The sequence below is a fragment of the Alkalihalobacillus trypoxylicola genome (genome assembly GCF_001590785.1).
Classification (GTDB): Bacteria; Bacillota; Bacilli; order Bacillales; family Bacillaceae_D; genus Alkalihalobacillus; species Alkalihalobacillus trypoxylicola.
Genome location: NZ_LTAO01000002.1, coordinates 1 through 57,671, shown reverse-complemented (window position 1 = coordinate 57,671; position 57,671 = coordinate 1). Strand labels below are relative to the sequence as shown.

Here is a 57,671-nt window from a genome sequence, read left to right as displayed (position 1 = left end):
TGAAGCTTATGGATATGAGCAAGCCTTTCAAACTCTATGGGGAGATTTTGATGAGCAGCAACAGTTAAGAGCGGTTCTCTTAAACTATCGAGGTAATTTTATTCCTTACTGTCCAACTACAGACTTCCATTACAAAGGCTTTGCCGAAGTGATATCTAAGCATGAGCATGTAGACATTTTATCTGGCTTAGAATATTTAACTAGCTTGATATTGCCACATGTTACGTTAAAAAACGATCCAACGAGAAGACTGTATTATGCAAAATGTGAATCGATTCATGGCAAACCAAACAATCTATATTCAAACGTTCAAGCAGCACAACCTGAAGATGCAGCTGAACTAGTCGAATTTATTAATTCTATAGAAGAATTTGATACACGTTTAAGTGTAGAGGAGAAAAAAGAGGCCTTAGAACAAAAAGTATCACGCTCCTACTTCATTCGAATGGATGAGCAGATTGTCTCTTCAGTTTCTACTGCAGCAGAAAATAGTCAATCAGCTATGGTTGTCGCGGTTTGCACAAGAAAAGGTTTTGAGCAGAGAGGGTATGCAAGCTCCTGTTTATATCAGCTCGTCCATGACCTTATAAATGAGAACAAATCGCTTTGTCTATTCTACGACAATCCACATGCTGGTAAGATTTATAAGAATTTAGGTTTTGAAGATATCGCTAATTGGACAATGACAAAGTTAATAAAGGAATGAACTTATATATAGGAACGCATGCTATAATGATTCAGTTCATATATAGAGAGGATGAAAATCATGATACGATTCGGAGTTATCGGTACTAATTGGATTACAGAACGCTTACTGGACAGCGCAAAAGAGGTAAAAGATTTTCATTTAGCAGCTGTTTATTCTCGAACCATTGAACGAGCCAATGAATTTGCTGATAAATGGGGAGCTGTACATCGTTTTGACAGCTTAGAAAAAATGGCAAAAAGCACAGAGCTTGATGCTGTTTATATTGCAAGCCCTAATACCTTTCATGCTGATCAGGCCATTCTTTTTCTAAGTGAAGGTAAGCATGTATTATGCGAAAAGCCGATCGCTGCTAACCGAAGTGAGATGGAAAGAATGTCTACACTTGCTCACAGTAACCAAGTAGCTTTAATGGAGGCTATGAAAACAACCCTTATGCCAGGCTTTCATACATTAAAAGACCATTTACCTAAAATAGGGAAAATACGTCGGGTCGTTGCAAATTTTTGTCAGTATTCTTCTCGCTATGATGCCTACAAAAATGGCGAAGTTCTGAATGCTTTTAAACCTGAATTAGCTAATGGAGCTTTGATGGACATAGGTGTATATTGTCTTTATCCAATTATCCAATTATTTGGAGAGCCTTTAAAATCCAACAGTAATGCTTATATGCTTGATTCAGGAGTTGATGGTAATGGCAGTCTTACTTTAACCTACCATGACATGGAAGCTCTTCTCATTTACTCAAAAATTACAAATTCTTATTTACCATCTGAAATTCAAGGAGAAAAAGGATGTATCACTATTGAAAAGTTTTCCGAAATGAATGGGATCACCATACATTATAATAGTGGAGATGTGGAACCTATTCATGTTGAGGAAAAGCTCCCTGCTATGAGCTATGAGCTTTTAGAATTTGTAAAGCTAATTAAGGAGAAAAAGGTAGAATCGCTAATCAATAGCCACCAGACCTCTACTTTAACCTTAAAAGTAATGGATGCGGCTAGAAAACAAATCGGCTTGCATTTTCCAAATGATCATACTACATAAATCACTATTATAATAAAGCCAAACTCTCACCTCAAAATGAGTAAAATATTTTGAGGTGTTACTATGTTTTTTACACCAAAAAGGCATTTGACGTTGTTTCTCATGCGCCAAATGCCTAAATACATTAAATGTTTATCTCAATGCTTTTAATTCATCATTTATTTTTTGAGTAGAGTCATAAATCATTCTATATAACTCGTAAACCTTTTCATGTACAGCAGCTACTTCTTCATTAGGCTCGTATGCTTTCTCTATAGCCACAAATGCTTTTGCACATTCTTGTAATGATGAAAACCAACCAGCGCCAACAGCAGCAAGCATAGCAGCCCCAAGAGCAGGCCCTTGCTCGCTTTTTAACCTTACTACTCTTTTTTGGAAAATATCAGCTTGTAACTGAAGCCACCATTCACTTTTGGCACCTCCACCAATTGAGACAATTTCGTTGATTTCCATCCCATTATCCATCATCAACGTTAATGAATCCTTTAAAGAATAAGTAATCCCTTCAACGACAGCTCGGGCAAAATGAGCACGACCATGAGTGCTACTTATTCCAATGAAACTCCCTCTAATATTTGCATCGGCATATGGCGTTCTTTCGCCCATAATGTATGGAGTAAATAACAAACCGTTTGCACCAGCATCTAGCTGACTCGCGTCCAACAATAATTCGTCAAAGCTATAGTTCTCAGCAAATTGATTTTTGAACCACGAAAGACTATCACCTGCAGCAAGCGTTACTCCCATAGAATACCATGAATCTTTTTCTGCATGATTAAAATCATGAAGTAGCCCTTTGAAATCTCTTTTCTCTTCGTTATGGTAGCTTAATAAAACTCCAGAGGTACCAATACTACACATACTTTTACCGTTCTCAATAATACCTGCCCCTAAGGCTCCACAAGCATTATCTGCTCCCCCTGCAAATACCTTCGTTTCAGTAGCTAAGCCTGTTAGCTCTGCCATTTCAGGCAGTATGTTCCCTACACAATCTCCCGACTCTACTAAAGGAGGGCATAAAGATAAAGATACCTCAACAGCATCGGCAATTTCTTTACTCCAGCTTTTGTCACGAACATTTAACAATAGCGTTCCAGCAGCATCGGAATATTCGCATTGTAATTGGCCCGTTAAACGATATCGCACATAATCTTTAGGTAAAACAAAACGAACGGCTTTCTCATATAAATGTGGTTCATGATTTTTCACCCATAACAATTTAGGTAATGTAAAACCTTCTAATGCTTTATTTTTAGCGATTTCAATTAGTCTATCCCCTAATGCTCGCTCAATTTGTCTGCACTCTTCCGTTGTCCTTGTATCATTCCAGAGGATGGCATGTCTTAAAGGTTCGTTGTTGGCATCGAGTAGGACAAGACCATGCATTTGACCTGAAAAGCTTAATCCTTCAATAGAATCCTTTCCTAGCACCCCTTGAATTTCATGAATAGCTGCGATCGTTTGTTCAACCCATTGCTCAGGGTTTTGTTCACTATATCCTGATTTTTCTTGATATAAATCAAATGGCCTTGAAGCTTGCTGAACAACTTCACCAGCTTTATTTACAGCGACCACTTTTACAGCACTTGTACCTAAATCAATTCCTAATACATGTTTCATGAGCCTTCCTCCTTAGCTTTGCACTGATTATTCATTTTGTTCGAAAAAAAAGCATCACTATGACATAAGAAGTAGCTCTAATGCTTTCATAGGACGCTTTTTTAACGTGACCTAGTCCCTTTTATTTAGAGAAAAGGTATTCATTTAATCTTGCCTTAATTAATTCAATTCGACCAGATTTATTTTGAATAGGAGCTTGCGTTAAAGCATATTTCTCTAATGCATGAAAATCAGCTTTACCATCGACAATCTCTTTTCCAATTCCATTACTAAATGTTTCATATCTCTCTTCCAAAATAGATTCAAAGAAACGATCTTCTTTCAGCTTTTCAACTACCTTTAATGATTTAGCAAAAGCATCCATTCCAGCAATATGAGCTAAGAATAAATCATCTGTTTGGAAGGATGTTCTTCTTACTTTTGCATCAAAGTTAACTCCGCCCTTGCCTAAACCACCATTCTCGACAATCTCATAGAGAGCAAGTGTCGTTGCATAAAGGTCGGTTGGGAATTCATCGGTATCCCAACCTAAAAGTAAATCTCCTTGGTTTGCATCGATAGAACCTAGCATATCAGCGCTTCTCGCAACACGCAATTCATGCTCAAAGGTATGACCAGCTAATGTAGCATGATTTGCTTCTAAATTTAATTTAAAGCGTTTATCTAAATCATATGTCTTTAAAAATGAGATGGTTGTTGCTGCATCAAAATCATATTGATGCTTAGATGGCTCTTTCGGCTTTGGTTCTATTAAGAATTGTCCTGTATATCCAATTTCATCAGCATATGCTAATGCCATATGATAAAAACGCGCAATATTGTCTTGCTCTAATTTATAGTCAGTATTTAGAAGTGATTCGTAGCCTTCACGACCTCCCCAGAATACATAGTTATCAGAACCAAGCTCTTTCCCTACCTCTAAGCCTTTTTTCACTTGCGCCGCAGCATAAGCAAATACTTCTGCATTACTCGTAGTAGCCGCACCGTGTACAAAACGAGGATTTGTGAACATGTTTGCGGTATTCCATAAGAGCTTTACTTTACTTGTTTTCATATAATCTTTAATCATCGATACGATAACATCGAGATTTTCATTCGTTTCTTTTAAATTTTCACCCTCTGGAGCAATATCACGGTCATGAAAACAAAAGAAAGGAACATCTAATTTCTCATAAAATTCAAAAGAAGCTTCTACTCTTTTTTTAGCAAGATCAAGATATGACCATTTATCCCAAGGTCTAACCATTGTTCCCTGTCCAAATGGATCTGTGCCATCTGCAGTAAAAGTATGCCAATAGGCTACTGCAAATCTAAGATGCTCCTCCATCGTTTTCCCTAAAACGACCTGTGACTTATCATAATGTTTAAATGCAAAAGGATTTTTAGAGCCTTCACCTTCATAACCAATTTTCTCAATTCCTGAAAAATAACTCATTTGTATTCCTCCTCATTATTAAACTTAGTTTAAAAAATAAAACATTAACCGTAAAAGTTTTCAATTAAATTTGATTACACCTTTAATGTAATCGCTTTAATTTTTTACTTTGTTTATTTATTAAACTAATTCTTTATGATATATTTTAGTAGATAACTTCCCCTTTTGTAAAGAGGAATTTTAATCAACCTCTATTTATACTATAATGAATGATGAATGCTCGAGCGAAGGAGAAAAGAATGGCAACAGAAAAATTTAATTCACGCCAAACTCATGAAAAGTTACTTCTAGAATTAATATTAAAAGAAAAGCAAATTTCTCGTGCTGATTTAGCTAAAAAATCGCAGTTAAATAAAGCAACTGTATCCACTATAATAAAAGAGTTGTTAGAAAAAGAGCTCATACTAGAAATCGGAACTGGAACGAGCAGTGGTGGTAGAAGGCCTGTATTACTAACCTTTAATTCCAAAGCTGGTTTAGCCTTGAGCTTAAACATCGGCTATAACTATATACATTCTGCTTTAGCTTTTTTAAACGGCGAAATCATCTCTAGACAGAAAACATCAGAATTAATCGATAAAAATAGTATTATATCCTTAATTAAACAGCATATTTATTTTCATACGAACGATATTCCAAACACTTCCTACCATATCATTGGAGCGACTATCGCCATCCATGGAATTGTTTATAATCAAACTATACAGTTTACTCCTTACTATTCTTTAGCAGATGTTCATTTAAAAGAAAAATTAGAAACAGAGTTTTCTTTTCCTATATTTTTAGAAAACGAAGCGAACCTAAGCGCGCTAGGAGAAAAAACTTTTTCAACAAAAGCTGAAAATCTTGTGAGCATTACAATCGGAACAGGAATTGGAGCGGGTGTCATCATTAACCATCAGCTTTATACTGGTAAAAATGGTTATTGTGGTGAGATTGGACATACCATCGTAGTTCCTAACGGGCAATCCTGCCCTTGTGGAAATGATGGTTGCTTAGAGCAATATGCCTCTGAAAAAAACCTATTAGATGAATTTAGAAAGCATATTCAAAATGCTGAAGCAAGCTTTGACGAATTTATTAATGCTTGTAAAAGACATGAACCTGTTGCGCAAAAGCTAATAGATAAGTTTGTAACCTTTTTTTCATATGGATTAAATAATATCATCCATTCCTACAATCCAGATGTCGTTATTGTTAATAGCCGTTTAACAAAGGAACTACCAGAAATCATGGAACGGTTAAAGCAACAATTTAGCAATCCCATTATTCAACAATCGAACTTCCTTCCCTCCAATCTTCATCAAGAGGCTATTTTGTTAGGAGGATTCTTTGTGGCCGTTTCAAATTTTTTGAGCATTGATCATTTTGATTTTATTACCTAATGCTAATGTAACGTGGAGCTTATTATGAGGCTTGGACAATACCCATGAATGAATGATTCCACACATGTTAGGTGCCCGAATGCTCGCTCCCCAAGACACTTCGCGTACGGAGGGGATGGCACCGAACTAACATTTTAAAAAATAGATTTAAGAATGGCGATTTCTGCCACTGGGATCTCCGTGCCTTGTGTCCGCTAGCTTCAATCTTTCATAGATTATCTACCCGTTCAACAGAACCCTCCTTCTTTCACAAGGAGAAGGGTTCTTATTCGTTATTTGTGTTTGCCATCCGTTACACATCATTTCAAAGTTTCGCTATGTGTGATAATTATTAAAAAGGTTGTGTCCCAGCGTCTCGTCCTGTTTGTGGATGATTTTAGAAGCAATCTACTTATTTCTGGTATTAATCCGCATGTGCCATTTGCTTAACCCAATACTTGCTTTAACCAAGGAAAGGCTTTTTCTCCATTTATCTCATGAGCCCCATTAAAAAGGTGGTATTGAAAATGAGTTTCTTTATTTTGTGATTGATACTCTTTGCTTATGAACTTTATCGCCTCTTGAACACCGTCTTTTGGAAAAATTCGGTCATGAGTCCCCGCTTCTACAAACAAATTCCGGGGAGCAATCAATGAGATAAGCTGAGGCAATTCGGCCACTTTTAATAATCCTGGAATGTAATTATCTATACAATGGTGCATGGCTAAAATGCTTTTTGAAAACGTGTTAGTAAAGCCTGTTAGCACAGTTGCTTTTATAGAAGGCTCTAAAATAGAAGTATAATTACTGATTAAGGCACCACCTGAAAAACCAATCACTCCTGTACGTTGCCCATCAACATCCTCCTGTTTTTTGATGTAGTGATATATTTCAAGAGCCTCTTCAACCCTCATTCCCGCTAAAGTTCTTCCTCCCATTAGTAAGCTTTTTGCTAATGCATTACAGGAGTTTATATTTCCTGCTTCTTTATCTCTTGTTAGGATTCTTTCACCAAAGCCTAAAATTTCTGGTACAAAAACTTTAAACCCTTGCTTGACTAATTGAACGGCAAAGCGTTGATGAATGCCATAAGGTTCCTTTTCTTCTTTCCCTTCCTTTGTCAAACCTACCGCTTCCTTATGACCATAACCATGACCGTGCATAGCTAGAACAGCCGGATAAAGAGACTCTTTTTCAATTGGTGTCAGTATGTACATTGGAATTAATAAATCACATGATGAGTGCAGTAAGACCTTTTCTCTTATAAAGTCATCAATTTGGGTCGTTTCTACTAACTCCACTGATTTGTAAGGGTTTTCAAAAATGACTAATTTCTTTTTTAAGTCGCTAATCAACTCTGCCTTATTCATTTTAGGCTGATTAATGATCGTTTTTTCTAAAAAAGCTTGTTCGAAGTGGTCAACTGTGTTCACTCTTATTCCTCCATTGCTATTTTTTATATTTATTATAATATAGAAAACACCTGTTCAGCTTAAAAACGACCGAATAATGTTCACCCGATAGTGCGATAATTCGGATTGATGGATGATTAACGTGAGTTTTAATTGTGATATTTGGGGAAAATACTTTATACTATGTTGTATGAGACCTTAGTTAGGAGGGAGCTAAAATGAATCCATTTTCGATTAAAGAAGCACCGGAGTTTATTCAAAAGGAGCTTGAGCAAATTCAAGAGCATATTGCGCCAACTTTAAAGAAAAGTTTAACCTTTAGCTTTGTTTCTTTTCCATTAATTGGGTTTTCCTTTATTAATATTTTTTTCTTAATAGCATTAGTTCCTGACACAGCTCCTAAGATGATACCTATCATTTTATATGCCATTATTGGATCTATTGGATTTGCACTATTAAAAGAATCCGTTATAAAAAATAAAGAAATTCAAAAATCCGGCATTGCCTATATGAAGGAAAGAATAGAAAATAGCCATATCGTAAAAGATGACATTAAAGTTCGTTATGTTCAATCGATTAATAAAGAAGCCTCAAAGGCCATTCATATATTTTGCGAATTTTTAACTTATGAACATAATCGCTCTGCCTTTCATACTGAAAAAACAACGAATTACTAGTAAAACCTTTTGTAGAGTAAAACTCCACTTAAGGTTTTTTTGACCATTACGAGGCAGGAGCTTGAAATAACAATGGTCTTTATGAGTACGACTTTAGAATCCGCCCCTAATATTTAAAAGCTATACTATACCAGCATTCCCTTATCATAAAAAAACGACGAGCACTCCTCTTTTTTTAGGAATGGTCGTCGTTTACTTGTTTTATTTATCCTGTCCCTGTTTGGTTTGGGAAAGGATATTATGCTTCTCTTTTAGAAAGTACTTCTTTTTCATATACATGAACATCTTCTAACCATGATTCTTGAACAGGCACTCCGTTTTGTTCACAATAATAATCCCAAATGGCACCGAACGGATACGTTTTGAATTCTTCCATTAAAGCTAAACGCTCAGTAAATTGCCCTTTTTCTTGAAGCTCTTTTAAATGCTCATTAGGTGTTAGCAGCGCTAATAATAGGGATTTTACCATATTACGAGTTCCGATTGTCCAGGCAGCTACACGATTAATACTAGCATCGAAGAAATCTAGACCAATCATCACATTATCTAAAGCATTGTTACGAACAATCTCTAAGCCAATTTCGCGCAACTCATCGTCTAGAGTGACAACATGATCACTATCCCAACGAACTGGTCTTGATACATGAAGCGCTAATTTCTCACTAAATAACAGCATAGAGGAGATTTTATTGGATACCATCTCTGTAGGGTGATAATGTCCTGTATCTAATAAGCATAGCTTTTGATTTTGAAGAGCATAGCCCATATAAAATTCATGTGAACCGACTACATAAGCCTCTGAGCCAATTCCAAATAACTTACTTTCTACTGCATCAATATTGTATTGCTCGTCTATTTCCTCTGCAAAAATCCGATCAAGTGATTCTTTTAATCTTTTTCTTGGTGTTAAACGGTCACTTGGCACATCTTTATAACCATCGGGAATCCAAATATTCGTTAAAGCAGGCTGTCCTAGCTCTTTTCCGAAGTATTCAGCGATTTTACGGCTTCTAATACAATGCTCAATCCAAAATTCACGGATTTCTTGATCTGGATGAGATAAAGTTAAGCCATCCTCAGCCTTTGGATGCGAAAATAGAGTTGGATTGAAATCTAGACCTACCCCTACTTTTTTTGCCCATTCTACCCATTTTTCAAAGTGCTTTGGCTCAATCTCGTTTCGATCGACCACTTCACCCTCTGTTTCTAAATAGATAGCATGTAAATTTACCTTATGTTTTCCAGGAATTAATGACAATGCTTTTTCTAAATCTTGTCTTAGTTCATCTGGTGTTCTTGCTTTTCCTGGATAATTTCCAGTAACATCAATTCCACCTGATAACTCATTTGCATTCACTTCAAAGCCACCAACATCGTCACCCTGCCAGCAATGAACTGAAATCGGAACATGCTTCAGCTGCTGAAGTGCTTCCTCAACATTTACTCCCCATTTTTCATACTGTTGTTTAGCATCTAAAAAACGTTTTTCTACTGTCATTTTCAATCACCTTTCCTTACTTAAGAGTATTTGGTTTAAAGCTTTTAACTTCAAATGATTTCTTAATCAATTCCCTAGCTTCTTTAACAGACTCTATTTCTCCTAATGCCATAAATTGAGCAACCATATTTCCAATCGCCGTTGCCTCAACAGGACCAGAATATACCTCTTTACCGGTAGCATCTGCAATCAACTGGTTCAACAGTTCATTTTGAGAGCCACCACCTATGACACTAACCGTTTTAAACTCTTTTTCAAAGATTTCCTCTATTTGAGCTATTGCGTTTTTATAGCTAACAACTAAACTATCATACACACATTTCGCTACTTCACCGGGAGTTTCTGGAACTTGTTGACCACTTTCCCTACAATAATTTTGAATTTCTGTTACCATATGTTCTGGTAGTAAAAATCGGTCATCATCAACATTAACAATCGAAGAAAAATCAGCCGATTTACTTAACTCTACGAGCTCAGCGAAAGAATACTTATGCTCAAAATTACGCTTCACTTCTTGGATCATCCAAAGACCCATAATATTTTTTAGAAAACGGAATTGATAATCAACTCCACCTTCGTTTGTAAAATTATAATCAAGGGCTTTCGTTATACAAATGGGAAAGTTATTTTCTACCCCAATTAACGACCATGTACCTGAGCTAATATAAATCGAGTCATTGCTTTCCGGCATAGCTAACACAGCAGAGCCCGTATCATGCGTTGCTGGCAAGACCACCTTCATATCAAATCCAAACTCATCAACGAGCTCCTGCTTTAATCCACCTAAAACGGTTTTGGGAGGTGCAATCTCCTGAAACATGTGAGAATTAATTCCAAGTTGAGTCAATAAATCTTGATCCCACTTTTTTGTAAAAGCATTTACTAACTGAGTAGTCGTAGCATTCGTATACTCATTTGCTTTCTCACCAGATAACAGATAGTGAATGTAATCCGGAATCATTAAGAAGCTATCTGCCTGAGTAAGCACTTCAGGGTCACTTTCCTTAAGTGCCATGAGCTGATAAATCGTATTGAACTTTTGAAATTGTATACCTGTTTCTAAATAAAGACGCTCTTTCATCACTTTCTCAAACGTCTTCTCCATCATTCCATCTGTCCGTGAATCACGATACGCAACAGCATCTGTTAATCGATTCCCCTGCTCATCTAATAACACGTAATCAACAGCCCAAGTATCAACACCAATACTATCTGGCTTAATCCCTAATTCCGTACATTTTTGGATTCCTTTTTTTATTTCATTGTATAAACCATCAATATCCCAGCAAAAATAGTCTCCCTTTTTCTGAATACTATTTTCAAAACGATGAACTTCGTCTAATTGAAGCTTCCCATTCGTTAATGACCCTAATATGAGACGTCCACTCGATGCACCAATGTCAACGGCTAAAACATGTTTTTTCATTACTTCACCTCTTCAGAAAGCGCTTTCTATTATTTTACTATATCTCACCTATTTTACTATATCGTTGTTTATTTATTTTTTGTCCTTATTTGCACATTCGATCCGTTTGATAAATACAACAACATTATCTAGACCAGAATCTTGTAACCCTCTCTATAAAAGTAAAAAAGCTAACTACTTTGGGAGAATAGTTAGCTTTTTTTGCTTTATTTCCGCCAATACTTTTGTCGAAATTGCTTAGGAGTATCCTGATATTTCTCTTTAAAAATTCTATAAAAATAACTAATGTTCTCATATCCAATTTTTTCAGCTATGGATGAGATCGACACATCACTCGTAATAAGTAAATTCTTGGCTTGGCTAAGTCTTTTATCCTGTAAAATTTCCTTAAAGGTTTTCCCAGTCATATTTTTTATAAACTTACTTAATCGATAATGAGGCTGATTTAACTGCTCTGATAACTCAAATAAAGAGCCTGTCTGGTAATGGTTTTGAATATAATGCATAATCTCTACCATTACATTTTGCTGCTGTGATTGCTCATGACTATCCGCTAATCGATCGATATTTTTTACTAGTTCTACTAGCAATAATCCTATGTTTAACTTTAAAGTCGTTTCTGTCATAAAGCTCGGTACAAAAATCTCCAGCATCAGCTTTTCCATTAATTCCTGTATACTTTTCACATCTGAAACCTGAAAATAAAGAGCCTGTCCGTTTCTCGAATCTCCTAAAAGACTATTAATAAAGAAATGGCTCATCATATTTTCTGAACTAAAAAAGGAAAACATGAACTCGAAAAACTCGGGCTGAATAATAAAGTTTATAATTAAATCTTCTTTTTGACAGGCGTGTAATTCATGCTCAATATGCTGGTTTAAGAACAGAAGCTCTCCTTGCTTTAGATGAATATCTTTGTTTCCCACTCGTTGTCGCAAGCTTCCATGATAGACATAATTCACTTCAATATAATTGTGCCTATGCTTGGGGAAATCGATAAAACGAGTATGCTTTCTTGCAACAATCATCTTATCAGGGTGAAGAAATTTCCCACTTTCGATAATAAATTCAACCTGATCGGTATATCTCTCTTTTATAATTTTTTTGTTAGAAGAAATGATTTCTTTTTCTTCTTCTGTGAGTTTGATTAATTCTTTATACAAATCAATACTCATAGAGAATCACCTTCTAGTCCCTTTAGACCTGTTGACTCCATAAAGTCTTATTCCTTTTTGTTCAATTCCTCAAATAATGAACTCGGTATACTTAGCTGTTCCTTACTAATTCCTAACAAGTCTAGAATACTACTAGGTTCTGCCTCTTGGTCGACATTCTTAATTTTAGATACCTCTTTATGGATTTCTTCCATTTTTCTGTCTAGTGCTGAGGATTTTAATGCTGCTTCCTTTAATTCATTTGTAAGATGACTCGGAATTGTTTTATTAAACTTATAATAAATTTTGTGCTCTAGACTTGCCCAAAAATCCATTGCGATCGTCCTAATCTGAACTTCTACACAAACAAGCTCTTCTCTATCAGACATAAAAACAGGTACTTTCACAATTAAGTGAAGACTTTGATACCCATTAGGTTTTGGAGTTTGAATATAATCCTTCACTTCTAATACTTCAATATCCTTTTGAGATTTAAGCATATCCGCAATTTTATAAATATCTGAAATAAAAGAGCAAGTAATTCTTATTCCTGCTATATCTTGAACATTTTCTTTTATACTATCTATACTAAAACGGTAATTTTTCCTTACTAATTTTTTTAATATACTTTCAGGCTCTTTTAATCGAGCTTTCGTATGTTCGATCGGATTATATTCATGAATATATTCGAATTCCTGCTTCAAGATATTAATTTTGGTTTCCATCTCATCTAGCGCAAACTTATAAGCCATCATAAACCTAGTCATATCTTCTCTAAAATTCTTTAACTGCTCGAAACTAATATTTGCCAATGAATTCATCCCCGATTCACACTCTCTTTATATCATTTAATGAGTTACTTCCATTCTATCCTTTGCAGACTCTTTTCCATAGACCTTTTTTGAAATAATAGGTGCATATTGAAATAAAATAATTCCAATAAAAGTTGAAGCTAATATAAACATACTACTAAACGCCTTTAAAGAGGTTGTCGCTAAAGAAGCTACAATAATGGAAAATTCCCCTCGCTGTGTTAGAGACAAGCCGGCGCGTAATGCTACTAGCTTTGAAAGCCCATACCACTTGCCACCTATTACTCCCACAATGACCTTTGCTACTATCGACCACATTAATACAGTAAGTAACAGACCAATCATAGGAATCCCTTCACTTAAATCAATCGTTGTTCCAAAATAGAGGAAAAACAAAGGCATAAGTAAATCTCTTGAGCGGATAACCATCTGCTCTAACTCATGGGTTCGACGTACCTCTGCTAACATAATACCTGCTAAAAAGGCACCTAATACCTCGGATAGGTTCAAATACAAAGCTAAACCTCCGTAAGCAAGAGCAAGTCCTGTTACAAATAAAATCATACCATCTCCGTTCAACTTCTGTCTAAATAGATCACCTAATTTCACAAAAATACCACGAGCTAACACAATGGCCCCCGCTACAAGAAGAATTACTTTCACTAATAATAAGATGATGCTTGAGACAGTTAATGCCTGTCCTGTAGTCAAACCAACTAATACAGCGACTAATAAAGGGGCTAACAAATCCTCAAAAATTAATAACCCTAGCATAAAGCTTGACTCAGGTCTTTCTATTTTCTTTGAGTTCTCTAATAGCTTAGCTGTAATAGATGAACTGGTTGCATATACGACTGCCCCTACAATAAAAGCGGATAATAAATCCATTCCTAAAGTAAAAACGATTAGTACAGTAACAGCAAAGCTCAGGAAAAAGTCTAAAATACCTGCACCCAAAACTTTTTTGGCTACGGTCATTAATTGCTTAATGGGAAATTCCATTCCTAACATAAAAAACAAAAGAACAATCCCTATTTCTCCTGCAAAGTGGAGAAGGTGATTATCTGTTAACCATCCTCCTAACACAATTCCTAATAATATAAAAACGATAATAGTTGGTATTCTCATTTTTGAACCAATATACCCTACAAAGAACAATAACAATAATAATAATCCGGATCCTAAAAGTTCGGGGATTTCTGTCATCTATAGAAGCCTCCTTGAGCAGGTGACATCAATCATTTAATCACCTGGATCAACTTTTTATGTACATCTTTCAAGGATTCCATATTATACAAATAATATCCCTCTCTTACTGAATTTTTACGAATAAGTCCACATTTGAGTGAATTTTATCATTGCTCTAATTTAACGTTCATTATAAAAAATGTCTTAAATGGTTGTGAATTCACTTGTTGATTGTAACGTAGGTAGTGACTCCCAAAGGATCAGCGCAGTCTGAAGATCCACTCTGACGAAGCCCTGCGTAGTCGGAGTTAGCTGAAGACCAGCCCTTGGGAAAGCATCTACCTAAAGTGAGAATCAAACCTAATCGTTCGGTTTTCATTATAAGATTTGAATGATGAAGTGGGTTTAAGTGAATAAAACCAAACATTCATTATAAAAAATGTCTTAAATGGTTGCGAATTCTCTCGTTGATGTAACGGTAGGTAGTGACTCCAAAGGATCAGCGCAGTCTGAAGATCCACTCTGACGAAGCCCTGCGTAGTCGGAGTTAGCTGAAGACCAGCCCTTGGGAAAGCATCTACCTAAAGTGAAAATCAAACCTAATCGTTCGATTTTTATAATAAGATAGAAAGGATGAAGTGGATTCATTTCTAAGAACATAGAAAAAAAGAAGCCTTTATAAGCTGCATGCTTAAAAGGACTTCTTTTATAAATGGTAGTCATTTAACTCATTTATTTACTTATTTAAAACGAATTTATCTATAGCTTTTGCTACACCATCTTCATTATTTGTCGCTGTAATCCAATTAGCCTCTTTTTTAACAATCTCTTGTGCATTACCCATTGCGACACCTACTCCAGCTTCTTTAATCATCGCCAAATCGTTAAGACTATCGCCACATGTCAAAACCTCATCCATTGAAATTTGCAGCTTTTCACAAACCTTTTTAATGGCATTGGCTTTATTAATTCCTAATACATTTACTTCAATATTTAATGGATGTGAATTACTTATCTCATATGTTCCTTTTGAATGAATATCTTCTAAAAGCTGATCACGTGTGATTTCATCATCAAAGTTAAATCCAAACTTTAACCAAGTATGCTCATGAATATTTTCAGGAAGCTCCCCATTCCACACTTGCTTTTCCGTTACGGCCCAATAGCCTGTTTTATATGTATTCATTAACTCAAAAAACGTTTCAATATCACTGGTTTCGAGCGTAACACGCTCTAATATTTCACCGGTAGGACCCCAAATTTCACTTCCATTTACCGTGATATGATAAGAATTTAACTCTAACGTTTTTGCATACTTGGAACTCGTATTCAACGATCTTCCAGTACATAGTATAACTTCTACCCCTTGTTCTCTTGCTTCACGAATAGCCCTTTGATTTTCAACAGAAACCTCATGAGAAGTGTTGAGAAGCGTTCCATCCATATCTAAAGCTACTAATTTTATTGATTTTCTCTCCATTTTTACTTCACCCTTTTTTTCATAATAGTGAAATGATTGATCTGTTTTCCCTTGAAGTCAGCTATTTTAACTCGCCGATTGTTTATCTATTTCAACAAAGAAATAACAGAAAAATTCTCCTTACCCACATTGTTTACTACTTATGATTCTCCACTTCTTTCTTGATCAGCCGCTAGTTCTTCTAAATGTTTTTTATGATTTTTACCCCATTGATCCATTGCTTCAAGTATTGGTATTAAAGTCGCTCCATATCCTGTTAATGAGTATTCAACCTTTGGTGGTATTTGAGCATAGATTTTTCGTATGACAATATCTTGTTCCTCGAGCTCTCTCAGCTCTGCGGTTAGCACCTTTTGTGTAATACCTGGAATTGCTCTTTTTAATTCATTAAATCGCATCGTCTCGTTCTTTATTAATTGGTAGAGAATTTTGTGAGTCCACTTTCCAACTAAAACATCTAAAGCTGTATCAGCTTTACAGGAGATAGGATTAACCATTTCTTCACCTCATTAGTTTCCTTTTTGTAACTATAACACTTTTTAGTGCGTACTTACCATTACGAAGAAAAGAAGGCATACTATTAGTAACACAACAAAAATGACTTAAGGAGTGATAAACTATGACTTATCAATTACCTAAACATGTACAATTAGGACATATACAAATAAAAGTAAGTGAATTAAAGCGTTCCATTACTTTTTACGAAAACATACTCGGACTAGAGGTACTTAAAATTGAGGAAAATCTTGCCTACCTGACAGCAGACGGTACGAAGCCACTTGTCATTTTAGAAGAAATTCCAGATGCTCTTATTATACCTGCGCAGCAAAATGCTGGATTATATCATTTTGCCCTTTTACTTCCTTCTAGAGAAGAGCTGGGATTATTATTAAAAAATATGCTGTCCTATCAGGTGTCGATTGGTTCAGGTGATCATCATGTTAGTGAAGCCTTTTACCTCTCTGATCCAGATGGCAATGGTATTGAAGTGTATGCAGATCGACCTATGTCATCATGGTTAAAGGATGAAAATGGTCATTATATAATGACAACTGAAGCTGTTCATGCACAGGAATTGTTAGAAATAGTTGGCGATAGAGAATTTCATAAACTTCCCGAAAAAACAAAGCTAGGACATGTTCATTTTCATGCTCATTCACTACAAGATTCTGCCCAATTTTATCAAGAAGCCCTTGGTTTCGATGTAACGATGGATGCAAAACAAATGGGTGCGGTCTTTTTAGCGGCCAATCAATATCATCATCATATAGGTTTAAATCGTTGGGCAGGTCATCTAGCTCCTAAACGACCTAAACAAGCCGTAGGAGTTCAACACTACTCCATTATACTACCGACCCTAAATGATTTAGAAGATATAAAGCAACATTTATCCTCTAATCAGATAAACTTTACCGAATATAAGCAAACCATTTCATTAAAGGATCCAAACGATGTAACAGTTCAACTGACAGCTCCATAACTCAAAAGCCTGCTCTGATATTCTTATCATGAGCAGGCTTATTAAAAATTATGATATCATTGCTAAATAAGCAAGAACACCGAAACCAACAATAAAGCAATAAATAGAGAAGTAAATGAGCTTTCCACTTTTCATAATATTGATGAAAATTTTCAATGCAAAATAGGACGCAACCAATGAAGCAACAAATGCAATACTATAAGGAAAGGCTTTTTCTGCAATAGCTGGGTCACTAAAGACATCTCGCAATGCTAATATTCCACTACCTAAGCTTACAGGGATATAGAGAAAAAATGAAAATCGTAACGCAGTTTCTCTCGTCCAGCCTACCCCCATCGCTGCCACAATAGTAGCCCCTGAACGGCTAATCCCTGGAAGAAGGGCGACCATTTGCGCTAAACCTACTATAATGACTTCCTTCATTGTAATTTGTGATTCAGTCTTTTTACCTTTTAACTTCCGAATGATAAACAAAGCAACACCCGTCACAAGTAAAGCGACGGCAATAACACCAATATGACTAGACTGCGTAGCAATCCAATCCTCTAGTAACAGTCCAGCTATGGCAGCAGGAACTGTTGCAATTACTAAATAAACCCAAAAGCGAAAATCACTTTCATACTCAGGTTTCCTCGTTTGCAAATACTTTAATGCTCCACCAATTAATCGAAACAAGTCATTTCGGTATATGAAGATGACCGCAAATAATGAAGCAAAATTCACTAATATTTCAAACGTTAACCCTTCACTTTCTAACCCTAAAAAATGTTGAGCTAACACTAAATGTCCACTCGAGGAGACAGGAATCGGCTCAGTTATCCCTTGAATTAATCCTAACAACAAAAATTGAATCCATTCTGCAAGCTGAATAGCACTCTCCATTAAATATCTACTCCTATCTTTACATAAAAAACTACTAACGACTACTAACCAAAGTAACTCAAACAACACTGCTTCTTATTATAAAGGAAGTGTATCATTTATCTACCTTTTTATTATTAATTTTCCCTTAAAAAGACAAGTCATCTCCCTAACATCATATGAGCCATTTGTGTAATTAGACTACTTTTTACTGTCTAATGTAGCCTTCCTTTTAACCGTTTTTTGTGGTGTGGTTCTTTTTTCGGGTGAATAGAGCTTTCCCTTTTGACCGTTCCAATGCTGTGGCTGTCATTTCGGGCTAAATGAAAGCTTCTATTTGATTTCTTTTTGTCGAATTTTCTTTATTCGGGTGAATAGAGCTCTCCCTTTTGACTATTCCATCGCTTTGACTCTTATTACAGTCGAATAGAGTACTCCTCTTCGCCTTCCTCTTTTTAAATAAAAAAAGACAGTCAACTCGTTTAAGTTAACTGTCGCTGTTTCTCATTTTCATTTCTTATTGTGGAGCTGTTTTAAAGGCCTTTACTTCATAGACGTTTTGTTTGAAATCAATAATATGCTCTGGCTTTGGTTTACCGCGACTTTGACGATGGCCTTCTAAATGAATATCGCTCTTCTCCCAATTTTTCCAATCCTCTTCAGATTCCCAGCGAATCATAACGATAACTTCTTCATCCCCGCGTCTTTGCTTTTTGACTAGAACACTCATGTCCAAAAAACCTGGTTGCTCCTCAATAATACCTTTCCCACTAAATCTGTCTACCACAAGCTGAGATGTACCTTCTTTAACAACAAAATCCTTATTTTGAATAAACATCGTATAATCCCCTCTTTTGTTAATATTATTAATGTTATCTTAATCGAGAAAGATTATCATTGTCAATCCGATAGAAAGAGTTATTCTAAAATTTTGAGCTTTTGATCAGTTGGTAAAGTCTCCTTTTGAATTGGCTCTTCATCGATATCTCCAAACGGCATTTGAGCAATTAATCTCCATTCTGCTGGCAATCCCCATTTCTCCCTGCATGCGTGGTCAATATGAGGATTAAAATGTTGAATAGACGCACCTAACCCTTTTTCTGAAAAAATGGTCCAAATAGCAAATTGCATCATTGCTGAAGATTGATCGGCCCAAGTTACAAATTGTTGTTCAAACCGCGGATCCTTCTGGTTTTTAACCTTTTCTGTTACCTTTTCATCATCAAAGAAAAGTAAGGTTCCAAAGCCACTTGCATACCCTTTTATCTTCTTTTGCGATAGTGAAAATTTTTCAGGTGTTAAGACCTGCTTCATCATTTCTTCTGTCATATTCCAAAATGTACGATGATGCTCATTCATCAATAAAACAACCCTACTACTTTGTGAATGAAAGGCAGTAGGTGCATAATCTACTACGGTTGATAGTATTTCTTTGATTTCTTGTACAGTTAGTGAAGATTGAGCTTTTAGCTTACGTATGGTTCTTCTGTTTTGTATGGCTCTTAACATCGTATCCAATTTACATTCCTCAGTTCTAATTTACTTTCTTTTATGTTGTTACCTTATTAAATTCTTTCATTCATGTCAAAAACTTACTCAGCTGCTTTTCACTCCCTCAAGACACTTCACGCCCGATGGGTGCCTGGCAAGTTTAAAAAGTCGATTTGGCAGCCTCTTCACCCCACTGGTGTCTCCGTGCCTTTTGTCCGCTAAGTTACCTAATTACCTAGAGATTCTTCAAATGAAATAGGCCTCCTTCTTACTTAAAAGAAGGAAGGGCCTGTTAGTTGTTTGTTGTATTCACTTATTACCTATCATTTCAAATTTCGTTATATGAAATGATCTAATAACAGGTTTTGTCCCTGCCTCTAAAAGTATTATGTTTTCTTGACTATGATGATGTTCATTCATGTGATCCACTGGCTTAAATGGATTTTCACCTGTTATGATCACATAAATGACGACAACGATTACTAAATAAGATATTGCAAGCAAGATAGCTTTTTTCGGGTTAGACATGCTCTTCCCCTCCTTGGAGCTTTTTTAAGGAGAATTTCTGTAAACGCAACGCATTCAACACAACTGATACTGAGCTAAAAGCCATTGCAGCTCCAGCTAACCAAGGAGCTAACAGCCCTAATGCAGCAATAGGAATTCCGATAGAATTATATATAAAAGCGAAGAATAAGTTTTCTTTAATATTCTTCATTGTTTTTTTACTCATCAAAATAGCGTCACTAACGGAATGTAAATCACCTTTCATCAATGCAATATCCGCTGCTTCAATAGCTACATCTGCTCCTGTTCCAATTGCCATTCCTACATTAGCAACCGCCAATGCCGGAGCATCATTAATGCCATCTCCTACCATTGCTACTATTTTTCCATTCTCTTGTAGCCTTTTAATTTGAGCGCTTTTTTGTTCAGGAACAACCTCTGCAATCACTTTTTTTATACCTACCTCTTCAGCGATCGCTTTTGCGGTTCGTTCATTATCACCAGTAAGCATGATAACATCTAATCCAAGTCTTTTCAGTCTATTTATTGCAGATTTTGAGCTTTCCTTTATCACATCTGAAACAGCCATGATTCCAAATAATTCTTGATTTTTTGCTACAAGGATAGCTGTTTTCCCTTGTTTTTCTAATTGCAATAAAGTTGGCTCCATTTGTTTATAATTAATTGACTCTTTTTCAAATAATTTTCTAGTTCCTACTAAAATTTCGTAATCATTTACCGTCGCAGAAATGCCCCCTCCTGGAATGGCCATAAAAGAGCTCGGCTCATCGATTAACAAACTTTGGTTCTTTGCTTGTCTAACTATTGCTTGGGCTAAAGGATGTTCAGATTTACTTTCTGCTGATGCAACGAGTTTTAACAGTTGATTTTTTTGGCTCTGATTACAAGAAATAATATCAGTTAAGGTTGGTTCTCCTTTTGTAATAGTCCCTGTCTTATCTAAAACCACGGTATCTACTGACTGAGCACTCTCTAAATGCTCTCCGCTTTTGAATAGAAGCCCAATCTCTGCTGCTCTCCCTGATCCAGCCATAATAGACGTCGGAGTCGCTAGCCCTAATGCACATGGGCATGCGATGACTAATATAGAAATGGTTGGGATTAATGCAGAACTGATATTTCCAGGTTCAATAAAGAAATACCAAATGCAAAAAACAATGATACTAAAAACGATGACGACTGGTACAAATACCCCTGAGACCTTGTCGGCTAATCGTTGAATATTAGCTTTTGAGCCCTGCGCCTCTTCTACGACTTTTATAATTTGGGCTAACGCAGAGTCACGGCCAACCTTTGTTGCCTTCATTTTTATAGAGCCATTCGTATTAAAGGTCGCTCCGATTACTTCCATACCAGGCTTTTTTTCAACGGGAATACTTTCTCCTGTTATCATTGATTCGTCTACAGCTGAATATCCCTCAATGACTGTACCATCAACTGGAATTTTTTCACCTGGTTTTACGACGACCCTATCACCTACCACTACTTCTTCAATGGCAATGGTCACAGCTTCTCCATTACGAATAACAAGAGCTTGTTTCGCTTGTAAATTTAGTAACTGCTTAATAGCTTGAGAGGTTCTCCCTTTAGCTCTTGTTTCAAAAAGCTTACCTAGCATGATTAATGTGATAATGACCGCACTCGTTTCAAAATACAAATCAACCATACCTTCATGACCTGTTGCTCTAGCTTCAAACATTAAATAAATACTATAAAAATAGGCAGCACTTGTCCCTAATGCAACGAGAACATCCATATTTGCACTTTTATTTTTTATGGCATGAAAGGCCCCTTTGTAAAAAGTGGCTCCTACTACAAATTGTACAGGTGTCGCTAAAGCAAACTGAATCCAAGGTTCAGCAAATATCCTAGGCATATATAAAAATGATAAGAATTCAAAATGAGTCACCATTGTCCAAAAAAGAGGCAAAGTTAATAACGCTGAAAAAAGAAATAAACTTTTTAGCTTTTCATAAGATCTCTCTTTAAGACTCTCTCTTTCTTCCTCATCCTTTTCTTGTAACGCATAATACCCTAGCTTATTTACGACTTCTTCTAATTTCCCTCTATCAACGACTTCCGAATCGTATTTAATAACGGATCTCTCTAGTGCATAATTGACATTCGCCTCTTGTACACCTTCAACCTTAGATAATCCCTTTTCAATTCGGTTAGCACATGCAGCACAAGTCATCCCTTCAATTTGTAGGGTAGTTTCTTTTTGAGCCATATTCTCACCTCCGGATCCTTACAAAATCAGAATAAAAAAGGGCTTTAGCCATTCTAGTTCACTGAATTCTAAAGCCTCTCTTTCAAGCAAAATTATTTCACTTCATAACCTTGTTCTTCAATGGTTTTTTCAATATCTGATAAAGATACTTGATCAGCATTAAACTGAATTTCTACTTTACCGCTTGATAAATCAACGGTAACAGCTGAAACTCCTTTTAACTCTCCTACATTCTCTTCTATCGCTTTTACGCAATGTCCACAAGACATGCCTTCTACTTTAATTACTTCTTTCATCTTAAAAAACCTCCTTATTATTTGAGCATCCTTTTCAAAACATCCATTAATTCATCAATCGCTTCCTCACCATTGCCTTCTTTTATAGCTTTTGAAACACAATGATGGGTATGATCCTCTGTTAAAGCGAGAGAAACTTTATTCATGGCAGCTTGAATGGCAGCGATTTGATTTAAAATATCTACACAATAACGATCATTCTCGATCATACTATGAACACCGCGTACCTGCCCTTCAATACGTTTTAATCGGTTTAATAGTTGCTGTTTATTCGGTTGTTTCGTTTTTTTATCAGTATTATGATTCATTGCAACACACTCCTAAACCTTATACTTATACCCTGTACCCCTATAATAACGACTAATTTTTATTCTGTCAAATGAATGTATGAGTCTATATTCCTTAGCCAAACATTTCTAACTGCCCGTTTTTATTAAATAAAAAAATCGTTCATAATTGGTTCGATTAATATCTTTTCATTTTCACCGGCAGTCTCATTTAAACCGAAGGAACTCTGACTTTTTTTAAAATAAAAAAGAGTTTATAATAAAAGAAAGAATTAAGTATACAATAAGGGGGTATTCATCTTGTCAAAAAAAGCTCTTATTATTATTGATTATACCGTTGATTTTGTTGCTTCTAATGGTGCTCTAACCTGTGGAGAGCCCGGACAATTAATAGAAGAAAAGCTAATTAGCATTTCCAACACTTTTATCGAGCAAGGTCACCTTACTATCTTTGCTGTTGATACTCATTATGAAAATGATCCATTACATCCCGAGACTAAGCTCTTCCCTGCTCATAATATAGTTGGCACAGAAGGTAGAGAATTATACGGAGGTCTTTCAGAATTATATAAACAATCCGAGCAGCTTCCTCACGTAAATTGGATGGACAAAACAAGATATTCTTCATTTGTGGGTACTGATCTGGAGTTAAAATTACGGGCAAATGGAGTGACTCAACTTCACCTAGTAGGAGTATGTACTGATATTTGCGTGCTTCATACTGCAATAGATGCATACAACAAAGGTTTTGAAATCGTGATTTATGATAATGCCGTTGCTAGCTTTGATTCAGACGGTCATGCCTGGGCTTTAAGACACTTCAAAAATAGCCTTGGTGCTTCAATAAAAACAATCTAACGAATCATTACATCCATTTAGTAATGACAAAAGGTTATCATCATGAAATTTGTATTTAACTTCTGGAGGTTTATTATGATTAAGGAATATCGAGATGACAGTTTAGCTTTGCACACAGATTTGTATCAAATAAACATGGCCGAAACCTATTGGGCAGATGGGATTCATGAGAAAAAAGCGGTTTTTGAGCTATTTTTTCGAAAGCTCCCCTTTGGAAACGGCTTTGCGATTTTTGCTGGCTTAGAAAAGGTTATTCATTACTTAAACCATTTTCACTTTACCAATACAGATATTGACTATTTGAAAGAACAAGGATACAAAGAAGATTTTTTAAACTATTTAAAAACGATTACTTTTACTGGCACAGTGAGGTCGATGAAGGAAGGCGAGGTTGTATTTGGTAATGAGCCATTACTACGTATTGAAGCACCTCTCGTAGAGGCACAGCTCATTGAAACAGCTATCTTAAATATTATTAATTACCAAACACTTATCGCGACTAAGGCTGCCAGAATCAAACACCTTTTAGGTGATGAAACGGTTATGGAATTCGGCACAAGACGGGCTCAAGAAATGGATGCTGCGGTTTGGGGTACAAGAGCTGCGATTATTGGTGGTTTTGACGCTACCTCTAATGTAAGAGCAGGTAAAATGTTTAATATTCCACTTGCAGGGACACATGCTCATTCTATGATTCAAGCTTATAGAGATGAGTATATTGCTTTTCACAAATATGCAGAGCGTCACAAAAATTGTGTATTTTTAGTTGATACATACAACACCTTAAAATCAGGAGTTCCGAACGCTATCAAGGTTGCTAAAGAGCTTGGTGATAAAATTAATTTTAGAGGAGTACGATTAGATAGTGGGGATTTAGCATTCCTATCTAAAAAAGTTAGAATCATGTTGGACGAAGCAGGATTTCCTGACGTAAAAATTGTCGCCTCTAATGATTTAGATGAATCGACCATTATTAACCTCAAACAGCAGGGTGCTAAAATTGACATATGGGGAATTGGCACCAAGTTAATTACTGCGTATGACCAACCAGCACTTGGTGCCGTATACAAGCTTGTGTCTATTGAAAATGAACATAAGGAAATGGTCGATACGATTAAGATTAGTGGGAACCCAGAAAAAGTAACGACTCCAGGTTTAAAACGTGTTTATCGAATTATTAATCGCTATACACAGAAATCTGAGGGAGATTACATCGCTCTTGATCATGAAAACCCTAATGAAGAAGAAAACCTTCATATGTTCCACCCTGTTCATACGTTTTTAAGCAAGCATGTTCGACACTTTGAAGCAATAGATTTGCAAGAGATCATCTTCGAAAATGGTGAGCTCCTCTATGAAAAGCCTGATTTACAGTCTATTAAAGAATATGCACAATCTCAGCTACAGCTCCTGTGGGATGAGTATAAAAGAACACTGCATCCTGAAGAATATCCAGTTGATTTAAGTGAGGCTTGTTACCAAAATAAGATGGACAATATTCGTTTCATTAAAGAAAAGGTGGACTCTTTACAGTCTTGATTCTATAAAAAAGCGGAAGGCATTCTCAAAGCCCTCCGCTTTTGTTTTTCTATTACACATGTAAAAATTTATTTTCTTAATAACTTTAAATCAAAATCAGGAACTAGCCCTTCCTTCATAGCTCTTCCTAATAGGGATTCAATCGCTTCAAAACCATCGTTACCTAAATCGGCCGTATATTGATTCACATATAAATCAATATGAGAGGCAGCAACCTCTTCTGAAAGCTCCTGCGCATGCTCCATTATATAGCTCTTAGATAATTCCGGATGTTTCCAAGCGAAATGAACAGAATCCTGAATCCATTTCGCGATTTTATCACCATCTAATTCTCTTTTGGCGATAATTACTCCTAAAGGTATCGGCAATCCTGTATCCTCTTCCCACCAGCTACCTAAATCTGAAACGAGATGAAGTTGATATTGCTCGTAAGTAAAACGGGCTTCATGAATAACCAAACCTGCTGCAATTTCACCTTTTTGAACGGCTGGCATTATTTCTTCAAAAGGCATCACTACAATTTCCCCTAAACCACCTGGGATTTTCTGTTGTGCCCATAAACGAAAAAGTAAATAAGCGGTCGAGCGATCACTTGGAACGGCTACTTTTTTACCGGTTAGAGCTGTTGCATCTTTTATTTTATTTTTCGTTAGAACTAAAGGTCCACAGCCACGCCCTAGCGCGCCTCCACAAGGAATTAATTGGTAATTGGAGAGAACCCACGGTAAGGCAGCAAATGATATTTTCATAATTTCAGGCCCCTCTTCCTTAGCAGCCCAATAATTTGTTTTATCTATATCGGCATAGGTTACCTCTAATTTAGGTGCATCCTCTATTAACCCATGAACGGCTGCATGAAAAACAAATGTATCATTCGGGCATGGGGAAAAAGCAATTTTGGTCATGATAATACCTCCTCTATAACGGCAAAAGCATTTTTCAACTGGTTTAATGCTTCTTTTATTTTCCAAGCATCCTTATTTCTCGGTCCAATGATATTAGAAATAGCCCTAATTTCTATAACAGGAACATTAAACAATTTAGCTGCTGTCGCTACTCCAAAACCTTCCATCGCTTCTGCCTTTGCCTCCGGAAGACGCTCCTTTAAGGCATATGTAGTCGCCTCAGTTCCCGTAACGGTATTTAAAGTCAAGATAGGCCCTATATGAACAGGTAGTGAATGTTTTTCGAGGTGAGCTGCCCATTTCTTTGCGATTTCAACTTCGCTCATGATTTTCGACTGACCTAATCCTAATTCTTCAAGCTTTAAAAAGCCTTCTGGTGATTCGGAGCCTAAATCTGCTGCTTGTATTTCAGTTGCAATAACAATGGACCCTATGTCTGCCCTTCCTTGGAAACCACCAGCGATACCTGCATTTATGACGAGATCATACTTACTTTTTATCAACTTTTTTGTCGTATTGGCTGCTGCGTTAGCTGGTCCAACGCCCATAACCTCAATATCTATATAAGGTATATCTTCTATGGCTTGCTTTATTATTTCCCTCTCTGCCTCAACAGAAACCATAATCAATACTCGTTTTTCATGATTGCCTTTTTCATTGGTCATTGATTAAACTCCTTTACTTAAACAGCTACTACGAGCTTTCTCACAAATAAGTTTACCACAGGCTATCAGATTATAAAGAGATTAGACTCATTTCTAACTATTACAACTATCTTTACTAAGATTGGTATAATAAATCCTCCTGATAATGTTCATAAAAAGGACTATTTATCTAGAAAGAAAACGTTGTTATAGGTATAATTTATATTTTTTGGAAATTTATAAAATATATCCAAATAGTATATTTACATCTTCTTCCTATCCTTTTATGATGAATGTATTAAGAAGGAGGTGAGTTTTGTAAGCGCTTTATTTTTAGTGGTATAAAAAATTTTAAGAGGAGCTGAGGCTTGTGAAAAAGTTAGGTGTTGGCCTGTTCATGTTGACTGCGATTCTTCTTTCTGTTTTATTCACTGATAGTAATGTTTCATTTGCAAATTCCCCGAATTTCTCTATGCAAGGTTATGCAACACTAGCTGGTGGAACAACTGGTGGTGCTGGAGGAGATGTGGTGACCGTCACAACAGGTGAAGAGTTGGTTAACGCATTAAAAAACAAAGATGACAATACCCCATTAACCATATACATTAATGGAACGATTACTCCTTCTAACACTCCTGCAAACAAAATTGATATTAAAGACGTCTCAGATGTATCGCTTCTAGGAGTTGGAAATAACGGTCGTCTAGACGGTATCGGCATTAAAGTCTGGAGAGCTCACAATGTTATCATAAGAAATTTAACTATACATGAAGTCAACATTGGTGATAAGGATGCCATAAGTATTGAAGGTCCTTCTAGTCACATCTGGGTTGACCATAATGAACTATATGCAAGCTTAGATGTTCATAAGGATTATTATGATGGACTCTTTGACATTAAGCGTAATGTAGATTATGTAACCTTTTCTTGGAACTATGTTCATGATGGATGGAAAGCTATGCTAATGGGTAGCTCTGATAGTGATAATTATCACAGAACCGTAACCTTTCACCATAATTATTTCAAAGATTTAAATTCAAGGGTGCCTAGTATTCGTTATGGAGAAGCTCATATATACAATAACTATTTTGAGGGAATAATAGATACTGGAGTCAATGCTAGAATGGGTGCCGAGGTTATGGTAGAGAATAACCATTTCGCAGATTCACATAACCCTCTAGGATTTTGGCACAGCAACCAGACAGGCTATTGGAATGCAGTTAATAACCTATTTGAAAACAGCACAGGTAGCATGCCAACAACCTCAACCACTAATTTTACACCTCCTTACTCGTATCAAGTAGACGAAGTCCAAAATGTTAAAAATATCGTACAAGAATATGCTGGAGTGAATGTTATATCTCCTTAAATTCTAAATAACCATGCGATCTTTAACTTTAAGGATCGCATCTTTTTTTGTTAAAAACCCTCGTTAAATTGACCTCAATCATAAAGCAACTATTTTATAATCAATCCAATGTTTTATGAAGCATAATTAAATCCATTGCCTTTATTCCATTCTCAAAGATTTCATTTGGATAATTTTCAAAGAACCCTTTTCGAATCTCTCGCATACGATACCCAGCTCTTTGATAAAATGCTAGATTGCTAATACTTGAATTTGCCGTTCCTACATGCATATATTCAGCTCCCCTATCTTTATAAAAATGCTCTAACATAGTGAGAAAGTATTTCCCTACCCCTTGCCCCTGATAAGAAGGTATTACGGCTATATTTTTAATTTCTATGAAGTCTTTTTCAACCATACAAAGAGCAACTGCAACCGTTTCTTTCTGATGATTTAATTCAAATAAGTCTCCCTTGTTCAGATATGAGATAACCACCTCTTTTTCGTCAGCAATGGATAAAAAAGGGATATAATTGTTTCGCTCTATATGATTACCTATTTTTTTAAAGGAATATAGTTCATTCATCTCGTTACTTCTTTCCTTTCATTCGCTATTTTCATGGGATGTTTTTAGTAAACTGTCCTATTCATATTTATTTTCTCAAAACTTATAGTATAGTGTAAAGACACAGTTCGTTCACATCTTAAGACATTGGTTGAGGTATGTTTATTTTATAAAATGATTTTAAGGGAGCGATTCCATGCATTTAACCAATTATTCCGATTATGCACTCAGAACCCTTATCTATTTAGGAAGTCAGTCTAATCATGAGTCTTTAGTAAGTATTAAACAAATATCCTCCATATACAAAATTTCAACAAACCACATGCGAAAGGTAGTTTATGAGCTTGGTCAATTAGGTTACATCGAGACGATAAGAGGAAAAAACGGTGGTATTAAATTAGCGATAGAACCAAAAAAAATTAACATTGGAGCCGTTGTCAGAAAAACTGAAAACCTCTATATCCTTGAATGTTTTGATAGAGAAATTAATACATGCATCATTAGCTCAGCCTGCCAATTAAAATCTATTCTCTCTGAGGCGCTTCACGCCTTCTTACAAGTACTAGACAAATATACTCTAGAAGATTTATTAACCAATAAACGAGACCTACAAACATTATTTACATTATTTAAAACATGATAGCGAGAATCGCATTTAATCTTCAACCTCCCTCCTTCACACTCTAGGTTGCCATAGGGGCATGAAACCAAATTGATTACATATATATAAACGGAAGAACCATTCATAAATAAATAAAATAAAGCGCTTACAACTGTTGGATATATGGTATAATTTCTTTGTTAAAGTGGTTTATATCCTAAAATACAACCGCCCTTTTTGGCCATCATCTCAGTTGAAACAGTCTATCAAAGTTTTGCACTTTTTTTATGAAAGGCTGTGTTTTCTCATGCAAGTTTCAGAATATATACAAAATCAAAATAACTATTTGGATTTATATGTGAATCAATATGGAAAGAAGCATTGTCCACCAAAACATTTTCAAGGCCCAGCTATTAGTCATTATTATCTAATATATTTTGTGACTGATGGAGAAGGGGTTTTTACGATTCATAATAAATCCTATCATCTAAAAAAAGGTCAGGGTTTTTTAATTTATCCGAATATTCCGTTTTTTATTCAAGCTAATGAGGAGAATCCTTGGTGTTATTATTGGTTAGGCTTTAACGGCTTACAAGCTAACACTTTGTTATCACAAGTAAATTTGTCAGCCTATCAGCCAGTATTTGCTTACCAAAATCAAAACGAACTTTTGCATTTATTTGAGCAATTCATATCTTTATCCCATTCGAAACACACCTTATTAGAACTTAAAGGATTAAGTACACTCTACTCTATTTTTTCATTATTAGGAGATAGCAAGCCTTCAGAACCTAGCATTTATTCTGATACTAGAAAACATACGAAAAGTCTCTATGTCCAAAAGGTAGTCGAATTTATTGAGCAAAATTTTTCCCATAAAATTACAATAAGTAGAATTGCCGATTCTATTGGCTTAAACCGTAGTTACTTATGCTCCCTTTTTAAAACACAATTTCATTGCAGCATACAGGAGTATTTAATTTATTTTCGAATCAATAAATCCTGTTCATTATTAAGAGACACCCATCATTCAATTGGGGATATTTCTAGAGCTGTCGGTTACGAAGATCCCTTACTATTTTCTAAAACTTTTAAAAAGCTAAAGGGCGTTTCTCCTAGAAAATATAGAACAGAAAAACAAGGCTGCCAATAGAGTAGCAAAAGAAGGTGAATATTATGAACAATGTATTAGATAGTGGCTTCTATCGTTTTTTAGAGAAACTTACGAATTATTTTTTGCTTAATATTATTTGGATTATTTCGATTCTACCTATTATTACTTTTTTCCCTGCGACCGCTGCCCTTTTTGCTGTTATAAGGGATGGGAAAAAAGGAGAGGATTTTACGATAAATAACTATTTTAAGCATTTTGCAAAAAACTTTAAGCAAAGCTTTACTATTGGTATTATTTTCTTTGTTGTTACATCGATTCTCTATATAGACTTAGTATTTATATCACAATATGAAACTGGAATGATGTATTTAATTATGCTTTCTCTATTATTTCTACTTGTTCTTTTGTTATTGTTTATTTCTGTTTTTATTTTCCCAATCTTAGTCAGCTATAACCTTTCCATACTCAAACTAATAAAACAAGCCTTTTATTATTCTATTATGTTTTTTCCAACTAGCTTCTGTTGTATGATTATTTTACTACTGGCTGGCTGTCTTATCATTTACTTTCCTTTTTCCGTCCTTCTCATCTTTAGTTACACGGCTTTACTGATTTTTTCTTTGTGTAATCGTACCTTTTATAAAGTAGAGCAAAAAATAAAAGATCAGGAGAGAGCATTGATAGGGTAACCTAAAATAAACTTGGCTTACTATAAATAGAATATTCACTTATAATAAAGCGCTCGGTAAGAGATTATCCAAGCGCTTTATTTATGAAATTATCATTTTGACTTTAATTTAATGTATCCAAATTCCAACAAAAATTAAGAACGATGTTTTTCTAACTTATACTGTAAGTACTCTTCTGATTTTCCTATAGAAATGCTAAGGGTTTCCCAATTCACATCTTTTATTAGCTTGCCAATATAAACAATCTGACCAACGTGATAAGAGTAATGAGCCATTTGTCTTTCGATTGCTTCTATCACAGTGTGGTGTTCACCTCGAATAGTTATTTTTTTTAACAAATCTTGATTTTCTAATCCTTTCAATGTATCTAAAAGTATGTTCCATCCCTTTTCCCAAATAAAAATCATTTCCTGTTTCGAGGTTTTGTCATCAACAAATTCCTGATCGCGATTTCTTGAAGCTTTTTCTCCATCAGTCGTTAAAAAGTCAGACCATCTAGATATCATATTTCCACTTAAATGTTTGACAACAATTGAAACGCTATCTGAAGTCTCATTGTATTTCCAATGAATATCCTTCTCTGACAATTGACTTATCGTTTTATCCCCGAGACTTTTTATGCTTTGAAATCTATCTTGTACAATTTTTAAATATTCATTTCCGAGATTCACAAGTGCCCCCCTTTTATCGTGAAAAAAACTGACTTGTTTTTTAAAAGATTACTTCCCTTTAAATTAGTACTCTTTTCGGTTATTGTCGAGTTTTTCCCTCTTTTTAAATGATTGATTAGAAAATGACTCACGAATAAATGATTATACCATTCTAGGTCCCCGCCTGTTCGCTCCCCTAAGACACTTCGCGTCCGGTGGGATGGCGCCGAACTAACTTTTTTTAAAAGTGGATTTCGGCATGGCCACTATTTCCCACTGGAGTCTCCGTGTCTTGTGTCCGCTAGCTTACGTCTTTCATAGGGAATTTATCCGTTCAAAAACCCTCCTTTTTCCAAAAAAGGAGGGTTCCTAATTCGTTATGGATGTTTGTTACCATTACACATTTTCCTAATATTCTTTAGTGATGTTTTAAATGACGTTTTGTCCCAGCTACTATAGAATCTTTAAAATGATACAAATCAAATCTAATAACCTTCTTTGCTTAAATATCGTTTTTATTTATATCAAGATCATTAAAATGTGCTAACACAAATATCGCTGGAGAGTTCCAGTATATTGTAATTTCATTTGTTGAATAGCTATCTTGGTGATCGACAAAACATTTTGAAGGAGGATAACCGTCCAATACTTGCTTGGCATATTCATCTTGCAATCCTTTATTAGGGCCTCCGGCAATCATTCCCGGAATAGGCGCTTCTATTCCATCTCCAACGGCCGGTCGATAATGAGGGTTTTGAATAGAATTTGCCCCGAAGCCCGTCACATAACTATAACCTAACGGATTGCAGCCAAGTAAATAATCCAATTGAGCTAAGGCACCTTGCTCAAAGCTTTCTTTTCCAGAAAAATGAAAGGCATAAAGTAAAGTCATCGCATGGTTCAATAACACCATATTACTACCCCAAATGAAATCATTTTCTCTTAAGCTTGTCGGATATCCATTTGTCTTTTTTTGTTGTAGCAAAGCATTCGCTAACCCTACCCATTCTCTTTTTAATTCATTCTGTATGGAATCATCAGCTTCTGCTATATTTAAACTAAGATAAGACAATGTTCCATACCCACTTACATTCGTCCAACCTAATTCACATTTCTTAAAATCCTTGAGAAATAGCTCCTTGAATGCATGGTGATAGACTTCCTCTTTTGTTGCATGATACATTTGAGCTGCTGCCCAATAGCGCTCATCTAAATCTGAAGAATCGCCATACTCACCCGTTGAAACTTCTTCAGGGTTTTTAAATAAAACCATCTCAGGGTTCGACTCTAACCAGCTCCAGGATTTACGAGCCGCCTCTAAACATCGAATCGAAAAAGCTTCATCTATTGCTCGATAAACGGTTGAAGCAAGTGCTAATACCGCAACAAAGGAGGCCGTTGCTGTAGAAGATACAGGACAAAGATAAAGGTCATGCTCATCCTCCTCTGGCATAACGTCAAGTCCTGGAAAGGCAAGAGTTGTTACTTTATGGAACACGCCCCCATCTCTTAAATTTTGCATTTTTAATAACCATTCAAGCTCATAACGAGCCTCATGGAGAATATCGGGAATGATTCCATCAGATTCAGGAATAGAAATAGTACTTAAAAAGGATTGTGGATACGTTTGATAAGCAAGCAATAAGTCTGCTAATGCCTTCGCTGCCGCTACCGTATATTTCCCATAATCCCCTGCATCATGCCATCCTCCACTACAATCAAGCTCTAAATGAGGTTCATTTAAAACTTTCCCTTTTGATGTATGACAGGCCTTATGCTTCCAAACTCCTGCATATTCCTCCTTTAACTCCATACCACATCTCAAGAAATAAAAGGCTTTTAATACCCCATTTTGTAGAGACTCATAAGGTTTTTCTGAAATAGGAAACGATAATGATTTGCTTTCACTTTGCTTAATATAATAGTCCCCTTCTTCCTGAATATCAGAAAAGTCTAATACATAAACTTGCTCAGAGCTCGCCTGGTCGAAAATAGGCCCAAATGCCTCTCCACTAAATACGATAGAATTCGTGTTCTTATCTACAACCGAAAATGGAGATGCTTCTGTTGATATCGCTCTCTTTTCTTTATCCAACAAATAACCAAGTTGATTAAGTACTATCTTTCTTTTTTCAATCTTCATTATGACCTCCCAAAATTTATTTTTTTGAGTACCAGTTTTTTAATACAACCTCAGCACTTTTTCCATAAATATCAAAGCCCGTATTTTCTTTCGCTTCATTGAACTTATATAACTTCGTACTCCAGTCCCACCAAAAAAAGCCTACAAACCAAGGTTCATCCCAGAATACTCTCATTACCGAAGAATAAAAAGCAGCCTGTTCCTCTTCATCAAAGGGCAAATCTGTATGCTCAAAATCCCATGGCATCTGGGAACAACCTGAAGCACTTCTACAACCAATTTCAGCAAATAAAATAGGCTTTTGAAACCGTTCGTGAAGTCTTTGCATTTTTTCACGAACTTTTAACCAATTTGAAACCATCACTTCTTCACTATCACCCATTTTTTCTGTAACTGGATAATAAGCGCTTGTTCCTATAATATCGACCTGATCAAACCAATCGATATTTTCTTCTTTACCATGGTTTGCATTATAAATAAGAGGCCCCTTATAAATGTTTCTTACGGCCCTAATTAATTGGCTCCAATATTCAATATGTGGCTCCGCATTAACCATCTCGCACCCTATACAGAACATTTCACACTCAAGCTCCTCCGCTAATTCTGCATAATGTAGGATAAAGTTGATGTAAGAATAAAACCATTTATCCCAATAAGAGCTTGCTTCTTCTGGAAAGCCGATTCGAGCTCTCCAAATTCCATCTCTAGAGTTGACTACTGGCTTTAAGCAGACTTTGAGCCCTAATTGTTTAGCCTGCAAAACCGCATGCTCAATATCGCGGTCTGTCACGGTATAACCATAATCAAATACAATTTCTGTAGAATATATCGTTTCTTGAAATGTGTAGAAAGAGAGTGCAATCCATTCACTACCTGTCTCTTTTAATTTTTTCATCGATTCTATCGCTTCTTCACTTCGATAATCTCCTCTTTTTGAATTCCAACCATAGGTCATTCCCTTTACGAACAAATTTTTCATTAAGGTCACTCTCCTTTTTTCGGTTAACCCACAACCCCGGTTCTTTCGACACTTTCGACGAAATGGCGCTGAACAAATAAATACAAAATGATAAGTGGCAAAATCGCTAAAAGAATACTCGTATTCACTAACATCGATACATAAAATGGGTCGACTCCTCCAACTCCACCTCCAGACTGAGTTGAAATTTGATGAGCTATTGTGGCTCCAACCGTTTGGAGCTGCATGGACATGACTCTTGCATTATCTAAAAACATCGTTGTATAAAAAATATCATTCCATTGCCAAACAAATGAAAATAACATAACTGTTATAATTGCCGGAACAGCATTTGGTAGCATAATGGTAAAAAAGGTTCGAAAAACTCCTGCTCCATCTACTTCAGCTGCTTCCTCAATCTCCTTAGGAAAGCCTCGAAAAAATTGACGGAAAATAAAAATAAACAATCCTGCCTTTAAACCCATTCCTGTAATAGAAGAAATGATAAACGGCCAATAAGTTCCTATTAAATTAATTCCCTGACCTGATTGGAAAAGGCCGATTATTCCCAAAATATCAAAGTCACGATAATTAATATAGGTTGGAACCATAATGGTTTGCGGAGGAACTAGTATCGTTAAAATGACAAGTGCAAACAATAGATTTCTTCCTTTAAACTTGAAGCGCGCAAAGCCATAACCCGCTAAAGCACAAGCAATAGTTGTTAAAATCATCGTTCCTCCTGATAGAAAGAAAGACTGAACTAAGACTTGTAAATAATTCATCGTTTCAATAACATACTGGAAGTTTTCTAGTGTGAAATGTTTAGGAATGTAAACAACCGTCGGATCATAAATATCATCCTTATGTTTAAAGGCGATCGACAGCTTGAGAAAGATGGGGTATAGAATAACAAATGAAAGGCCGACTATTAAAAAGGTCCTCACAAAGCTCCATATTATATTTTTAGTGGTTTCTACATTTAGCCATTTCGATGTCAACCGTTGATAAGGTCGGATGACCTTATCTTTTAACCGTTTATTTACTGTAGGAGTACTCAATGAACTCCCTCCTTTACAAGGACTTCATAACGTTTACGTTTGATAGAACACCTTTTTTGAGATGAAGTAAGTAGTAATGATTAAGATAATTGAAATTAATACGAAATAAATCCAAGACATCGCTGCGCTTAATCCAAAATTAAATTGAGAAAATGCAGTCTCTTGAATTAAGGTAGTCATGTTATTACTTGTAAATGAATCGATTACCGAATAGATAACATTGGTTAATATTAAAGGACTAATCATCGGGAATGTAATTTTCCAAAATGCTTCATAGCCTGTTGCTCCCTCTATTTTCGAAGCTTCATATAAATAGGGAGGGATCGCCTGTAAACCAGCTAAGAATATAATAATTTGAACACCTGAAGCACTAACCATTTCATAGATTCGATCGACTGCTCCTGTTAAATAATCAACTAGGACCTGATTCATTCCCGCCTCAATTAGTAATCGTGTTAATTGAAAGCTTTGCAAGCCCGTTTCCGTATTCGCTTGAGATTGCATAGCGGATTGAAGAAAATCGCCACTTTCTATATTCGCTATCACACCAGATGCCAAAATAACTGGTAAGAAAAAAATAGCTCTTGCTATCATTCTTCCTTTAAATTTCTGGTTAAGCAATACGGCTACAAATAAGCTAAAAATAACAATAAGTGGCACATTAATAACCATGTCCAATAAAGCTTCTACTAAGGTTCGATTGTATTCCACATGCTGAGATAACGCATTTATATAGTTATCAAAGCCAAGAAAATTTAAATAAATCCCATCTGGGTTCAAACTTAGTTGACTAAAACTATATTGAAGTGATTGAAACAAGGGGATAGCGAACAGAAACAAAAACCCAAATATCCAGGGTGCAATAAAAACCCACCCCCATAAACCTTTTTTCGTTTCTAACGAAAGCTTTCTTTTTAAAATCATGAGCTACCCCTCCTTTCGAAATAAATAATTTTCTGGCTCTATTACGGTTCCATCTATTTCGATCGGATAAGAATTATAATTTACCCAAACGGCCGCTTCTTCTCCATATTGTGTACGATATAAGCCCTTTTCCACTTCTTCATGCCCCATTATTGGGAGATTTCTCACTGCTTTTAAAACGTGATTCACTTCTTGATACATGGAAATCGCATCATCGATCCATAATTGATAATGAGATGACATTAAATCATTAAATTCTGTATCCTTCACAATTGCTGGTTCCTCATAAAACCATTTAAAGTACGGACTCGACCCCGTTTCTAGCAATCGGAGCATTTGTTTTTGTATATTTTGGTCGGCAGCCAGATTGATAGGATAGCTCGCATATTCTCTGTGACCATGTAAAACGATTTGAATGAAAGGGATACTACGATCGGTTATATTATATCCACTACTTGATAACGGTATATTTAAAAGATGCTTACTATAAGGAAAAGCTAAAGCATTTCCACCGGAAGCCATAAGATTAGGAAATTGCTCGTTTAGGTATTTAAATTGCTCTTCTAGGATGATTCTAGCTTCCTCTCTATTGACGACCGCATTTTGTCTATAATCGGAGTTCATATAATAACCTAAATCTCGTAGTGAGAGGCTTACTAACCCTAGCTCACTATAAGATTGTGAGAATTCATCTATTACACTTGGTAGTAGTGACGGAGACAGCACATAAAAAGGAGTTTTTTCAGTATCTCTTAAAAAACTTGCTGGGTTATATGGATAGACCTCCGCTACTCTTCGTGTAATAAAGCGGGAAGCATCCTTGGACGGACTAAAATCAAAAGAAGAACGATGAACATGTGTGAAGGCCACATCCGGATAAAAACCTAAACCCTTTTGATCGATAAATTGCGAGAGCCTTTGAAAACCAGCCTCTCCTCCAACCTTTCGATCAATATTAATCTTTGTTGGTAACTTATGATCAACTCCTTCGTTGAACCACCCAGTGTACCGCAAGTGAATATTGGCAATTTCACCTTCTAATAATTCTTCTAAAATAATTTCTGCTTCATCAAATGTCGTTAATGGCTCCAAATATTTATATGGAATCCCTAAAAATGTTTTCCTTTTCCAAATAGAACCGACTAATTCAAGGTAAAATGGCTTATCTCCTATCAATGCTTCGGATTCATGATTACTAAATAAGTGGTCGCGATAATATTCAGCCATATCTACATAAGAGGCATTCTCTTGAAGGAAAGCATACGTTATAGAGATATTCCCTTTAAAATCCTCTAGCTGGTAGAGAGCTACAGTACTTTCTCTTTCTCCTCCACTTAATGTTACTTCTCCACTTTCTTTCAATTTAAAGGTAGTAAAGATTGAATTATATAAATTTAATCTTCCTGCTACATCCGCTTCTATTGAGGCAATTCCACTTCCCTCTTCAATGATAGCGAGGAATCCTCCTTCCTTTTGATTCATGCCAAAAACAGGCAACCTGACCGGCTCACTTACTTCCATTCTTTGTCTGCTAAAATTTGCTTGATCTCTTCCGTATAAAGGAGCTGAAAAACGCTGGTAATTGGACTTCCCGTTATTTAAATGAATTAAAGCACCTGAACCATCAGGCACAAACATAAAACCCTCTTTATGCTCATTTGCCGCTCCAAAAAACGGTAAAATCATTAAATCGCTAATCGGATATTTTTCATTTTGCTCCATTTCATCACTGAGGAAAGAAACGTTAAAATGCTCATTTTCAAGCTTATAAACAATCGGTATTGTAAAGAAAGGAACATCTAATTCCTCTGACACTCCTTGTTCAAATTCAAGTAAGTCCACAGCAAGCTCTTCCTCTGTATAACCAATTTCGTCAAACAATTGAATCGTCCGTTCAACTACAACAACAGGAAAAGAAGCCTCTCTTCTTTCATAAATTTGTTCTTCTTCATTAAAAGCAAACCTTTTTTCTAAATCATTCTTTGCCTTTTCATCTTCAATTTTATTTAAGATAACGGTTTCAAATCTTTCTTTTGTTATTTTTTCAGGGATTCTTTCCAGTCCACTTTTAGATTGTCCGAATGAATAGATGACTTTTATTCCGTTCTCAACCTTTTCATATTCAACTAGTCCATCATTGACACTTTTCGCGCTGTTCATTCTTGTTGTCTGCCCATTGGAACTGTAATACGTAAATGAAATCTGAGACCGTAAATGCTCCTTATTTTCACCCCCAACTAAACTATCACTCTCTAAATCTATTGGGTTAGAGAACCATATTTGATTAGAAGACTTATTTACTACAGCAATCTCTGTCGTACTAGCTTTGAAATAAAGAGACAAAAATTGGTTTTCACTTATTAGCTCCATAGTCTCCAAGTAATTGGTAACATCCTCATTCTGAAAGTCCTCTCTCAAAGAAGCGAGCTCTTCTACAGTTACAACCGGTAGTTCCTCTTCTGTAAAAATATCCTCGCCTTCATCAACGGTCTCTATACCTTCCTCCTCTTCAAGATTCTCAGAGGAGCCATCATTAGCTGCTACGACAATTGGAAAGAGAATGAAGACTAAAAATGATAGACTAATAAGCGAAATCTTATTTTTTGCCCATTTTTTGCACTTTTGCATGATCCAACAGCCCCTCCTTAGGTTCGATAAACCATTTCACGATAAATGGTCTCTATAAAAGTCCACATTTGCTGAAATAAACTAAATAGTAGCAAGCCTAAAAAAACGGCAAGACCCATTACACACACAGTAAGGAAAAAAGTGACGATTGTTTTGGTCACAGAATACTGATGGACAGTCATTATCCCTACAAACAATAGACCGAGAAACCATATAGAAGCAAAGCTGTCTAACAGGAAATATAATGGTGCCTCTTCCTGAGTAATAAACTGACTTATGAGAATCGTAACGGCATAAATAATGAGCATAGGTATGAATGCATACGCTGTGGCTAAAATAATTTCTTTAAATTTACCTTCCCCATCCATTAAGGTTGTAATGGACCAATTGGCTACGCACCAAAGAAAAAAGGGAATAATTAAGTATTGAAACTCTGCTAAACTATTTAACTCATTTAGATTGTTGAAATTCACAATAAAGCCTGTGTATTGTCGCTTTAATATCATCACAATAGCGAGTAAAAATAGAATCATGAAGGCAAACCACAATCTACCTTTTCCTTCATATTTTAAGTCCCAGTACCCTTTAAAAGGATGAAAACAAATGTAAAAGGGGAATTTGAGCCAATCATTTCGCAATGGTTCTCACCTTCCTTTGTGAACGACGAATCATATATATGATGGTCACTCCTATTATCAAGACCACAACGGTCATTCCAACACCAAAATATTCTCGTAATACTTCTTGTCGATAACGCTTATAGGCTTTTGAATAATAGGATCTACTATGACCATTTTCGAAATAGTTCATCGCCTCTCTATTTAGTCCTTCCATTAATAAAGCCTTACCAATCCCAACATACGCTACTTCATAATTGGCATTTAATCGTAAGACCTTTTGCCAATATTCAGCTGAGCCCTCGTCATCTCCTTCGTTATAAAATTGAACAGCTTGATTGACATGTTTTCCGAATTCAGTCGGTTCAAAAACTGTTAATCGATGATTACCTTTATCCAATACAATGATTTGCTCTCCTAAACGGTCTAAAGCAACAGGTGTTCGAAAGGTTCCTTCTTGATTACCTAATTGACCAAATATATAAAGTAAATTGCCATCTTCATCATATGTGAATATTCGTCCTCTCTTCATATCTAAAGCACTGTATATTCCATAATCATTAATCGTGATATCTACAAATGTAGAAGTGCCCGAATATGAACCTGTATAGGCGTATTCTAAATCTCCGACTGGATTATGATAGCCTTGTTTTCTTAAGACATCCTCACCAGTAGGGTTTAGTCGTTGAATCGGTCTAGTTGTGTTTTGTTCTGAATTCGTCGTATAAATAAACCCTTCTTCATCTAAATCAAGATTGTTGAATTCTATCGGGATAAACAATGACATTCTAGCTCTCTGTTCTCTTGTAGCCACCATCCTCCAAAAATAATCAACAGGAGTAAAGCTTACTCGATTTGATCCGGTAAATCCGGTAAATTCACCATCTGAATTAAACTCGATAATCCCATCAAAAACCCCTCTGCCTATAACATAAATACGACCTGCTTGATCGACTGCAATTTTTAATGGGTAATAAGCAAAACCATCACGAATGACATCAGATTCTGGCGCTTCAATAATTCGAATGAGCTTACCTTCCTTTGTCAAATGGACAATTCTTTGATTACCTGTATCCGCTACATATATTTCTTTATCATCTGTCACATATACACCACTAGGGTTATTAAAGCCATCTTCATTTAGACCATTTAAAAATTGATTGATTTCATTCACAAATTGAAATTGATCATTTAATTTAATCAATCGATCATTTCCACTATCAACAATAAAAATCTCATTTCCTGCAACAAATACATCCTCTGGTGATGTGAAAGGTCCATATTCTTCTTCTCTACCATCAATAATTAAATTTGGTAAATAAGGAACTGCAGAAGGATCTGTATATTCCCAATAAGAGTAGTTATAAGAAGGATATGGAGCTTCAGCATAACTACTAGAAGGAAAAGCTACAAACAGTCCAATAGAGAGAAAAGCATATAGAACGAACCTTTTTAACATTTGACCTCTCATGAATCGCTCCCTCCTTAATCCTTCATTCCTGAAGAAGACATCGTTTGAATAATACTCGCTTGAGAAAACAAAAAGACGATAATTGGAACTGACATGAGCATTAACGCTACCGCCGCGGCCGCTCCTGCTCTTGCTATCCCTCCTTGTATAATCTGTCCAAGCGCATAGTGCATTGTTTTTAGCTCTTCACTGTAAATAAAATGACCGCCATCTGTTCCCCATAGCTGTTGAAAAAGTAAAATCATTAATGTAAGCCAAGCTGGCTTGACAATCGGCATAACGATTTTCCAGAAAATTCTGTATTCACTTGCACCATCTATTCTTGCGGCCTCTAATAAGCTATCCGGTATTTGTTCCATGAATTGTTTCATTAAATACAATCCCAACGGAAAGGCAAATGATGGAACAATAACTGCCCAATAAGAATCAACCCAGCCTAGAATTGACATCGTCATATAATTAGGAATTGCCGTTACCTGAGGAGAAAACATAAGCGATAAAATAACAACTGTAAACAAAATCTTTGCACCTGGAAATTTATGCTTAGCTAATGGATAAGCAGCTGCAGCCGCAAATAATATATGCCCGATCGTTCCAACGGTTGTAATAAAAAACGTATTAAATACATACCTAGAGAACGGTACCCATGAGTTCGTCATTAAATGAGCTAAGTCAATAAAGTTATTAATCGTCGGATTTCTCACAAAAAACCGGGGTGGAAATAAAAAAATTTCATCTAAAGGTTTAAAAGCGTTATTAATCGTATAAATAAGCGGTAATGCCATAAATGAACCAAACAAAGCAATAATAAGAAATAAAAACAACGTACCGTACCATGAGCGGTTCAGCTTTTTCCTTTTTTTCTTTCTTCTCCAACCCTTCCAATTTAATATCAACTTTATTCACCTACCTTACGGAGTAACTTTTGTGTAATTAAATTGGTCGTCATCATAATGATGAATAGAATGGTTGCGATCGCTGAAGCATAGCCCATCTCAAATCGAATAGAACCATAATCAATTAAATGCGTGACGATTGTATGTGCAGCGTACTGGACACTAGGAAAACCAGCTAACGCCATCGACACATCTGCTACGGCAAAGGACATCGTAATTTGAATAACGGCACCGAACATCAATTGTGGTCTCATAGAAGGTAATGTAATATACCAAAGCTCTTGCCAACGATTACGGATTCCATCTATTGATGCCGCTTCGTATAAGGTTTGGTCAATATTTTGCAACCCAGCTATAAAGGCTAAAAATGCCGTTCCTAAGCTCAACCACAACTGCACGAGCATCACAATAGCCAACACATACGTAGGATCCTGTAGCCATTGAATAGGCTCATAAATCATACCGATTCTCATTAGAAAGCCATTTGCATATCCGTAAGAATCTCCAGAAAAAATAATCAGCCAAATGAAAAAGATATTTCCGGAAATAGAAGGAGCGAAAAAAATGAGAGTTAAGAAAGCTCTAATTTTCGGTCTGAATTCATTAATTAACCACGCAAAAACAAAGCAGGCTACATAGCTAATTGGACCGGTTATCGCTGCAAACAGAAAGGTATTTTTTAAGGCAATCAAAAATACATCGTCTTCTAAAAATAATCTTGCATAGTTCTGCCAGCCTACCCAGCGCGGGAACTCTAGCATATTAAAGTAGGTTAAGCTTAAAATCATTGATATAACGACAGGAAAAACAGTAAATAGAAAAAACAAACTGAAATAGGGGGCCATTAGAATATAAGAATGCTTATGTTTTTTAATATTTCTTTTTAATCTCTGACTTTTATTCATCTTTAACCATGTATTAGAATTCCATTTATGATTTACAGTTGGTTTAGACTGACTATCACTCATATTTGCTCCCCCCTATTCAATTGGCAATTCAAATTCTGTTCTTTTCACTCTAATCTCATCATTGATATAAATCATGTAGTCCATTAATGCTTCTCTCGTATTTGTCCCATTATTTACAACTTCTCTAAAGGCATTATCTAGGTGCCTACCTGTAAAATATCCACCGGGCACTTCTGGGATTCCTCTTACCCATTGCCACTGCTCTTCTAATTGCTGATAATCTTGAACAAGCCACGGAAGCTCTTCTAGTGCTTCTATATTAGCCGTTGGATACCTGGCAGCAGCTCCCATTAATCCTTCCATTTCACGCCCAAACCTAATCTGTGTGTCTTTTTCTGTCCACCATTTTAAAAATTCCCATGATGCTTCCTTATTCTCAGCCTGTTCCAATATAATGGCTGCTGTACCTGAACTGCCAACCTCTCTTCTTACTGTTCCGTCTGGTTGAAGCGTCCCCGGTATTGGGACAAACTCCCATAGCCCTCTTATTTCAGGTGCAGATACTGATAAATGATTGTAAAATGTGTAATCATCTATGCCAATTGGCATTTCACCGGTTCTAAAACGGTTAGGGAAATCAAATTTTAATGGTAATTTATAATTGGTATATAAGCTGGTCCATTGTTTAAAGGCATTCATTGAGATATCTGAATCTAAGTCACTGCTTTTCGCTTGATTTCTATAAAATTCACCATCCTGCTGGTAAAGCATCATCGTAAAGGTTTGATTCGGTATTAAGTTTTGCACCTCCCCAGGAAATTGAGGATCCTGTAAAAGAGGAAAAGCAAAATCCATATGATTTTTTTGTAATTCCGGGATAATTGTCAGAACATCATCCCAAGTATTTGGAACCTCTAAATCTAGCTCCTCCAAAATATCCTTTCGATAAAAGAGCATACTGAACATCTGCTGCTCAGGCAGAGCATATACACCGTTATCAAATCTGTATGGTAAAACAGCACTTTCACGAAACCTTGTTTCAACCTCTTTATAGTCAGGGAATTGGCTAATATCGACGACGGCATTTCTCATTGCATAGTTAACAGGCACTTCATTTCCTATTTGCAAAGCCACGTCAGGCCCCTGTCTAGCTAATGTTGCTGGAAGTAAAACATCCATTTGAACGAGCTTCAAATCAACATGAATTCCTGTATGTGGCGTGAACGAATCATCGATCATAGATTTAAGCACCTGTGCCTGATCACGTCCTGTTCCTATCCAGAGCTCTATTGCCTCTTCCTGCTCATCGTCCTCCATCCTATTTCCTACCGTATTGTAGTCCTCAATAAATGAGTAAACAAAAGCTCCTGTTTCATGGAGAGCTTTTCTAAAAAAAGACGCATCAGCAGCAGGCATCTTTACATTTGGAGCTGCTATAGTAAAATAATCAATTTCAAGAGGTTGCTCTCTTACCGTTAATATCCATGTACCAAGACCACCGACATTAATTTTGAAAGAATCTAATCTTCTTTGGATACTTTCTGGACGCTTGACAAAGTCCTGTAGCTGATAAGCCATTGTATTTAAAATGGCGGTTTGGTCACTCGTTTCTCCTGTCACTTCAGCTAAGCGGTTTGCTACCTGTTGTAAAGTTTCACTTTGTCTTGAAAAAACCTCAATCATTTCTGGGATGTTTTGATCTAATTGATAATCTCGATAAGGATCAGGGACTGCACCTGTCACCATCAATATTTTTCGATAAATCGAATTTAATTCTAAAACGCTATCTTCAATCGTCCTTAGGATAGGGGCCATTTCCCCCAATGTAACCTCTAGCTTAAATTCATGCGTTCCTTCTGATAAATAAAATAAATATGGTTCTTCTGAATTTCCTAACACATTCATGTCCCATTGATTGTTAAAAGAGAAATTAATCATATCCATCTCTTGAAAAGGGACTTGGTCATTAATTAATAGTCTTCTAGTAGAGTAAAGACCTCGAATCATATTTTGTTTATTTTTAATACCGATTTGATAAAGCCCCTCCTCAGGAACCTCAACTTCCCAGCTTATCCACTGGCCCGGCCATCGCCAATTATAGCCTCCTATTGTATTCATTCGAATTTTTGATACATGGTAAGGCTCTGTTGCGGGACTACTTCGATCATTAATAGGATAAAGGGTTGGAGCAGACTTTAAGCTTGCATCCTCTCCTTGTATTTTAATGAAAACATCCTCTACTTCTTTGTAATTATTTTCTTGATAATCTTTAATAACCTCTTCGTAGCTCGGTATTTCTGAAACTTGGTATAGCATAATCTGGTCAATAACCATCGGCTCTCTTGACGAAACAAGTGTGAGTGAATTAATCCCTTCTTCAAAGTAAAAGAGATATGGCTCCACATAATATCCCTCTGAATCTTTTAAATCATGACTTTGCCATATTGGACTCTCAACCTGCCTCGGTCTTAAATCATTATCGCGATTGTCCCTTTCTATTTCATCAAGCTCATTTTCCCAAATCCTTGGAAATACAAGTGTACTCGCACCCTGAAAGGGCAACTCGTCATTTATTAGGAGCTCTCGTTCAATAGACGAGCTTTTTCCTTCAATAGGGAAATATTGTAGATTGATATGGTACAGGCCAGCTTGCTTCACCTCGAATTGCCACTCGACTTGACCAACTTCTTCTGTAAATAGCACGTCATTCGTATTTCCTTCCAAGCCATTCAGGATCTCTACATTCATTCCTGTTACTTCACTATAATTAATCGCCCGAATTACGATTTCATCATTCGGCCTCTTCTTATCTGAATGCTGTTCAAGATAGTTCGTATATAAATCTAATCTTATATTAGATGTTTCCTGTGAAAGCTCTTCTGTAGATACCGTTGTGCCGGCCAATACATCGCTCCCATATGATAGTAAAAAAAAGAATCCACTAAACCACACACACATAAGTAGGAAGACTGTTTTACTATACGTCTTCATATATAGCCTCCTCTCATTAATGCTTTCCGTACCTTTTTCTTCTAATAAAAATACAACCTCTTAAGTCAACTTTTTGACTTTAATAGAAGAGGCTGTATTTGATTGCATCATCGATTTAAAAATTCATCAACACTCGCTTGGGCCTCTGCTTTGACGCTCGCTACTGCTTGTGAGGCTGATTCTGTACCGTCTGCTATATTTTCGTTCATATCATAGAAGGTTTCTTGTAACCCATATGCCTGCCAATAATTAGGTGCAGCATTTTCTATCATTTGTACAGCCGTATCAATCGACTCTAAATTTGGCATGACATTTTCAAACCATTCTAATACCCCTTCCTCTGCAAATTCCCACAGCTGTAAATCTTCCCAAATTTGATAGACAATCTCAGGGTCTTCAACTCCCACAGGAATAGTCATCCCCTCTAAGTTCGAAACAGGAGTACTATATTGCTCAGCTTTTGGACCTTTTGGCCAAAATACATATCCCCAATCAAAGGCCGTTTCTGCTCTTCCTTCTGCTTCCCAAACCCATCCTTGAGTCATTCCTACTAAACCTTCAGAGAAATAACTGCGGGGATCCTCCCAGTTATTCCCTTCATTCGGCTTTACAACCCGATGTTCATTATATAAAGCATTCATCATTTCAAGTCCCTCTACAGCTTCTGGAGAGTCAACTTGTACCTCAAAAGAATCCATATCTAGAATTTGACCACCATTACTTGTAATAAAATATTCCATAAATAAGTTAGGATCACCACTTAAACCAAATTGATTCCCTGTTGTTAATGTTTTAGCTGCTTCTAACATAGCTTCCCAAGTCCACTCGCCATTTTCCTGCTGCTCATAAGGATCAGGTAATCCCGCCTGTTCAAACATCGTTTTGTTGTAATACATACCTCCGCTCACATTCAGCTGGTTATTGAACATATATACCTTTCCATTAAACGTACCCATATCCTGTAATATTTGAGGAAGCTGTATTTCATTTGTATCAACTATGTCATTTAATGCAATCAAATAATCACTTTGAACGAGAGAGGCTGTTTGAGCAGCATCTAAACCAATAATATCTGCGAATGGTTCTCCTGCTAAAATAGTTGATGTTAATTGATTAACCTTTTCCTCCCAAGGTACTACAACAAATTCAATATCAATATTGTATTTTTCCTTTACTTCTTCTAACCTTTGCACAGATAAATCTCCTAATTCTGTACCTCCTTCTGGGGTTAAATCCCAATGCTGGGCAATTCGTATCGTCCTTCCACCTAAATCAACAGCCGGTGATTCTTCCGTACTTTCTTCAGTCTCTTCTTCAGTTGAAGTGGATTCCTCCGCTGGCTCTTCTGTTCCCTCATCTGTTGGATCTGGAATGGTTGTTTCTTCGCTATTACATGCAGCTAACAAAAGGAAAATCATCGAAATAAATAATACGGTGATCCATCGAAACTTATTCAATTTGCTCATCCCCCTTAATGGTTTTACATTCAAAAAAACGACACCTCCAACTAATTAAAATATTTATATTTATAACTTTACAAAACCAAAAATTAAGTAAATAATTATTTATTTATTCCAATAAAATAACTTAAATAAAATCAATTGTTAGTTTATAAATTTTGAATGCGCTTTCATTTATTTAATCTTACTTCTTACTTTTTCATACGTATATAGAATGATGCTTCAAAAATATGGCTTAATGCTAGGAAGAAAGGGTCAAGTCCTGCCATTTTATAAAGTTATTTTGCGTTTTTTTTACTTTAACGATAAAAAACCTTCAAAACTATACACGTTTTGAAGGCTTTCGACAACGATTCAATTTTGATATTACTCAGTTATCATTTCGAAGGTCATGGAAGAAATAATTTGTTCATTTCCTGCTATCGGAAGGTCATTTTGACCTGTTTCAACAGAAACTATTTCATGTACAACATCCATTCCTTCTATTACTTTTCCAAACGCTGCATAATCACCATCTAAATGTGGGGCATTTTCAACCATAATAAAAAACTGTGAGCCAGCAGAATTGGGATCGCCAGAGCGTGCCATTGAAAGAATCCCCTCTTCATGCTGTAAGTCATTGTCTATTCCATTACTTTCAAACTCTCCTTCAATAGAATAACCAGGTCCACCTGTTCCATTTCCATTCGGGTCACCGCCCTGAATCATAAATCCAGGTATAACGCGATGAAAGGTTAGTCCATCATAAAATTGCTCATCTATCAGGCTAAGGAAATTATTAACGGATATCGGCGCTATCTCAGGATAAAGCTCCATTACAACCTGTCCACCATTTTCCATTTCCATTGTGACAATTGGTTTCGTTCCTTCAGGTATTTCCACTTCCTTTGGACCTAATTCAGAGCCTTCTTCTTCTACATCCTGCTGTTCCTCCTGCTCATCGTTTCCGCCAGTTGTTGTATTTTCTTCTTCTCCTTGCCCACATGCAGCTAAGAATACTAGAATCGGTAGCATAGCTAAAAGGACAAATCTTAACTTCTTTTTCATCTCATCTAACTCCCTTCCTGTACTATCTGTTCAAAAGAATATCCTATTCGCTCTTTGAAGTCAAAAATTCATAGATTAGAATAAAAATTGACGCAAAAAATGCAATCTTCTATACTGAATGAATTGAACATAATAGTTTATAAGTGAACGTAAGGTGAGGTTGCATATGGATTTTAACATTCAATTTTTGTCTTTTTACGTAGTTGAAATAGATGGAAAAGAAGAAGAAACACAAAAGCGCTTTAAGCATTTTCAAACCATGAATACAGAGGAATTTGAAGAAAGCTCCTTAAAGGAATTTCTTGATGGAGAGCTCCAGAAAATTGTCAAAAGAAAAGTGGAGCGTCATCCTAAATCAGAGCAGGTGCCAACAAAAATTGGTCGATTTGTAACAGAGGCAGGCTATCCTTTAGATTCTAATTCTAATTACAATTTATTTCATCAAGCACGAGCCGCTGAGACCAAAAGTGAATTTCAATTTGCGTCAGAAAAATTTATTCGTATTTATTTAGAAACGAGTGCCGTACGTGGTGGTGCCTTTCTTGTCGCTTCAGCTGTTCCGAGGAAATTTTTTGATGACCCATTCGTATTTATTATGAAATGTGATTTTGAACCTAAGGTAGCTACCATATCTGATGCTTCATCTTTAATAAAAAAAGTCGAGCATGCGATTACAACGAAAAACATGAAATCGATACAATATCCTTTCATGCCTGAGGATGGAATGATAGAAGAGGCTGAAGTTAAAATTCATCAAGCTTCTCATGCCAGATATTTCGAAGATTTTTTGAAGCATGTAGAATACGGAGAGGCTATGCCTTCTATTCTAAAAACCCAAGTACTTCAAATGGTTCAAGAGCATGTTAAAGAAGAATTCCAAGGCACAGTAGAAGAGAAGCAACAATTCGAGCATGAGCTCGAAATATGGGAAGCGAGCGAAAAAAGAGAATTAAGCGAGCGTCTTGATCAACACCAAGTAATAGAAGCTACCTCCCAAATTATTGAGCATACGCCAGAAGCTGAATTCAAAATGAAATTAGGAGACACAGAAATTAAAGCGAATCTAGCTGATTTTGGTGAGCACATTCATATAGCAAAAGTAAATGGCCGTTATACCTTAATCATCCAAGCAGATTCTATAACGTTTGAAAAAGGAGTCTCTCCAATTGAGTTCCTAAAGCCAGACGATTTAGAAAATGTATTAAAGAAAATTCAATCGTTTTAAAATACTTTTATCCTAAATGAAAAAAGAGCTAGTCAAAAATTTTCAGTTGATTTGACAGCTCTTTTCCTTTCTCTTTTACTCCAAATCGGTCTTGCAAATGAATTGGAAGTATACAGGTTATATTTTTCATAACCTCATAAGTAATATTTTCTTGATTTGTATGGCCTGAAATTTCCTCACCTATTATCGCCAAATCAAATGGGGAACTGCAATATATTAGTTCTGCCAATTGTGTATACCGTTCATTAACTTTCTTTAACCAAGGGTTTAGCTCAATTGTAAGGGGATATTTATAAGGAAATCTCTTCTCAATTGCAGCTTGTGGGATTGCAATATCTAACCAATCAGACTCACCTTCCACCCTAATAACCGTAATCGCACAAGGAAGTACCTCCTCCTTTGAATTTGAAAGAGATAACGTGCCGTAAAATGACGTAACACTATCTTTTTGGATATTTATTGGTAAAGAGATCGATTTCTTTTGATAATCCTTTTTATTTTCCCAAACTCCATTGAAGTAATGACTTTTACATAAAGCAGCAAATCCATCATTTACTCTTTTGTTATGTCCTGAGCGGTTATATTCAATTGAAAGCTCATAAAATCCACCAATCCAATGATTAGGGTTGATGTAAAAATCATAATCCATATCATTTTCAACTCCATTTCAGAAAATTCTTTACTGCTTACAGCATGGTAAATGAATTTGAGAGGCTGAAATAAAGCATTAGTTCAACTCCTTAATTATTCAAAAAAGGCATTATCATTGTGTTTTCCCAAAGAAAAACCTTGATAATGCCACCATCATTTATAAATGCTACATTACAATTGAGCTGTTAAAATAAGTGGACCATCCTTCGTTATAGCTAAAGTATGCTCATATTGAGCGGAGCGTTTTCCATCAACTGTTCGCGCTGTCCACCCATTTCTATCCATCTTACTTTGCCATTTCCCTTCATTTATCATAGGTTCAATCGTAATAACCATACCTTCCTTCAAGCGAATACCTTTTCCTGGCTGACCGTAATGGAGAATTTGTGGCTCTTCATGTAAGGTAGGACCAATCCCATGCCCAGTAAAATCACGAACAACAGAGAAGCCCTCTCCTTCTGCATAGGCTTGGATAGCATGACCGATGTCACCTGTTCGATTGCCAACGACCGCTTGTTGAATCCCTAATTCTAATGATCGTTTCGTTACATCTAAGAGCTTTTCTGTTTTCTCGTCAATTTTCCCTACTGGATACGTCCATGCCGAATCTGCAAGAGCTCCATTTAGATTAACCACCATATCAATCGTTACTATATCCCCAGAAATAAGCTTCTTTTTCCTTGGAAAGCCATGACATATCTCATCATTTATAGATGCACACGTAGCATATTTATATCCTTGATATCCTTTTTGTTCTGGAGTTGCTCCATTCTCCTGTAAAAAACGTTCTACAAATGCATCGATTTCCATTGTTGTCATACCTGGTTCAATTTGTTTTGTTATTTCTTTATGACACTCTGCCAAAAGCTTTCCTGCTTCATGCATTAATTCAATCTCTCTTTTTGACTTTAAAGTAATCATAAACTCAATCCTTTTATATATAATATCTTTCTATTTTACACCTTTATAGGCTACTGAACAAAATTAGATATAGAAGAAACCTGTTCGTTCTGTGACAACGATTTCTTCGCTCTACCTTCTGCGTACCATTCATAATAACGTATCGCTTCACTTAAAGGAATGTCTTGAATATCGGCATGCTGTACCGGTGTTCCTCTCGTTGCTATTTTTAACGTAGAGAGGCCGAACAGCTTCTGTAGCTTCGATTGAGATATCGATAACTCTTCAATTTTCCTCTTTTCAGCAAGAAACATTTCTACCGAAAACGAACCTGATCGCATCTGAATAAAAGGATGAAACAACCCGTAACGGCTATGAACATAATCAGCAATACGAAGTAGAATAATGACGGCTAGTAGAATTGGTGAAAAGTACCATTTGTCACTCCAAAAAATAATAAGTACTGCTGTAGCAATCAACCAAAAATAGCTCGGTCGCAATAGCTTAAGGTACAAAGCTTGCTTAGGTAATTTATTCATATTCTCTTCCACCTGAAACTCTGGTAATACTTCTGGTAAAAGCTTCATCGCTTTTTTCTCAGACATAAAAGGAACAAGCATCGTTGATTCTACCTTATCATCTCCGTACGATCCTGCACATACGAGCTCAACTCCTACAATACCAAACCATCTTCTTACAAAGGTCTTCGTAAACTTCACCGCTTGAACCTTCTTTTTAGCAATTGTCCATTCTGATTGAGTCAGAACTCCTTTTTTCACAAAAATTCTTTCTTCATTCGCTTCGACCTGATAATTTCCATAGGTTAGATAAGTGGTTACCAACCCAAACAATAATGAAATGATAATTAAGCCAATAATAGTGATTACTAGAAGAACCACAGTTTGACTAACCATTTGATAAGCTTCTGTTACATATTCCTCGACATTTATAAAATCTCCAAACTGTGAGAAAAGACCAAACAAAATTGGAATTAATGCTATAAAGCTAGTAGAGGTAAAGGCAGCAAATACAATATCCTTCCCTCTTATTTTATAATGAAGCGTTTTTTCTGGCTTTTGTTTGACAGACGCCCCTTCGCCAATTTCGGTATCATTCTCGATTGAACTCTCATCATCTTGCGGTTTCTCATTGTAGCTAGCAATATACTTTTTGATGTATTCTGCTTCACTTCTTTTAATAAGCTCCAATTTGATCGAGGCATCACTCGAGCTTGCTGCCGTGTCTAAAGTAACAGATGTAAGACCAAAAGGACGGTATAAAAAATGAGTGTTTAATTGCACACCTTGAATTTTTTCAAGCTGAATAAAACGTTTCTTCCGAACAAAACGGCCTTGATTTACCTGGAGCTCATTATTATTGAAGCTGTAACGAAAATTTAGCCAATGTAGAAAAGAGGAGATGAGAATATAGAGAAAAAAGAGCCCTATTGCTATTCTTGCATAATAGGTAAACATCGATTCTCCATTATTCAAAACGAAAATAATGACAATCGGAATAATAAAATCTTTAACCGATTTTCCAAGTGAGAACAAAATGGTCAGAGGATGTAGTCGAAAACGCTTAGCTTCTTCATTTGTAGTCGCTTCATCGTTGCTCATGCTGAACTTCCTCCTCCGATACTTCTTCTTCTATATCCTCAGCTTCACTTAAATTAGCTAGCATAGCAATTTTCATTCGCAATTCTTTTGCCGTTTCCTCTGGAATAGCTGGAATCTCATGAGTAGAGGCTGTTGTTCCTATCGTCAATGTCGATAGCTGATATCTTCTTAAAAGAGGTCCCTGGTTCGTATTAACATATTGCACCTTTACCATAGGTACGATTAAATGAACCTTTACAAAAATACCATGTTTTAACTGAATATATTCTTGATCTACCTCATATCTCCACGTTTTTTGTAATAGCATCGGCCGAATAAAGGCTGCATAAATACCGTATAACACTTCAATGACAATAAGTATAATTGCTACATAAAAAATCCAATCAAACCATTCAAAGCGCTGTTGTAAGAATAGAATCACACCTAAAACCAGAATGGAAATAGTGTGCGTAATGAGCGCTGTTACTCTCCAAATTTTAATTGCATCTTTTGAAATCTTTTGGCTAGGTTCCTGTATTGAATTAAACATTTTTAGACGCCTCTTTCTGTATAAGAATCAATTTATGAAGCATGAAGATTTATGTATTGTATCCTTTATTACTTTACGGATCACAAAAGGGAAAAGTTTCATTTCTTGCTGTTTCACTAATATTATATAATAAACATAAGCACATCGACAAAATGAGTCACTTCTATAAATCTGAAACCTAATGACTTTAATAACGTAAATATATAGTGAATAAAAAAGGAGGAGTATTTATATGTCTATTAAAAAGCTCCTATTACTATGTAGCTTTAGCATCAGCCTTATGTTTTTTCCTACTATCGTTTCTGCTGTTGATTTCACCATTGAGCAAGTTGAAATCGACGCTTATTTACAGGAAAATGGAGAAACGTTCGTAGAAGAGCGTCACCATTATATCTTCGATGGCGAATTTAACGGGATGACAAGAACATTAACTCCGCAAAGAAATACAGATATTATTAATGTTGAAGCTTTCGAGGAAGGCTCTTCCCTAGAGGTATCTATGGATGAAGACCTATACAAAATCTATCGAGGAGGCGAGGATGAGTCTGTTCACCTGACGATTACTTATACGATCGAAAATGGTATTGATGTTTATCAGGATATTGCAGAATTTTATTGGCCATTCTTTGATAGCTCTAATGAATCAGATTATGAAAATTTAACGATTACCGTTCATCCCCCTGAAGAAACGAACGAAGTCATTGCTTTCGGTTATGATGAAGCTTTCATGAAGGAATCGACCCTTGATAATGGTTCAGTCCTATTTGATTTTGGCTTTCTTCCTTCAGGTTCAAAAGGCGATATTCGTGTAGCCTACAATCAAGAGCTTTTTGAAAGTGGATTAGCAACAGATACACTCATGAAAGAGAAGCTTCTTCAGGAACAAAATAATAATATACTAGCAGTTGAGAGAAAAGCAGAAAGAAAGCTTTTTCTTGAAAATGTAAGTCCCGTTTTCTTTGTTGTTATTCTCGCGATAGCATGCCTGTTCATTCTATTAGCTGTATCTTATAAAAAGAAAAATAAAATGAAGATGATATCTCTATTACAGGGCTCGAACTCTTCGTTATTTAATAAGCTAAGCCTACCAGCAACGATTTACTTTTCTAATTACCAGCAGCTTCATCCAGAAGCAGTTGCCGCATCTTTACTAGATTTATTACGAAAAGGAAAAATTAAGGAAGTAGGCGAAAAGCATTTTCAGTTACTATCAAAAGAAGATACATTACCACATGAACGACATTTAATTGATTGGTTGTTTAATACAATCGGTAATGGAACTGAGTTTCACGTAGACCAGCTAACAGATTACACAAAAAATGAAGAAAATCATGATAGCTACAATCAAAGCTTCACTAAATGGGTACAAAAAGTAAAAGAAGAAGTGAAAAGTGCGCAATTAATCAATAACAGAGCGAAACCTAGATGGTTTGCTGGATTTGTTTCAATTTCTTTATTACCACTAGTGGTAATCTACCCAATTCATGATTTAATTCTTTATTTCGTACTCACACTTTTCTCTATTCTATTCTTTATGTTTTTTGCAATTTTTTATACTGCTAAATCGGTTAACGGAGAAATGCTCAATCATGAGTTGGAGCAGTTTCAACAGCGTTTTTTTGAAGATGAACAAAACAATTGGAATAATTGGGAACGAGAAGATTTAAAGAAAGCCGTCATCTTTAATATGGGTACTAAAAATAAAAAATTTAAACAAGCAAATGACAAGCTTGTTCAAGCATTTAAAGCTTCATCAAATGATTTCAATTCTAATTATGATCCTTTACAATCATTTGTCTATATGGCTGGTATTACTTCTTTAAGCTTTCATAATGCCAATCAACATGTAGTGAGTGCATCATCTAACTCTACTAGCGGTTCAGGAACAGGAGCAGGTGGTGGTGGCGGTGGTAGTGGAGCTTTTTAATCGATAAGCTTATTTTCACGAACTTCTTCTGTGGGGCTATCTCTCACAGAAGATTTTACCGTTTATAACGATATGAACTTTAGAAAATCATAAACTGAACATTTAAAGGAGCTATTCTATGACAAGCGCTATCAAAGATCTCTATACGAAAGAATATTTAGAACCCTTTACTTCCGAATTCAAGAAGTGTAACCCTTCCTTCGATACAGAAACATTTTATTCACTTGTTTTTGACGATCATTGGTCTTCTCTCGAGCTAAAACAGCGAATTCGCCATATTACTCTTTCTCTTGAAAAAGTAGCTCGCTCTTATGAAGAAACGATTTCTTACTTAATGGAGATTGCACCTAAATGTGCTGGTCATGGGTACTTATTTTTCCCCGATTATGTAGAAGTGTTCGGTTTTTCTAACTGGGAATTGTCAATAAAAGCTCTTAAGAAGATTACTCCTTATTTTACTTGTGAGTTTGCAGTAAGACCGTATATCGAAGAAAACCCTACCAAAATGATGTCTATCCTTTTAGAATGGTCAAAAGATGCTAATGAGCATGTTAGAAGGCTAGCAAGTGAGGGCTCTAGACCGAGACTACCTTGGGCGAAGCCACTTGCTTTTTTGAAAATAGATCCCTCCCCTGCTTTACCGATTTTAGAGGAGTTAAAAAGAGATGAAAGTCTGTATGTACGGAAAAGTGTAGCCAATCACCTTAATGATATTTCCAAGGATCACCCGAAGCTCGTTTTAGAGCTATGTCAAGCTTGGAAAAATGAACATAAACACACAGATTGGATTATGAAGCACGGTTGTCGCACTCTATTAAAACAAGGAAACTCAGAGGCACTTTCTTTATTTGGATTTGAAGATAATCCTGCTATTCAATTGTTAAGCTTCCAGATGGATCAAAAGGTTTCGATCGGAGATCGCCTATCTTTCTCTTTTACATTCGAAAACATATCAACCTCTCCTACTAAATTGAGGATCGAATATAAAATAGACTATTTAAAGAAGCACGGCAAACATTCAAAAAAGGTTTTTCAATTAACAGAAAAGACATTTCCTACAGGAATTCATTCCTATCAAAGAAATCACTCTTTTATAGATTTATCTACAAGAATTCATTATAGAGGAGAGCATTATTTATCTCTTATCATAAATGGTCAAGTCGTAAAGCATTCATCTTTTTTTGTTTCGTAACCATTATAGAACTATTCTCTAAAGAAGCTTTTCTTTAGAGAATAGACCAATTACTATAGGAGATTTTCTAGGTTTGCTAAGTTTGCTAGCTTTTTTAAACTCCCTCTTTTTTCACTCATTGACTCATTTTCTGCTTGTAGTAGCTCATAACTACGTACAGGAAATCTATTCCCCGCAGGGTCAAAGCAGCCTTTCGCCCCATTATAAGAAACTTTAATTACGTCACTTTCCCAGCCTTTTTCATTTCCGTAGTCCGAATCATATCCATAACCACCGCATCCACAAGAGCTCATCAATTTCCCTCCTTTACTAGATTCATCAGTTGGAATACAACCGATTTAATAACTATGTTATGAATAGAGTAAATTTTCGACAGTCGATTTGTCCTACGACAATGGTGGAAGTTACGGGTGTATCATAGTGGATAAAAAATATGAAAAGTCCGGGGCATACGCCATGAATGATTCCACCATTTTAGGTTCCCGCCTGTTCGCTTCCACAAGACACTTCGCGTCCGTGAACTGCACCCCTATTGTTGGACAGTCATCTAAACAATAGGGGTGTTTGATTGTGAGAAAAAAGTTTACAAGTGTAGAAAAACATGAAGCGGTTAAAC

Annotated in this window: 52 protein-coding genes (1 of these 52 running past the window's edge); 14 read left to right on the top strand and 38 right to left on the bottom strand. The window is 36.0% G+C overall.

The window, feature by feature from the left end:
- Nucleotides 1-706, top strand: partial view of a GNAT family N-acetyltransferase gene (locus AZF04_RS03220; protein ID WP_061947546.1) — the 3' portion only. 92 nt of this gene lie to the left of the window's left edge; 706 of the gene's 798 nt are visible here — the last part of the coding sequence; its start codon lies beyond the left edge, outside the window; the stop codon is at nt 704-706.
- 60 nt (nt 707-766) lie between these two features.
- Nucleotides 767-1,756, top strand: a complete 990-nt coding sequence (locus AZF04_RS03215; RefSeq protein ID WP_061947545.1) for a Gfo/Idh/MocA family protein — start codon at nt 767-769, stop codon at nt 1,754-1,756.
- 132 nt (nt 1,757-1,888) lie between these two features.
- On the opposite strand, the gene xylB is transcribed toward AZF04_RS03215, so the two are convergent.
- Complete coding sequence (xylB, locus tag AZF04_RS03210) at nt 1,889-3,376, bottom strand: xylulokinase (RefSeq protein ID WP_061947544.1); 1,488 nt, start codon at nt 3,374-3,376, stop codon at nt 1,889-1,891.
- Nucleotides 3,377-3,497: 121 nt separating this feature from the next.
- A complete protein-coding gene (gene xylA / locus AZF04_RS03205) occupies nt 3,498-4,811 on the bottom strand; it encodes a xylose isomerase (RefSeq protein ID WP_061947543.1) in 1,314 nt (437 codons plus the stop codon).
- Nucleotides 4,812-5,050: 239 nt separating this feature from the next.
- Here xylA and AZF04_RS03200 point away from each other — a divergent pair, with 239 nt between their 5' ends.
- A complete protein-coding gene (locus AZF04_RS03200) occupies nt 5,051-6,196 on the top strand; it encodes an ROK family protein (protein ID WP_061947542.1) in 1,146 nt (381 codons plus the stop codon).
- 425 nt (nt 6,197-6,621) lie between these two features.
- Here the strand turns inward: AZF04_RS03200 and AZF04_RS03195 are convergent, their stop codons facing one another.
- Nucleotides 6,622-7,608 (bottom strand): dienelactone hydrolase family protein, encoded by a 987-nt coding sequence (locus AZF04_RS03195; RefSeq protein WP_061947541.1) that lies wholly within the window; start codon nt 7,606-7,608, stop codon nt 6,622-6,624.
- A gap of 197 nt (nt 7,609-7,805) precedes the next feature.
- Between AZF04_RS03195 and AZF04_RS03190 the strand changes: the two genes are divergently transcribed.
- Nucleotides 7,806-8,264, top strand: coding sequence for a YwnF family protein (locus tag AZF04_RS03190; RefSeq protein ID WP_061947540.1), 459 nt, complete (start codon nt 7,806-7,808; stop codon nt 8,262-8,264).
- A gap of 238 nt (nt 8,265-8,502) precedes the next feature.
- On the opposite strand, the gene rhaA is transcribed toward AZF04_RS03190, so the two are convergent.
- From rhaA to AZF04_RS03155, 7 genes are all read right to left on the bottom strand, one after another.
- Nucleotides 8,503-9,762, bottom strand: coding sequence for an L-rhamnose isomerase (gene rhaA / locus AZF04_RS03185; protein WP_061947539.1), 1,260 nt, complete (start codon nt 9,760-9,762; stop codon nt 8,503-8,505).
- Between the two features lie 16 nt (nt 9,763-9,778).
- Nucleotides 9,779-11,188: a rhamnulokinase gene (gene rhaB / locus AZF04_RS03180; RefSeq protein ID WP_061947538.1), complete on the bottom strand. Its 1,410-nt coding sequence runs from the start codon at nt 11,186-11,188 to the stop codon at nt 9,779-9,781.
- A gap of 206 nt (nt 11,189-11,394) precedes the next feature.
- Nucleotides 11,395-12,363, bottom strand: a complete 969-nt coding sequence (locus AZF04_RS03175) for an AraC family transcriptional regulator (RefSeq protein WP_061947537.1) — start codon at nt 12,361-12,363, stop codon at nt 11,395-11,397.
- 47 nt (nt 12,364-12,410) lie between these two features.
- Nucleotides 12,411-13,163, bottom strand: a complete 753-nt coding sequence (locus AZF04_RS03170) for a GTP pyrophosphokinase (RefSeq protein ID WP_045482389.1) — start codon at nt 13,161-13,163, stop codon at nt 12,411-12,413.
- Nucleotides 13,164-13,190: 27 nt separating this feature from the next.
- Nucleotides 13,191-14,360, bottom strand: coding sequence for a cation:proton antiporter (locus AZF04_RS03165; protein ID WP_061947536.1), 1,170 nt, complete (start codon nt 14,358-14,360; stop codon nt 13,191-13,193).
- 718 nt (nt 14,361-15,078) lie between these two features.
- Nucleotides 15,079-15,822, bottom strand: coding sequence for a Cof-type HAD-IIB family hydrolase (locus AZF04_RS03160; RefSeq protein ID WP_061947535.1), 744 nt, complete (start codon nt 15,820-15,822; stop codon nt 15,079-15,081).
- 140 nt (nt 15,823-15,962) lie between these two features.
- Nucleotides 15,963-16,319: a winged helix-turn-helix transcriptional regulator gene (locus AZF04_RS03155; RefSeq protein WP_061947534.1), complete on the bottom strand. Its 357-nt coding sequence runs from the start codon at nt 16,317-16,319 to the stop codon at nt 15,963-15,965.
- 122 nt (nt 16,320-16,441) lie between these two features.
- Between AZF04_RS03155 and AZF04_RS03150 the strand changes: the two genes are divergently transcribed.
- Complete coding sequence (locus AZF04_RS03150; RefSeq protein ID WP_061947533.1) at nt 16,442-17,302, top strand: VOC family protein; 861 nt, start codon at nt 16,442-16,444, stop codon at nt 17,300-17,302.
- A gap of 48 nt (nt 17,303-17,350) precedes the next feature.
- Here AZF04_RS03150 and AZF04_RS03145 read toward each other — a convergent pair whose 3' ends face one another.
- The 7 genes from AZF04_RS03145 to AZF04_RS03115 all read right to left on the bottom strand — a co-directional run bounded on the left by AZF04_RS03145 (nt 17,351) and on the right by AZF04_RS03115 (nt 23,016).
- Nucleotides 17,351-18,184, bottom strand: a complete 834-nt coding sequence (locus AZF04_RS03145; RefSeq protein ID WP_061947532.1) for an undecaprenyl-diphosphate phosphatase — start codon at nt 18,182-18,184, stop codon at nt 17,351-17,353.
- 496 nt (nt 18,185-18,680) lie between these two features.
- Entirely contained in the window at nt 18,681-19,001 is a 321-nt protein-coding gene (locus AZF04_RS03140) for an antibiotic biosynthesis monooxygenase (protein WP_045482406.1), read from the bottom strand.
- Between the two features lie 80 nt (nt 19,002-19,081).
- Nucleotides 19,082-19,672, bottom strand: coding sequence for a nitroreductase family protein (locus tag AZF04_RS03135; RefSeq protein ID WP_064504036.1), 591 nt, complete (start codon nt 19,670-19,672; stop codon nt 19,082-19,084).
- 291 nt (nt 19,673-19,963) lie between these two features.
- Nucleotides 19,964-20,182 (bottom strand): hypothetical protein, encoded by a 219-nt coding sequence (locus tag AZF04_RS03130; protein WP_061947530.1) that lies wholly within the window; start codon nt 20,180-20,182, stop codon nt 19,964-19,966.
- The gene (locus AZF04_RS03125) at nt 20,175-22,412 is read right to left on the bottom strand and encodes a heavy metal translocating P-type ATPase (RefSeq protein ID WP_061947529.1); all 2,238 of its coding nucleotides are present in this window, start codon (nt 22,410-22,412) and stop codon (nt 20,175-20,177) included. Before AZF04_RS03125 ends, AZF04_RS03130 begins: the two co-directional genes overlap by 8 nt.
- Before the next feature lie 92 nt (nt 22,413-22,504).
- A complete protein-coding gene (gene copZ, locus AZF04_RS03120; RefSeq protein ID WP_061947528.1) occupies nt 22,505-22,708 on the bottom strand; it encodes a copper chaperone CopZ in 204 nt (67 codons plus the stop codon).
- 17 nt (nt 22,709-22,725) lie between these two features.
- Nucleotides 22,726-23,016, bottom strand: coding sequence for a metal-sensitive transcriptional regulator (locus tag AZF04_RS03115; RefSeq protein WP_045482418.1), 291 nt, complete (start codon nt 23,014-23,016; stop codon nt 22,726-22,728).
- Nucleotides 23,017-23,295: 279 nt separating this feature from the next.
- Here AZF04_RS03115 and AZF04_RS03110 point away from each other — a divergent pair, with 279 nt between their 5' ends.
- Nucleotides 23,296-23,853 (top strand): cysteine hydrolase family protein, encoded by a 558-nt coding sequence (locus AZF04_RS03110; protein ID WP_061947527.1) that lies wholly within the window; start codon nt 23,296-23,298, stop codon nt 23,851-23,853.
- A gap of 75 nt (nt 23,854-23,928) precedes the next feature.
- Complete coding sequence (locus tag AZF04_RS03105) at nt 23,929-25,392, top strand: nicotinate phosphoribosyltransferase (RefSeq protein WP_061947526.1); 1,464 nt, start codon at nt 23,929-23,931, stop codon at nt 25,390-25,392.
- A 68-nt stretch (nt 25,393-25,460) separates the two neighbouring features.
- On the opposite strand, the gene AZF04_RS03100 is transcribed toward AZF04_RS03105, so the two are convergent.
- On the bottom strand, nt 25,461-26,297 hold the full coding sequence (locus AZF04_RS03100; RefSeq protein WP_061947525.1) for a 1,4-dihydroxy-6-naphthoate synthase: 837 nt from the start codon (nt 26,295-26,297) through the stop codon (nt 25,461-25,463).
- Complete coding sequence (locus AZF04_RS03095) at nt 26,294-26,962, bottom strand: futalosine hydrolase (protein WP_061947524.1); 669 nt, start codon at nt 26,960-26,962, stop codon at nt 26,294-26,296. The genes AZF04_RS03100 and AZF04_RS03095 overlap by 4 nt, the downstream gene beginning before the upstream one ends.
- Nucleotides 26,963-27,338: 376 nt before the next feature.
- Between AZF04_RS03095 and AZF04_RS03090 the strand changes: the two genes are divergently transcribed.
- Nucleotides 27,339-28,310 carry a pectate lyase family protein gene (locus AZF04_RS03090; RefSeq protein ID WP_061947597.1) on the top strand — a complete coding sequence of 324 codons (972 nt, stop codon included), beginning with the start codon at nt 27,339-27,341 and terminating at the stop codon, nt 28,308-28,310.
- Between the two features lie 100 nt (nt 28,311-28,410).
- On the opposite strand, the gene AZF04_RS03085 is transcribed toward AZF04_RS03090, so the two are convergent.
- A complete protein-coding gene (locus tag AZF04_RS03085) occupies nt 28,411-28,875 on the bottom strand; it encodes a GNAT family N-acetyltransferase (protein WP_061947523.1) in 465 nt (154 codons plus the stop codon).
- A gap of 175 nt (nt 28,876-29,050) precedes the next feature.
- On the opposite strand from AZF04_RS03085, the gene AZF04_RS03080 reads away from it, so the two are divergent.
- From AZF04_RS03080 to AZF04_RS03070, 3 genes are all read left to right on the top strand, one after another.
- A complete protein-coding gene (locus AZF04_RS03080; protein ID WP_061947522.1) occupies nt 29,051-29,494 on the top strand; it encodes an Rrf2 family transcriptional regulator in 444 nt (147 codons plus the stop codon).
- A gap of 268 nt (nt 29,495-29,762) precedes the next feature.
- Nucleotides 29,763-30,608 carry an AraC family transcriptional regulator gene (locus tag AZF04_RS03075; protein WP_061947521.1) on the top strand — a complete coding sequence of 282 codons (846 nt, stop codon included), beginning with the start codon at nt 29,763-29,765 and terminating at the stop codon, nt 30,606-30,608.
- A 23-nt stretch (nt 30,609-30,631) separates the two neighbouring features.
- Nucleotides 30,632-31,258 carry a YesL family protein gene (locus AZF04_RS03070; protein ID WP_061947520.1) on the top strand — a complete coding sequence of 209 codons (627 nt, stop codon included), beginning with the start codon at nt 30,632-30,634 and terminating at the stop codon, nt 31,256-31,258.
- 134 nt (nt 31,259-31,392) lie between these two features.
- Here AZF04_RS03070 and AZF04_RS03065 read toward each other — a convergent pair whose 3' ends face one another.
- From AZF04_RS03065 to AZF04_RS03005, 13 genes are all read right to left on the bottom strand, one after another.
- Nucleotides 31,393-31,929: a DUF1572 family protein gene (locus AZF04_RS03065; RefSeq protein ID WP_061947519.1), complete on the bottom strand. Its 537-nt coding sequence runs from the start codon at nt 31,927-31,929 to the stop codon at nt 31,393-31,395.
- A gap of 481 nt (nt 31,930-32,410) precedes the next feature.
- Nucleotides 32,411-34,051, bottom strand: a complete 1,641-nt coding sequence (locus tag AZF04_RS03060; protein WP_061947518.1) for a glycoside hydrolase family 9 protein — start codon at nt 34,049-34,051, stop codon at nt 32,411-32,413.
- A gap of 16 nt (nt 34,052-34,067) precedes the next feature.
- Complete coding sequence (locus AZF04_RS03055) at nt 34,068-35,030, bottom strand: glycoside hydrolase family 113 (RefSeq protein ID WP_174522664.1); 963 nt, start codon at nt 35,028-35,030, stop codon at nt 34,068-34,070.
- Nucleotides 35,031-35,053: 23 nt separating this feature from the next.
- Complete coding sequence (locus AZF04_RS03050) at nt 35,054-36,010, bottom strand: carbohydrate ABC transporter permease (RefSeq protein ID WP_061947595.1); 957 nt, start codon at nt 36,008-36,010, stop codon at nt 35,054-35,056.
- 93 nt (nt 36,011-36,103) lie between these two features.
- Nucleotides 36,104-36,994, bottom strand: coding sequence for a carbohydrate ABC transporter permease (locus AZF04_RS03045; protein ID WP_061947517.1), 891 nt, complete (start codon nt 36,992-36,994; stop codon nt 36,104-36,106).
- Between the two features lie 3 nt (nt 36,995-36,997).
- A complete protein-coding gene (locus tag AZF04_RS03040; RefSeq protein WP_061947516.1) occupies nt 36,998-39,622 on the bottom strand; it encodes a DUF5696 domain-containing protein in 2,625 nt (874 codons plus the stop codon).
- A gap of 17 nt (nt 39,623-39,639) precedes the next feature.
- Nucleotides 39,640-40,170, bottom strand: coding sequence for a YIP1 family protein (locus tag AZF04_RS03035; RefSeq protein WP_412459194.1), 531 nt, complete (start codon nt 40,168-40,170; stop codon nt 39,640-39,642).
- 79 nt (nt 40,171-40,249) lie between these two features.
- Nucleotides 40,250-41,710, bottom strand: coding sequence for an NHL repeat-containing protein (locus tag AZF04_RS03030; RefSeq protein WP_061947514.1), 1,461 nt, complete (start codon nt 41,708-41,710; stop codon nt 40,250-40,252).
- A 14-nt stretch (nt 41,711-41,724) separates the two neighbouring features.
- Nucleotides 41,725-42,606: a carbohydrate ABC transporter permease gene (locus tag AZF04_RS03025; protein WP_235599912.1), complete on the bottom strand. Its 882-nt coding sequence runs from the start codon at nt 42,604-42,606 to the stop codon at nt 41,725-41,727.
- Between the two features lie 2 nt (nt 42,607-42,608).
- Nucleotides 42,609-43,511: a carbohydrate ABC transporter permease gene (locus tag AZF04_RS03020; protein WP_235599915.1), complete on the bottom strand. Its 903-nt coding sequence runs from the start codon at nt 43,509-43,511 to the stop codon at nt 42,609-42,611.
- A gap of 75 nt (nt 43,512-43,586) precedes the next feature.
- The gene (locus tag AZF04_RS03015) at nt 43,587-46,505 is read right to left on the bottom strand and encodes an extracellular solute-binding protein (protein ID WP_061947511.1); all 2,919 of its coding nucleotides are present in this window, start codon (nt 46,503-46,505) and stop codon (nt 43,587-43,589) included.
- 107 nt (nt 46,506-46,612) lie between these two features.
- Entirely contained in the window at nt 46,613-47,962 is a 1,350-nt protein-coding gene (locus tag AZF04_RS03010; RefSeq protein ID WP_061947510.1) for an ABC transporter substrate-binding protein, read from the bottom strand.
- A 369-nt stretch (nt 47,963-48,331) separates the two neighbouring features.
- Nucleotides 48,332-49,012 (bottom strand): peptidylprolyl isomerase, encoded by a 681-nt coding sequence (locus AZF04_RS03005; protein WP_045482449.1) that lies wholly within the window; start codon nt 49,010-49,012, stop codon nt 48,332-48,334.
- 166 nt (nt 49,013-49,178) lie between these two features.
- On the opposite strand from AZF04_RS03005, the gene AZF04_RS03000 reads away from it, so the two are divergent.
- A complete protein-coding gene (locus AZF04_RS03000) occupies nt 49,179-50,237 on the top strand; it encodes a DUF3900 domain-containing protein (RefSeq protein ID WP_061947509.1) in 1,059 nt (352 codons plus the stop codon).
- A 28-nt stretch (nt 50,238-50,265) separates the two neighbouring features.
- Here the strand turns inward: AZF04_RS03000 and AZF04_RS02995 are convergent, their stop codons facing one another.
- The 4 genes from AZF04_RS02995 to AZF04_RS02980 all read right to left on the bottom strand — a co-directional run bounded on the left by AZF04_RS02995 (nt 50,266) and on the right by AZF04_RS02980 (nt 53,936).
- Nucleotides 50,266-50,886 (bottom strand): hypothetical protein, encoded by a 621-nt coding sequence (locus AZF04_RS02995; protein ID WP_061947508.1) that lies wholly within the window; start codon nt 50,884-50,886, stop codon nt 50,266-50,268.
- A gap of 173 nt (nt 50,887-51,059) precedes the next feature.
- The gene (gene map / locus AZF04_RS02990; RefSeq protein ID WP_061947507.1) at nt 51,060-51,809 is read right to left on the bottom strand and encodes a type I methionyl aminopeptidase; all 750 of its coding nucleotides are present in this window, start codon (nt 51,807-51,809) and stop codon (nt 51,060-51,062) included.
- A 50-nt stretch (nt 51,810-51,859) separates the two neighbouring features.
- The gene (locus tag AZF04_RS02985) at nt 51,860-53,407 is read right to left on the bottom strand and encodes a PH domain-containing protein (protein ID WP_061947506.1); all 1,548 of its coding nucleotides are present in this window, start codon (nt 53,405-53,407) and stop codon (nt 51,860-51,862) included.
- Nucleotides 53,394-53,936: a PH domain-containing protein gene (locus tag AZF04_RS02980; RefSeq protein ID WP_061947505.1), complete on the bottom strand. Its 543-nt coding sequence runs from the start codon at nt 53,934-53,936 to the stop codon at nt 53,394-53,396. The genes AZF04_RS02985 and AZF04_RS02980 overlap by 14 nt, the downstream gene beginning before the upstream one ends.
- 232 nt (nt 53,937-54,168) lie before the next feature.
- On the opposite strand from AZF04_RS02980, the gene AZF04_RS02975 reads away from it, so the two are divergent.
- Nucleotides 54,169-55,863, top strand: coding sequence for a DUF2207 domain-containing protein (locus AZF04_RS02975; RefSeq protein WP_061947504.1), 1,695 nt, complete (start codon nt 54,169-54,171; stop codon nt 55,861-55,863).
- A gap of 118 nt (nt 55,864-55,981) precedes the next feature.
- Nucleotides 55,982-57,055, top strand: coding sequence for a DNA alkylation repair protein (locus AZF04_RS02970; protein ID WP_061947503.1), 1,074 nt, complete (start codon nt 55,982-55,984; stop codon nt 57,053-57,055).
- A 53-nt stretch (nt 57,056-57,108) separates the two neighbouring features.
- On the opposite strand, the gene AZF04_RS02965 is transcribed toward AZF04_RS02970, so the two are convergent.
- On the bottom strand, nt 57,109-57,348 hold the full coding sequence (locus AZF04_RS02965; RefSeq protein ID WP_061947502.1) for a hypothetical protein: 240 nt from the start codon (nt 57,346-57,348) through the stop codon (nt 57,109-57,111).
- Between the last annotated feature and the right edge of the window lie 323 nt (nt 57,349-57,671).

Excerpts from the sequence above, each read along its gene's own strand:
- AZF04_RS03215 (WP_061947545.1), top strand. The coding sequence starts at position 767 with ATGATACGATTCGGAGTTATCGGTACTAATTGGATTACAGAACGCTTA.
- xylB (WP_061947544.1), bottom strand. The coding sequence starts at position 3,376 with ATGAAACATGTATTAGGAATTGATTTAGGTACAAGTGCTGTAAAAGTG.
- xylA (WP_061947543.1), bottom strand. The coding sequence starts at position 4,811 with ATGAGTTATTTTTCAGGAATTGAGAAAATTGGTTATGAAGGTGAAGGC.
- AZF04_RS03200 (WP_061947542.1), top strand. The coding sequence starts at position 5,051 with ATGGCAACAGAAAAATTTAATTCACGCCAAACTCATGAAAAGTTACTT.
- AZF04_RS03190 (WP_061947540.1), top strand. The coding sequence starts at position 7,806 with ATGAATCCATTTTCGATTAAAGAAGCACCGGAGTTTATTCAAAAGGAG.
- rhaA (WP_061947539.1), bottom strand. The coding sequence starts at position 9,762 with ATGACAGTAGAAAAACGTTTTTTAGATGCTAAACAACAGTATGAAAAA.
- rhaB (WP_061947538.1), bottom strand. The coding sequence starts at position 11,188 with ATGAAAAAACATGTTTTAGCCGTTGACATTGGTGCATCGAGTGGACGT.
- AZF04_RS03175 (WP_061947537.1), bottom strand. The coding sequence starts at position 12,363 with ATGAGTATTGATTTGTATAAAGAATTAATCAAACTCACAGAAGAAGAA.
- AZF04_RS03170 (WP_045482389.1), bottom strand. The coding sequence starts at position 13,163 with ATGAATTCATTGGCAAATATTAGTTTCGAGCAGTTAAAGAATTTTAGA.
- AZF04_RS03165 (WP_061947536.1), bottom strand. The coding sequence starts at position 14,360 with ATGACAGAAATCCCCGAACTTTTAGGATCCGGATTATTATTATTGTTA.
- AZF04_RS03160 (WP_061947535.1), bottom strand. The coding sequence starts at position 15,822 with ATGGAGAGAAAATCAATAAAATTAGTAGCTTTAGATATGGATGGAACG.
- AZF04_RS03155 (WP_061947534.1), bottom strand. The coding sequence starts at position 16,319 with ATGGTTAATCCTATCTCCTGTAAAGCTGATACAGCTTTAGATGTTTTA.
- AZF04_RS03150 (WP_061947533.1), top strand. The coding sequence starts at position 16,442 with ATGACTTATCAATTACCTAAACATGTACAATTAGGACATATACAAATA.
- AZF04_RS03145 (WP_061947532.1), bottom strand. The coding sequence starts at position 18,184 with ATGGAGAGTGCTATTCAGCTTGCAGAATGGATTCAATTTTTGTTGTTA.
- AZF04_RS03140 (WP_045482406.1), bottom strand. The coding sequence starts at position 19,001 with ATGTTTATTCAAAATAAGGATTTTGTTGTTAAAGAAGGTACATCTCAG.
- AZF04_RS03135 (WP_064504036.1), bottom strand. The coding sequence starts at position 19,672 with ATGTTAAGAGCCATACAAAACAGAAGAACCATACGTAAGCTAAAAGCT.
- AZF04_RS03130 (WP_061947530.1), bottom strand. The coding sequence starts at position 20,182 with ATGTCTAACCCGAAAAAAGCTATCTTGCTTGCAATATCTTATTTAGTA.
- AZF04_RS03125 (WP_061947529.1), bottom strand. The coding sequence starts at position 22,412 with ATGGCTCAAAAAGAAACTACCCTACAAATTGAAGGGATGACTTGTGCT.
- copZ (WP_061947528.1), bottom strand. The coding sequence starts at position 22,708 with ATGAAAGAAGTAATTAAAGTAGAAGGCATGTCTTGTGGACATTGCGTA.
- AZF04_RS03115 (WP_045482418.1), bottom strand. The coding sequence starts at position 23,016 with ATGAATCATAATACTGATAAAAAAACGAAACAACCGAATAAACAGCAA.
- AZF04_RS03105 (WP_061947526.1), top strand. The coding sequence starts at position 23,929 with ATGATTAAGGAATATCGAGATGACAGTTTAGCTTTGCACACAGATTTG.
- AZF04_RS03100 (WP_061947525.1), bottom strand. The coding sequence starts at position 26,297 with ATGACCAAAATTGCTTTTTCCCCATGCCCGAATGATACATTTGTTTTT.
- AZF04_RS03095 (WP_061947524.1), bottom strand. The coding sequence starts at position 26,962 with ATGACCAATGAAAAAGGCAATCATGAAAAACGAGTATTGATTATGGTT.
- AZF04_RS03090 (WP_061947597.1), top strand. The coding sequence starts at position 27,339 with ATGTTGACTGCGATTCTTCTTTCTGTTTTATTCACTGATAGTAATGTT.
- AZF04_RS03085 (WP_061947523.1), bottom strand. The coding sequence starts at position 28,875 with ATGAATGAACTATATTCCTTTAAAAAAATAGGTAATCATATAGAGCGA.
- AZF04_RS03080 (WP_061947522.1), top strand. The coding sequence starts at position 29,051 with ATGCATTTAACCAATTATTCCGATTATGCACTCAGAACCCTTATCTAT.
- AZF04_RS03075 (WP_061947521.1), top strand. The coding sequence starts at position 29,763 with ATGCAAGTTTCAGAATATATACAAAATCAAAATAACTATTTGGATTTA.
- AZF04_RS03070 (WP_061947520.1), top strand. The coding sequence starts at position 30,632 with ATGAACAATGTATTAGATAGTGGCTTCTATCGTTTTTTAGAGAAACTT.
- AZF04_RS03060 (WP_061947518.1), bottom strand. The coding sequence starts at position 34,051 with ATGAAGATTGAAAAAAGAAAGATAGTACTTAATCAACTTGGTTATTTG.
- AZF04_RS03055 (WP_174522664.1), bottom strand. The coding sequence starts at position 35,030 with ATGAAAAATTTGTTCGTAAAGGGAATGACCTATGGTTGGAATTCAAAA.
- AZF04_RS03045 (WP_061947517.1), bottom strand. The coding sequence starts at position 36,994 with ATGATTTTAAAAAGAAAGCTTTCGTTAGAAACGAAAAAAGGTTTATGG.
- AZF04_RS03040 (WP_061947516.1), bottom strand. The coding sequence starts at position 39,622 with ATGCAAAAGTGCAAAAAATGGGCAAAAAATAAGATTTCGCTTATTAGT.
- AZF04_RS03030 (WP_061947514.1), bottom strand. The coding sequence starts at position 41,710 with ATGAGAGGTCAAATGTTAAAAAGGTTCGTTCTATATGCTTTTCTCTCT.
- AZF04_RS03020 (WP_235599915.1), bottom strand. The coding sequence starts at position 43,511 with ATGAATAAAAGTCAGAGATTAAAAAGAAATATTAAAAAACATAAGCAT.
- AZF04_RS03015 (WP_061947511.1), bottom strand. The coding sequence starts at position 46,505 with ATGAAGACGTATAGTAAAACAGTCTTCCTACTTATGTGTGTGTGGTTT.
- AZF04_RS03005 (WP_045482449.1), bottom strand. The coding sequence starts at position 49,012 with ATGAAAAAGAAGTTAAGATTTGTCCTTTTAGCTATGCTACCGATTCTA.
- AZF04_RS03000 (WP_061947509.1), top strand. The coding sequence starts at position 49,179 with ATGGATTTTAACATTCAATTTTTGTCTTTTTACGTAGTTGAAATAGAT.
- AZF04_RS02995 (WP_061947508.1), bottom strand. The coding sequence starts at position 50,886 with ATGGATTATGATTTTTACATCAACCCTAATCATTGGATTGGTGGATTT.
- map (WP_061947507.1), bottom strand. The coding sequence starts at position 51,809 with ATGATTACTTTAAAGTCAAAAAGAGAGATTGAATTAATGCATGAAGCA.
- AZF04_RS02985 (WP_061947506.1), bottom strand. The coding sequence starts at position 53,407 with ATGAGCAACGATGAAGCGACTACAAATGAAGAAGCTAAGCGTTTTCGA.
- AZF04_RS02980 (WP_061947505.1), bottom strand. The coding sequence starts at position 53,936 with ATGTTTAATTCAATACAGGAACCTAGCCAAAAGATTTCAAAAGATGCA.
- AZF04_RS02975 (WP_061947504.1), top strand. The coding sequence starts at position 54,169 with ATGTCTATTAAAAAGCTCCTATTACTATGTAGCTTTAGCATCAGCCTT.
- AZF04_RS02970 (WP_061947503.1), top strand. The coding sequence starts at position 55,982 with ATGACAAGCGCTATCAAAGATCTCTATACGAAAGAATATTTAGAACCC.
- AZF04_RS02965 (WP_061947502.1), bottom strand. The coding sequence starts at position 57,348 with ATGAGCTCTTGTGGATGCGGTGGTTATGGATATGATTCGGACTACGGA.